This window comes from Rhodanobacter sp. TND4EL1 (assembly GCF_054061035.1).
Map to the genome: position 1 here is coordinate 797029 of NZ_JBSSDT010000002.1, position 55933 is coordinate 852961.

At 64.9% G+C, this 55933-nt stretch carries 54 protein-coding genes and 1 tRNA gene (2 of these 55 running past the window's edge); 37 read left to right on the forward strand and 18 right to left on the reverse strand.

Annotation, left to right across the window (positions count from 1 at the left end; translation table 11 throughout):
- The 4 genes from pheT to ACVWWQ_RS10150 form a co-directional block, all read left to right on the forward strand.
- Positions 1-1090: the final stretch of a phenylalanine--tRNA ligase subunit beta gene (gene pheT / locus ACVWWQ_RS10135; protein WP_133947656.1), read on the forward strand. It extends 1289 nt beyond the left edge of the window; only the last 1090 of its 2379 coding nucleotides appear in the window; its start codon lies beyond the left edge, outside the window; it ends in the stop codon at positions 1088-1090.
- Between the two features lies 1 nt (position 1091).
- Entirely contained in the window at positions 1092-1391 is a 300-nt protein-coding gene (gene ihfA / locus ACVWWQ_RS10140) for an integration host factor subunit alpha (RefSeq protein WP_007804491.1), read from the forward strand.
- Positions 1372-1728, forward strand: a complete 357-nt coding sequence (locus tag ACVWWQ_RS10145; protein WP_007804493.1) for a MerR family transcriptional regulator — start codon at positions 1372-1374, stop codon at positions 1726-1728. The genes ihfA and ACVWWQ_RS10145 overlap by 20 nt, the downstream gene beginning before the upstream one ends.
- A gap of 53 nt (positions 1729-1781) precedes the next feature.
- Positions 1782-1858, forward strand: a tRNA-Pro gene (locus ACVWWQ_RS10150).
- 109 nt (positions 1859-1967) lie between these two features.
- Here the strand turns inward: ACVWWQ_RS10150 and serA are convergent.
- Complete coding sequence (gene serA, locus ACVWWQ_RS10155; protein WP_133947654.1) at positions 1968-3200, reverse strand: phosphoglycerate dehydrogenase; 1233 nt, start codon at positions 3198-3200, stop codon at positions 1968-1970.
- A 116-nt stretch (positions 3201-3316) separates the two neighbouring features.
- Here serA and ACVWWQ_RS10160 point away from each other — a divergent pair, with 116 nt between their 5' ends.
- The gene (locus ACVWWQ_RS10160) at positions 3317-4708 is read left to right on the forward strand and encodes an FAD-binding oxidoreductase (RefSeq protein WP_133947652.1); all 1392 of its coding nucleotides are present in this window, start codon (positions 3317-3319) and stop codon (positions 4706-4708) included.
- A 63-nt stretch (positions 4709-4771) separates the two neighbouring features.
- Positions 4772-5740 (forward strand): prolyl aminopeptidase, encoded by a 969-nt coding sequence (gene pip / locus ACVWWQ_RS10165; RefSeq protein WP_099653713.1) that lies wholly within the window; start codon positions 4772-4774, stop codon positions 5738-5740.
- Positions 5741-5841: 101 nt separating this feature from the next.
- On the opposite strand, the gene upp is transcribed toward pip, so the two are convergent.
- The 3 genes from upp to ACVWWQ_RS10180 all read right to left on the reverse strand — a co-directional run bounded on the left by upp (position 5842) and on the right by ACVWWQ_RS10180 (position 8680).
- Positions 5842-6486 carry a uracil phosphoribosyltransferase gene (upp, locus tag ACVWWQ_RS10170; RefSeq protein ID WP_099653712.1) on the reverse strand — a complete coding sequence of 215 codons (645 nt, stop codon included), beginning with the start codon at positions 6484-6486 and terminating at the stop codon, positions 5842-5844.
- 104 nt (positions 6487-6590) lie between these two features.
- Positions 6591-6953, reverse strand: coding sequence for a PsiF family protein (locus ACVWWQ_RS10175; RefSeq protein ID WP_099653711.1), 363 nt, complete (start codon positions 6951-6953; stop codon positions 6591-6593).
- Positions 6954-7183: 230 nt separating this feature from the next.
- Positions 7184-8680 carry an aminotransferase class III-fold pyridoxal phosphate-dependent enzyme gene (locus tag ACVWWQ_RS10180; protein ID WP_133947650.1) on the reverse strand — a complete coding sequence of 499 codons (1497 nt, stop codon included), beginning with the start codon at positions 8678-8680 and terminating at the stop codon, positions 7184-7186.
- 284 nt (positions 8681-8964) lie between these two features.
- Between ACVWWQ_RS10180 and ACVWWQ_RS10185 the strand changes: the two genes are divergently transcribed.
- Genes ACVWWQ_RS10185 through ACVWWQ_RS10200 form a run of 4 tightly spaced genes read left to right on the forward strand, consistent with a single transcriptional unit; the run spans position 8965 to position 12601 of the window.
- Entirely contained in the window at positions 8965-9894 is a 930-nt protein-coding gene (locus tag ACVWWQ_RS10185; RefSeq protein WP_133947648.1) for an ABC transporter ATP-binding protein, read from the forward strand.
- A 13-nt stretch (positions 9895-9907) separates the two neighbouring features.
- Entirely contained in the window at positions 9908-10681 is a 774-nt protein-coding gene (locus tag ACVWWQ_RS10190; RefSeq protein WP_457383379.1) for an ABC transporter permease, read from the forward strand.
- 44 nt (positions 10682-10725) lie between these two features.
- On the forward strand, positions 10726-11946 hold the full coding sequence (locus ACVWWQ_RS10195) for a sensor histidine kinase (RefSeq protein WP_133947644.1): 1221 nt from the start codon (positions 10726-10728) through the stop codon (positions 11944-11946).
- 52 nt (positions 11947-11998) lie between these two features.
- On the forward strand, positions 11999-12601 hold the full coding sequence (locus ACVWWQ_RS10200) for a response regulator transcription factor (protein ID WP_099653707.1): 603 nt from the start codon (positions 11999-12001) through the stop codon (positions 12599-12601).
- 4 nt (positions 12602-12605) lie between these two features.
- Here ACVWWQ_RS10200 and ACVWWQ_RS10205 read toward each other — a convergent pair whose 3' ends face one another.
- Positions 12606-13985, reverse strand: a complete 1380-nt coding sequence (locus tag ACVWWQ_RS10205; protein ID WP_457383380.1) for an MATE family efflux transporter — start codon at positions 13983-13985, stop codon at positions 12606-12608.
- A 147-nt stretch (positions 13986-14132) separates the two neighbouring features.
- Here ACVWWQ_RS10205 and queA point away from each other — a divergent pair, with 147 nt between their 5' ends.
- The 7 genes from queA to motB all read left to right on the forward strand — a co-directional run bounded on the left by queA (position 14133) and on the right by motB (position 21870).
- Positions 14133-15185, forward strand: coding sequence for a tRNA preQ1(34) S-adenosylmethionine ribosyltransferase-isomerase QueA (gene queA / locus ACVWWQ_RS10210; protein WP_133947642.1), 1053 nt, complete (start codon positions 14133-14135; stop codon positions 15183-15185).
- A complete protein-coding gene (gene tgt / locus ACVWWQ_RS10215; protein ID WP_133947640.1) occupies positions 15182-16303 on the forward strand; it encodes a tRNA guanosine(34) transglycosylase Tgt in 1122 nt (373 codons plus the stop codon). Before queA ends, tgt begins: the two co-directional genes overlap by 4 nt.
- A gap of 176 nt (positions 16304-16479) precedes the next feature.
- Positions 16480-16812 carry a preprotein translocase subunit YajC gene (gene yajC, locus ACVWWQ_RS10220; RefSeq protein WP_099653704.1) on the forward strand — a complete coding sequence of 111 codons (333 nt, stop codon included), beginning with the start codon at positions 16480-16482 and terminating at the stop codon, positions 16810-16812.
- A gap of 111 nt (positions 16813-16923) precedes the next feature.
- On the forward strand, positions 16924-18807 hold the full coding sequence (secD, locus tag ACVWWQ_RS10225) for a protein translocase subunit SecD (RefSeq protein WP_133947638.1): 1884 nt from the start codon (positions 16924-16926) through the stop codon (positions 18805-18807).
- A 9-nt stretch (positions 18808-18816) separates the two neighbouring features.
- Entirely contained in the window at positions 18817-19779 is a 963-nt protein-coding gene (gene secF, locus ACVWWQ_RS10230; RefSeq protein WP_133947636.1) for a protein translocase subunit SecF, read from the forward strand.
- A gap of 163 nt (positions 19780-19942) precedes the next feature.
- A complete protein-coding gene (motA, locus tag ACVWWQ_RS10235) occupies positions 19943-20809 on the forward strand; it encodes a flagellar motor stator protein MotA (protein ID WP_133947634.1) in 867 nt (288 codons plus the stop codon).
- Positions 20806-21870 (forward strand): flagellar motor protein MotB, encoded by a 1065-nt coding sequence (gene motB, locus ACVWWQ_RS10240; RefSeq protein WP_133947632.1) that lies wholly within the window; start codon positions 20806-20808, stop codon positions 21868-21870. The genes motA and motB overlap by 4 nt, the downstream gene beginning before the upstream one ends.
- Here motB and murU read toward each other — a convergent pair.
- Both murU and ACVWWQ_RS10250 read right to left on the reverse strand, forming a co-directional pair.
- A complete protein-coding gene (murU, locus tag ACVWWQ_RS10245; RefSeq protein WP_099653699.1) occupies positions 21867-22577 on the reverse strand; it encodes an N-acetylmuramate alpha-1-phosphate uridylyltransferase MurU in 711 nt (236 codons plus the stop codon). The two genes, motB and murU, sit on opposite strands and share 4 nt — an antisense overlap.
- Complete coding sequence (locus ACVWWQ_RS10250) at positions 22574-23587, reverse strand: phosphotransferase (RefSeq protein WP_133947630.1); 1014 nt, start codon at positions 23585-23587, stop codon at positions 22574-22576. Before ACVWWQ_RS10250 ends, murU begins: the two co-directional genes overlap by 4 nt.
- A 142-nt stretch (positions 23588-23729) precedes the next feature.
- On the opposite strand from ACVWWQ_RS10250, the gene ACVWWQ_RS10255 reads away from it, so the two are divergent.
- From ACVWWQ_RS10255 to panE, 8 genes are all read left to right on the forward strand, one after another.
- Entirely contained in the window at positions 23730-24218 is a 489-nt protein-coding gene (locus tag ACVWWQ_RS10255; protein ID WP_133947627.1) for an SUF system Fe-S cluster assembly regulator, read from the forward strand.
- Between the two features lie 8 nt (positions 24219-24226).
- Positions 24227-25693 carry a Fe-S cluster assembly protein SufB gene (gene sufB / locus ACVWWQ_RS10260; protein ID WP_208321571.1) on the forward strand — a complete coding sequence of 489 codons (1467 nt, stop codon included), beginning with the start codon at positions 24227-24229 and terminating at the stop codon, positions 25691-25693.
- On the forward strand, positions 25690-26148 hold the full coding sequence (locus ACVWWQ_RS10265; RefSeq protein WP_099653695.1) for a lysozyme inhibitor LprI family protein: 459 nt from the start codon (positions 25690-25692) through the stop codon (positions 26146-26148). The genes sufB and ACVWWQ_RS10265 overlap by 4 nt, the downstream gene beginning before the upstream one ends.
- Before the next feature lie 148 nt (positions 26149-26296).
- Positions 26297-27049 carry a Fe-S cluster assembly ATPase SufC gene (gene sufC / locus ACVWWQ_RS10270; protein WP_099653857.1) on the forward strand — a complete coding sequence of 251 codons (753 nt, stop codon included), beginning with the start codon at positions 26297-26299 and terminating at the stop codon, positions 27047-27049.
- Positions 27046-28362: a Fe-S cluster assembly protein SufD gene (sufD, locus tag ACVWWQ_RS10275; RefSeq protein WP_133947623.1), complete on the forward strand. Its 1317-nt coding sequence runs from the start codon at positions 27046-27048 to the stop codon at positions 28360-28362. Before sufC ends, sufD begins: the two co-directional genes overlap by 4 nt.
- A gap of 155 nt (positions 28363-28517) precedes the next feature.
- Entirely contained in the window at positions 28518-29762 is a 1245-nt protein-coding gene (locus tag ACVWWQ_RS10280; RefSeq protein WP_099653693.1) for a cysteine desulfurase, read from the forward strand.
- An 82-nt stretch (positions 29763-29844) separates the two neighbouring features.
- The gene (locus ACVWWQ_RS10285) at positions 29845-30759 is read left to right on the forward strand and encodes an acyltransferase (RefSeq protein ID WP_099653692.1); all 915 of its coding nucleotides are present in this window, start codon (positions 29845-29847) and stop codon (positions 30757-30759) included.
- A gap of 1 nt (position 30760) precedes the next feature.
- On the forward strand, positions 30761-31696 hold the full coding sequence (gene panE, locus ACVWWQ_RS10290; protein WP_133947621.1) for a 2-dehydropantoate 2-reductase: 936 nt from the start codon (positions 30761-30763) through the stop codon (positions 31694-31696).
- Positions 31697-31798: 102 nt separating this feature from the next.
- On the opposite strand, the gene ACVWWQ_RS10295 is transcribed toward panE, so the two are convergent.
- Positions 31799-33832 (reverse strand): M13-type metalloendopeptidase, encoded by a 2034-nt coding sequence (locus tag ACVWWQ_RS10295; RefSeq protein ID WP_133947619.1) that lies wholly within the window; start codon positions 33830-33832, stop codon positions 31799-31801.
- A gap of 180 nt (positions 33833-34012) precedes the next feature.
- Here ACVWWQ_RS10295 and ACVWWQ_RS10300 point away from each other — a divergent pair, with 180 nt between their 5' ends.
- The 3 genes from ACVWWQ_RS10300 to ACVWWQ_RS10310 are packed head-to-tail and all read left to right on the forward strand — an operon-like array spanning position 34013 to position 35697.
- Positions 34013-34561, forward strand: a complete 549-nt coding sequence (locus ACVWWQ_RS10300; RefSeq protein WP_133947617.1) for a GNAT family N-acetyltransferase — start codon at positions 34013-34015, stop codon at positions 34559-34561.
- Positions 34558-34872 (forward strand): non-heme iron oxygenase ferredoxin subunit, encoded by a 315-nt coding sequence (locus ACVWWQ_RS10305; RefSeq protein ID WP_133947615.1) that lies wholly within the window; start codon positions 34558-34560, stop codon positions 34870-34872. Before ACVWWQ_RS10300 ends, ACVWWQ_RS10305 begins: the two co-directional genes overlap by 4 nt.
- Before the next feature lie 48 nt (positions 34873-34920).
- Complete coding sequence (locus ACVWWQ_RS10310; RefSeq protein WP_133947613.1) at positions 34921-35697, forward strand: type II CAAX endopeptidase family protein; 777 nt, start codon at positions 34921-34923, stop codon at positions 35695-35697.
- A 91-nt stretch (positions 35698-35788) separates the two neighbouring features.
- On the opposite strand, the gene ACVWWQ_RS10315 is transcribed toward ACVWWQ_RS10310, so the two are convergent.
- Entirely contained in the window at positions 35789-36532 is a 744-nt protein-coding gene (locus ACVWWQ_RS10315; protein WP_457383381.1) for a MipA/OmpV family protein, read from the reverse strand.
- 303 nt (positions 36533-36835) lie between these two features.
- Between ACVWWQ_RS10315 and ACVWWQ_RS10320 the strand changes: the two genes are divergently transcribed.
- The 5 genes from ACVWWQ_RS10320 (at position 36836) to ACVWWQ_RS10340 (ending at position 41129) form a co-directional block, all read left to right on the forward strand.
- Positions 36836-37501, forward strand: coding sequence for a response regulator (locus ACVWWQ_RS10320; RefSeq protein ID WP_133947609.1), 666 nt, complete (start codon positions 36836-36838; stop codon positions 37499-37501).
- On the forward strand, positions 37498-38892 hold the full coding sequence (locus tag ACVWWQ_RS10325; RefSeq protein WP_457383382.1) for an ATP-binding protein: 1395 nt from the start codon (positions 37498-37500) through the stop codon (positions 38890-38892). Before ACVWWQ_RS10320 ends, ACVWWQ_RS10325 begins: the two co-directional genes overlap by 4 nt.
- A 113-nt stretch (positions 38893-39005) precedes the next feature.
- Positions 39006-39314 carry a PepSY domain-containing protein gene (locus ACVWWQ_RS10330; RefSeq protein ID WP_099653855.1) on the forward strand — a complete coding sequence of 103 codons (309 nt, stop codon included), beginning with the start codon at positions 39006-39008 and terminating at the stop codon, positions 39312-39314.
- 68 nt (positions 39315-39382) lie between these two features.
- Complete coding sequence (locus ACVWWQ_RS10335) at positions 39383-39859, forward strand: DUF2127 domain-containing protein (RefSeq protein WP_166669697.1); 477 nt, start codon at positions 39383-39385, stop codon at positions 39857-39859.
- 316 nt (positions 39860-40175) lie between these two features.
- Complete coding sequence (locus ACVWWQ_RS10340) at positions 40176-41129, forward strand: glycosyltransferase family 9 protein (RefSeq protein WP_457383383.1); 954 nt, start codon at positions 40176-40178, stop codon at positions 41127-41129.
- A gap of 104 nt (positions 41130-41233) precedes the next feature.
- On the opposite strand, the gene ACVWWQ_RS10345 is transcribed toward ACVWWQ_RS10340, so the two are convergent.
- From ACVWWQ_RS10345 to ACVWWQ_RS10365, 5 genes are all read right to left on the reverse strand, one after another.
- Positions 41234-42268, reverse strand: coding sequence for a YncE family protein (locus tag ACVWWQ_RS10345; protein ID WP_133947605.1), 1035 nt, complete (start codon positions 42266-42268; stop codon positions 41234-41236).
- A 31-nt stretch (positions 42269-42299) separates the two neighbouring features.
- On the reverse strand, positions 42300-45392 hold the full coding sequence (locus ACVWWQ_RS10350; RefSeq protein WP_133947603.1) for an efflux RND transporter permease subunit: 3093 nt from the start codon (positions 45390-45392) through the stop codon (positions 42300-42302).
- Entirely contained in the window at positions 45389-46468 is a 1080-nt protein-coding gene (locus ACVWWQ_RS10355) for an efflux RND transporter periplasmic adaptor subunit (RefSeq protein WP_133947601.1), read from the reverse strand. Before ACVWWQ_RS10355 ends, ACVWWQ_RS10350 begins: the two co-directional genes overlap by 4 nt.
- The gene (locus ACVWWQ_RS10360) at positions 46465-47817 is read right to left on the reverse strand and encodes a TolC family protein (protein ID WP_457383384.1); all 1353 of its coding nucleotides are present in this window, start codon (positions 47815-47817) and stop codon (positions 46465-46467) included. Before ACVWWQ_RS10360 ends, ACVWWQ_RS10355 begins: the two co-directional genes overlap by 4 nt.
- Positions 47818-47927: 110 nt before the next feature.
- On the reverse strand, positions 47928-48551 hold the full coding sequence (locus tag ACVWWQ_RS10365; RefSeq protein WP_133947599.1) for a phosphatase PAP2 family protein: 624 nt from the start codon (positions 48549-48551) through the stop codon (positions 47928-47930).
- Positions 48552-48728: 177 nt separating this feature from the next.
- Between ACVWWQ_RS10365 and ACVWWQ_RS10370 the strand changes: the two genes are divergently transcribed.
- Positions 48729-49424: an MtnX-like HAD-IB family phosphatase gene (locus ACVWWQ_RS10370; RefSeq protein WP_099653679.1), complete on the forward strand. Its 696-nt coding sequence runs from the start codon at positions 48729-48731 to the stop codon at positions 49422-49424.
- 58 nt (positions 49425-49482) lie between these two features.
- Positions 49483-50883, forward strand: coding sequence for an aminotransferase class III-fold pyridoxal phosphate-dependent enzyme (locus ACVWWQ_RS10375; RefSeq protein ID WP_133947597.1), 1401 nt, complete (start codon positions 49483-49485; stop codon positions 50881-50883).
- 179 nt (positions 50884-51062) lie between these two features.
- Here ACVWWQ_RS10375 and ACVWWQ_RS10380 read toward each other — a convergent pair whose 3' ends face one another.
- Positions 51063-52295 carry a beta-ketoacyl-[acyl-carrier-protein] synthase family protein gene (locus tag ACVWWQ_RS10380; RefSeq protein ID WP_457383385.1) on the reverse strand — a complete coding sequence of 411 codons (1233 nt, stop codon included), beginning with the start codon at positions 52293-52295 and terminating at the stop codon, positions 51063-51065.
- The gene (locus tag ACVWWQ_RS10385; RefSeq protein WP_099653676.1) at positions 52295-52567 is read right to left on the reverse strand and encodes a phosphopantetheine-binding protein; all 273 of its coding nucleotides are present in this window, start codon (positions 52565-52567) and stop codon (positions 52295-52297) included. Before ACVWWQ_RS10385 ends, ACVWWQ_RS10380 begins: the two co-directional genes overlap by 1 nt.
- A 65-nt stretch (positions 52568-52632) precedes the next feature.
- Here ACVWWQ_RS10385 and ACVWWQ_RS10390 point away from each other — a divergent pair, with 65 nt between their 5' ends.
- Positions 52633-53709, forward strand: coding sequence for a GNAT family N-acetyltransferase (locus ACVWWQ_RS10390; protein ID WP_133947593.1), 1077 nt, complete (start codon positions 52633-52635; stop codon positions 53707-53709).
- Positions 53696-54577, forward strand: coding sequence for an arginase family protein (locus tag ACVWWQ_RS10395; RefSeq protein WP_133947591.1), 882 nt, complete (start codon positions 53696-53698; stop codon positions 54575-54577). The genes ACVWWQ_RS10390 and ACVWWQ_RS10395 overlap by 14 nt, the downstream gene beginning before the upstream one ends.
- Position 54578: 1 nt before the next feature.
- Here ACVWWQ_RS10395 and ACVWWQ_RS10400 read toward each other — a convergent pair whose 3' ends face one another.
- Both ACVWWQ_RS10400 and ACVWWQ_RS10405 read right to left on the reverse strand, forming a co-directional pair.
- A complete protein-coding gene (locus ACVWWQ_RS10400) occupies positions 54579-55790 on the reverse strand; it encodes a DegT/DnrJ/EryC1/StrS family aminotransferase (protein WP_133947589.1) in 1212 nt (403 codons plus the stop codon).
- A gap of 21 nt (positions 55791-55811) precedes the next feature.
- Positions 55812-55933, reverse strand: partial view of an EamA family transporter gene (locus ACVWWQ_RS10405; RefSeq protein WP_099653672.1) — the end only. Its footprint extends 286 nt past the window's final position; the window shows 122 of its 408 coding nt (coding positions 287-408); its start codon lies beyond the right edge, outside the window; the stop codon is at positions 55812-55814.

The following is a 55933-nucleotide window of genomic DNA, read 5'->3' on the forward strand; positions in this document are numbered from 1 at the left end:
CACCGCGCTGGGCATGCAGGTGGTGGCGGCGGCCGACGGCTGGCAGGTCACGGCGCCGAGCAGCCGTTTCGATATCGAGCGCGAGGAAGACCTGATCGAGGAGGTCGCGCGGATCTTCGGATACGACAACATTCCCGTAGCGACGCCTGCCGGCGCATTGACCCTTGCAATTGAGCCGGAAGCACGCATCAGCGAGCTGGCCCTGCGTGAGCAACTGGCGGCGCGTGGCTATTACGAGGCGGTCAACCTGTCGTTCGTCGCCGCCGATTTGCTGGCCAGCTGGGGATTCAACGAGCGACTGGTGCCACTTCTCAATCCGTTGTCTTCCGACCTGGCGGTGATGCGACCATCGTTGTTGCCTGGTCTGATCGAGGCCTTGCGCCACAACCGCGCGCGCCAGCAGGATCGCGTGCGGCTCTTCGAAGTCGCCCGCGTGTTTGCGGCCGGCGATCCCCCGATGGAAACCCCGAGCCTGGCCATCGTTGCCTGTGGCAATGCGCGTTCCGAGCAATGGGGCGAGGCGTCGCGTCCGCTGGATTTCCATGATCTCAAGGGCGACCTCGATGCACTGATCGCCTGGGGCGGCGAGCCGCAGCGATGGTCGGTGCATGCCGATGGTCTGCCGGGTTGGCTGCATCCGGGGCGGGGTGCGCGGGTCGCGCGCGATGGCGAGACGGCAGGTTATCTGGGGGCATTGCACCCACAGCTGGCCAAACAGCTGGACCTGGGGCCGGACGTGCATGTGCTGGAATTGGCATTGGCGCCCGTCCTGCAGCGTCGACTGCCTCAGGCCAGGGCAGTCGCCCGTTTCCCCGCGGTACGCCGGGACATCGCGATGGACGTACCCGAAACGGCGTCCTGGTCACAGATTGAACAGGTGGTTCGCAGCACGCTGGGCGAGCGGCTGAAGGAGCTTCGGTTGTTTGACCGTTACAGTGGCAAGGGGGTCGAAGCTGGCCGAAAAAGTCTCGCTATGGGCTTGATTTTGCAGGACGCTTCACGCACCCTTACTGATGACGACGCGGACCGTTGCGTACGAGAAGCGATAGCTGCGTTGGAGCAAACATGCAAGGCAAAGTTGCGAGGATGAGATGGCGCTGACCAAGGCAGAAATGGCCGAGCGGCTGTTCCTCGATGTGGGCCTCAACAAGCGTGAGGCGAAGGAATTCGTGGACGCCTATTTCGAGGTGGTTCGCGGAGCGCTGGAAAATGGCGAGCAGGTGAAGTTGTCCGGTTTCGGCAATTTCGATCTGCGGCTGAAGAACCAGCGGCCAGGGCGCAATCCCAAGACCGGCGAGGAGATCCCGATCTCTGCCCGCCGCGTGGTGACGTTCCGACCGGGACAGAAACTCAAGGTAAGAGTCGAGGGCTATGCTGGATCAAGGGAATAACACCGAACTGCCTGCCATCCCGGCCAAGCGCTACTTCACCATTGGTGAAGTCGGCGAGTTGTGCGGTGTGAAGCCCCACGTCTTGCGCTACTGGGAGCAGGAGTTTCCTGCGCTCAATCCGGTCAAGCGTCGCGGCAACCGTCGCTATTACCAGCGCCACGATGTGCTGATGATCCGCCAGATCCGCTCGCTGTTGTACGACGAGGGTTTCACCATCACTGGCGCGCGTGCCCGGCTGGAAGGCCCGCAGGCGCGGATGGAAGCGAGCATGTCGCACCAGATCGTGCGTCAGGTGCGGATGGAGCTGGAAGAAGTACTTACCCTGTTGCGTCGCTGAAGGCTTCCGAACACGCTGCGCAAGCTGTTAGACTTGCCAGCTTGCCGTATCGTCGGGGCGTAGCGCAGCCTGGTAGCGCATCTGCCTGGGGGGCAGAGGGTCGTCGGTTCGAATCCGGCCGCCCCGACCAATTCGGTAATTCATTACGAAAAAAGCGCCCTTGGGCGCTTTTTTCGTTGGGAACGGGGAACAGCGGCAACAGCGTTCAAGCTCTCCCGTTCCCGTTCCCGTTCCCGCCCTCAATACAGCACCCGGCTGCGCAAGGTTCCCGGGATCGCCGCCAGCTTGGCTCTCAGTTCATCGGCCTGGGCCGCGTCCGCGCTGACATCGATCACCACGTAACCCACTTCGCTGTCGGTCTGCAGGAACTGGGCGTCAATGTTGATGTTACCGGCGGAGAACAGTTCGTTGATGCGCGACAGCATGCCCGGCACGTTGCGGTGGATGTGCAACAGGCGACGGCTGTGCGGGTGCTCCGGCAGGGTGACCTCGGGAAAATTCACGGCGGACAGGGTTGAGCCGTTGTCGCTGTAACGCACCAGCTTGCTGGCGACCTCGATGCCGATGTTGTCCTGGGCCTCCAGCGTGCTGCCGCCGATATGCGGCGTCAGGATGACGTTGTCCATGCCGACCAGGGGCGAGACGAACGGATCGTCGTTGCCTTTCGGCTCGGCCGGAAAAACGTCCACTGCCGCGCCGGCAAGATGGCCATCGCGCAGCGTCGCGGCAAGCGCGTCGATGTCCACCACGCTGCCGCGCGAGGCATTGATCAGCATGCCCCCTGCGCGCATCTTCGCCAGTTGCTCGTGACCGATCATCAACTGCGTGGCCGGGGTTTCGGGCACATGCAGGGTGACCACATCGGAACGTTCCAGCAATTCATCCAGGCTGGCCACGGCGTGAGCATTGCCCAGCGACAGCTTGGCCTCGATGTCGTGGAAAAGCACACGCATGCCAAGGCTTTCGGCGAGCACGCCGACCTGGGTGCCGATATGGCCGTAGCCGACGATGCCGAGCACCTTGTCGCGCGTCTCAAAGCTTCCGCTGGCCGATTTCGACCAACCGCCGCGATGGCACTGTGCGTTCTTCTGTGGAATTCCGCGAAGCAGCATGATCGCCTCGGCAATCACCAGTTCGGCCACGCTGCGGGTGTTGGAGTAGGGTGCGTTGAATACCGGTACGCCCGACTTGCGTGCTGCGCCCAGGTCCACCTGATTGGTGCCGATACAAAAGCAGCCCACCGCGATCAGCCGCTTGGCGTGACTGAGCACATCGGCGGTAAGCTGGGTGCGTGAGCGCAGGCCGACGATATGCGCATCGCTGATGCGTTGCTTCAACTCATCCTCAGGCAGCGACTTCGCATGCAGTTCCACCTGGCTGTAACCCGCTCGGCGGAACACGTCCACCGCACTGGCGCTCACCCCTTCCAGCAGCAATACCTTGATGTCCTGGCGGGGATAGGAAGTCTGCATGGGTTGTTCCGTAGTCGAGGGGCCGGTTCAACCAGAGTAGGCGAGGATTTGCGGCACTGCAACACTGGACGTGATCGAAGGCGGCTGGCAGTCTGTGCGGACATTTGGAGCCATGCATGTCCGATTCCCGTCTTGCCGATCTTTCCCGTCGCCTTCCTGACTTGCGTCTGCTTGCGGAGGCTGCCGATCTCGAGCATTACGGACGCGACTGGACCCGCCGCTGGACGCCGGCGCCCCTGGCGATCGCGTTTCCGGCGACGACCGGGGAAGTACAGGCGGTCGTGGTTTGGGCGAACGAGCATGGCGTGGCGATCGTGCCTTCCGGCGGTCGCACCGGTCTGTCCGGTGGCGCGGTGGCAGCAAGCGGAGAGCTTGTGCTGAGCCTGGAGCGCATGAATCGGGTATTGGAATTCAACGCGGTCGATCGCACGCTCACAGTGCAGCCGGGGATGATCCTGCAGCATGTGCACGACATCGCACGCGAACATGGCTTGCTGTATCCGGTGGATTTCGCTGCGCGCGGATCGTGTTCAATCGGCGGCAACATCGCCACCAACGCGGGCGGCATCCGGGTGATCCGTCATGGCAATACGCGCGAATGGATCGCCGGACTCAAGGTGGTCACCGGTGGTGGCGAGTTGCTTGAACTCAATCGGGGCCTGATCAAGAACTCCAGCGGCTATGACTTCCGCCAGCTGATGATTGGCTCGGAAGGCACGCTGGGTATCGTGGTCGAAGCCACCTTGAAGTTGACCGATCCCGCACTGCCATCGCAGGTGATGCTGCTGGCGCTGCCGGACATGGATGCACTGATGCAGGTGTTCGCGCTGTTCCGCGAGCGGCTGGCGTTGCAGGCATTCGAGTTCTTTACCGACCACGCCTTGCGTCATGTGCTGGCGCACGGCGCCCAGCAGGCGCTGGAGGGTGACCATCCCTATTACGTGGTCACGGAATTCGATGCCGTGGACGAGCGGATGCAGGAAGCAGCGCTGGCCGCTTTCGAGCAGGCGCTGGAACAGGGCTGGGTCAGCGACGGGGTGATTGCACAGAGCGAGGCACAGGCTACCGCCCTGTGGCGGCTCAGGGAAGGGATCACCGAAAGCCTCGCGCCGCGGCGGCCGTACAAGAACGATGTGTCCGTGCGGGTCAGTGCGGTGCCGGCGTTTCTGCACGAGATGCAGGCGTTGCTCGCGCGCGAATATCCGCAGGCGGAGGTGGTCTGGTTCGGTCATATCGGTGACGGCAACTTGCACATCAACGTGTTGCGTCCCGAGCAACTCGGCGAAGACGAATTCATCGTCCAGTGCGAACACGTGACCCGGTTGCTGGCGGCAACCTTGCAACAGCACGGCGGCAGCATCTCGGCCGAGCACGGCATCGGCCTGGTCAAGCGCGCCTATCTTGAAAGCACGCGCAGTGCGGAGGAAATCGCGCTGATGCAGGGTGTGCGCAAGGTGTTCGATCCGCGCGGCATCCTCAATCCCGGCAAGCTGTTCGCGGCCACCTGAAAGCCTGAGAGTCGGTGCCCGTGCTAGGCTTCGAGGCTTGTCCGTCGCTCATGAGGAGCCGTCATGCCTTCGTCACCGCTGCGTTCGCTGTATCCGGAAATCGAACCCTTTGACAGCGGCATGCTGCAGGTTTCACCGCTGCATGCGTTGTACTACGAACAAAGTGGCAACCCGAACGGCAAGCCGGTGGTGTTCCTGCACGGTGGTCCAGGCGGTGGCACGAATCCGAAGTGTCGGCGTTTTTTTGACCCGGCGATCTACCGCATCGTGTTGTTCGACCAGCGTGGCTGCGGCAAGTCCACGCCGCACGCCGAGCTCACCGACAACACGACCTGGGACCTGGTCGCCGACATCGAGCGGGTGCGCGAGCACCTGGCGATCGATCGCTGGCAGGTCTTCGGCGGCTCGTGGGGCTCGACCCTCGCGCTCGCCTACGCGCAGACACATCCGGACAAGGTGACCGAGCTGGTGCTGCGCGGCATCTTCATGCTGCGTCGCGCCGAGCTGGAATGGTTCTACCAGAAGGGTTGCGATGCCTTGTATCCGGACGCGTGGGAGACCTACCTCCAGGCGATTCCCGAGGTGGAGCGGGGCGACTTGATGAGCGCCTACCATCGACGCCTGACCAGTCCGGATGCAAAGGTGCGCACCGATGCCGCGCGCGCCTGGTCGGTATGGGAGGGGGCTACCAGTTTCCTGTGGCAGGATCCCGCGCATATCGAATCCAGCGGCGAGGACGAGTTTGCCCTGGCTTTCGCGCGCATCGAATGCCACTACTTCGTCAACGGCGGTTTCTTCGAACACGACGAACAGCTGCTGCGCAACGTTGATCGCATTCGTCACATCCCTGCCGTGATCGTGCAGGGGCGCTACGACGTGGTGTGCCCGCTGCGCAGTGCATGGGATCTGCATCGCGCATGGCCCGAAGCCGATCTGCGCATCGTGCAGGACGCCGGCCATTCGGCATTCGAGCCGGGCAACATGCACGAACTGCTGGAAGCGACCGATCGCTTCGGAAGTCGAGCGCCCTAGGCGCTCCACCTTGTTCCTCGCCCCGCCGGTGCACGACCGGTCGACCTGACGCGGCGCAAATCGGCAGTCCTGCCGATTTGCCTGCCCGCGGGAGGGCCGTTCTAGTCGTTCGTCGGCAACTGCTTGGTGCCGAAGATCTTGTCGCCGGCATCGCCGAGGCCGGGCAGGATGTAGCCGTGTTCGTTGAGGCGTTCGTCGATCGATGCGGTATAGATCTCGATGTCGGGATGAGCTGCGGTGATGCGCTCCAGCCCTTCCGGTGCGGCGACCAGGAACAGTCCCTTGATGCGCTTGCAACCGGCGGCCTTCAACATGTCCACCGCGGCGATGAGGGTGCCGGCGGTGGCCAGCATCGGGTCGACGATCAGTGCGATGCGCTCGTCCATGCGGCCGCTGAGCTTTTCGTAATAAGCGACCGGTTGCAGGGTGCGTTCGTCCCTCTGCACGCCCACCACGCTGACCTTGGCTGACGGAATCATGTCGAGCACGCCAGGCAGCATGCCCAGACCGGCACGCAGGATCGGCACGATGGTGATCTTCCTTCCCTTGATCCGGTGGACATGCAAGGAGCCGGACCAGCCTTCAATCTCTTCCTCGATGGTTTCGAGGTCCTTGGTGGCTTCGTAGGTGAGCAACGCGGCGACCTCGGAGGCCAGCTCGCGGAACTCCTTGGTGCTGATGCCGGCACGACGCATCAGGCCCAGCTTGTGCTGGATCAGCGGGTGGCGGACTTCGACGATCTTCATGGGCAACTGGCTTCAATGGCGGCGCGCGGCGCAACAGCCAGTGAGCTTAGCGAAGCTCCGTTGCCCACGCACGCATGACCTGCGTGGGCAACGGGCGGTTTGGCTCAGTGCGTGGCAGCGGCGCCCGCGTCGCCCTTGAGGCAGGAGCTCATGAACGTCTTGCGCTCTGCGCCCTTGAGCGCCTTGGTCTTGGCATCGACGTTGCAGGCTTTCATTTTTTCCTGCTGGGTGGTCTTGGCCGACGGCGTCGCCGTCATGCTCTCTCCCTTCAGGCAGGAGCTCATGTAGGCCTTCCGCTCGTCGCCCTTCTTGCCGACGGCCTGCTTATTGCAGTCCGCCATGCGCTGCTGCTGGGCAGTGCGTGGCTTGGCCGGCGCGGCGGCCCCGGCTTGTGGCGTGGCGGCAAAGGTAGCGCCAGCAAAGGCGAGTGCGGCACTGATCGCAAGCAAACGTAGTGATGTCGACATCGTTGAGTCCTCCCTGGGTAACCGGCTGATGCCGGCTCGGCCAGTCTATGCAGGGAACTCCTCCGCGTCTGCACGCAAGATCTTGCGTGCATGAAATATTCAGCTGAATCCAGCCGGGGTGCCGGACGACACCCGTGTGGGGCAAGCCAGCGCATGGGGGCCGCCCGCAACAAAAGGCCGCGCCGGAATGACCGGCGCGGCCTGCGCAGCGCAACAACCTGCAGGTGGGATCAGGCCGCTTCGGCCTTCGCCTTGCGCGGACCTTCCAGCAAAGCCTTGCGAACGTGGAACACGATCAGGTCGATCTCGGCGCTGGTCACCTTGAAGTGCGGCGTGAAGCGCAGCGAGTTGGTGCCGCCATGAATCACGCCGATGCCATGCTCGCGCAGGTATTCCTCGGTCGAGCCGGCGCCATAGCACTTGTACTCGGGAGCCAGTTCGCACGAGAACAGCAGGCCGGTGCCCTGCACCTTGGTGATCAGTCCGCCCAGCTCGTTCTTCAATGCGTTGAACTTGTCGACGAATTCCTTGCCGCGTTCGCGGATGTTGCTGCGCACGTCGTCGCTGAGTTCGGCCATCGTGGTCAGCGCCACGTCCAGTGCCCGCGGATTGGCGGTCATGGTGTTGCCGTAGATGCCCTTGCGGTAAAGCTCGGCGGTATGTTCGGTGACGGCGAGCACGGACAGCGGATACTGACCGGCGTTGAGCGCCTTGGAGAACGTCTCCATGTCCGGCGGCGGCAGATCCTCGAAACCGGGGTAGTCCACGAACGACAGCACGCCGTGGGTGCGCAGGCCCGCCTGGATCGAGTCGATCAGCAGCAGGCTGCCGTGCGCCTGGGTCAGTTCGCGCGCAGCCTTGTAGAACTCGGCCGTCACCGCCCGGCCCGGGTCACCTTCACCCATCACCGGCTCAAGGAACATCGCCTCGATGAACCAGCCATGCTGGTCGGCGTCGGCGAAGGCCGCTTTCAATTGGGCCACGTCATACGGAGCCACGGTGATCACGCTGTCTTCGTGGCGGTAGCTGGCCAGGTTCTGCTGGTACGCCTTGCGGCTGGAATCGGAATACAGCGCCGGCTTTTCAGTGCGGCCGTGGAACGCGCCCTTGACCGCCAGCCGCTTGATCGTGCGACCGGCGTAACGGCCGCCCTCGTCGGTCATCGCCTTCGCGTTGACGTCGGCAATGCGGCAGGCCAGGGTTACCGACTCGGAGCCGGAGTTGAGGCACATGTAGCGGGCATAGGGACTGCCGCCACGGTTGCGACCCAGCTCCTTGTTCAGCGCCTTGGTGAAGCGCAGCTGCGCCACGCTCGGCGACATCACGTTGGCCATCACCTGCGGGCGGCCCAGGGCAGCCAGAATCGCGGCATCGTTGTGGCCGAAGCCGAGCATGCCGTAGCCGCCGTTGTCGTGCACGACCGCGCCCTTCAGGGTGACGATCCACGGACCGCGTGCGGAAGCCGGCAGGTACGGGTTGATCGCGTCATCGGGATAGAAGTTGACCAGGCCCGCCTGCGCCTGGGCCAACTGCTCGCTCTCATCGAGCTTGAGGAAGTCGCCGAGGTCGGCGCGCAGCTCGTGGTGCCGGGCAACCGCCTCGGCAATCGCCTGCACCAGCAACGGGTCGTTGGCCGCCATGCGCTCGATGCTGGCGTCGTCCAGGCCGGTGGTACGCGGCTTGCCGCCGAAATCGCGCAGTTCGCGCAGCTGATTGATCACACCCATGATGAATCCTCCGTAGCTCTGCCGGGCGGCAACGTGTGCCGGATGGCGGATTGGTGAATGCGTGACGAGAAACGCGGGCTGATGCGCGTTTTTCAATGAATTCATGCGTTTGAGTCGCCATGGTTGACGCTTTCGGGCGACCTTATCCCCCAGAGGATACCTTGCGGCGTCAGCTGCCGTAACCCCGTGGAGCGGGTGACGGCTGTCATTCCGGATGGCTGACGGGCACTACTGCTGTCATTGGGCAGAGGCGCGCAGCATGTCGGCACACAGGAGGATTTCCCATGCTGCCAACCCACCCACCCGTCGCCTGCCTTGACGGTGCCGTCAAGCGATATGGGCCACTCACCGCCCTGGATGGGGCTGATCTGCAGGTTCGCCGGGGCGAACTGCTGGCGCTGCTTGGTCCCAATGGTGCCGGCAAGACCACGGCGATCGCCTTGCTGCTGGGGCTTGTTCGCCCCGACGCCGGCAGCGCGCAGCTGTTCGGCGAGGACCCGCAGGCGATCGAGCCGCGGCGGCGCATCGGCGTGATGCTGCAGAACGCCGAGTTGCCACCGACGCTGCGGGTCGGCGAGTTGTTGCGACTGACCGCCAGCTACTACCCGACCCCGCGCCCGCTGCAGGAATCCGCGGAACTGGCCGGCGTGTCCGACCTGCTCAAGCGCCCCTACGCGAAGCTCTCCGGTGGCCAGCAACGACGTGTCCAGTTCGCGCTGGCGCTGTGCGGTCGACCCGAGCTGCTGTTTCTCGACGAGCCCACCGTGGGCATGGACATCGATGCGCGCCAGCATTTGTGGTCGACCATTCGTCGGCTGATCGCCGAAGGTTGCGCCGTGCTGCTCACCACGCATTATCTGGAAGAGGCCGAGGCATTGGCCGATCGGGTCTGCGTGATGTCGCATGGCCGCATGATCCATGAGGGCACGGTCGACGAGTTGCGCGCGCGGGTCGCACTCAAACGCATCCGCTGCCTGAGCACTCTGTCGGTCGACACAGTCCGCAGCTGGCCGGAGGTCAACGAAGTGCGTCGAGAGAACGAACGCCTGCACATCACGGCGGCCGAAGCTGAAGTCGTGGTGCGCCGCTTGTTCGCCGCCGACTTGCACCTGCGCGAGCTGGAAGTGCAGCGCGCCGGCCTGGCCGAGGCCTTCACCGAACTCACCCGCGATGCCGACCAGGCATCAGATACCGACCAGCGCGAGGCCGCCTGAGATGGAAACCGTCATGTCCAACGAATCGATCGCGCCCGTGATGCCGCGCAGCCGCGTCATCGGCGCCTATCTGGAAGAAGCGCGCAGTGAATGCCTGCGCTACATGCGCAATCCGGGCTTCATGGTTCCGATCATGCTGTTCCCGGCACTGTTCTATCTGTTTTTCGCCGTAATGATGGGCAAAGCCGGGGGGGCTGATGCGGCGCGCTACCTGCTGGCCAGCTACGGCGTGTTCGGCGTGATGAGTCCAGGCCTGTTCGGTTTCGGTGTGTCGCTGGCGCTGGAGCGCGATGGTGGCCTGCTGACGTTCAAGCGAGCGCTGCCGATGCCCTCGGGCGCGTATCTGCTGGGCAAGATGCTGATGGCGATGGTCGCAGCCGCGGTGGTCATCCTGCTGCTGCTGGCCATGGCTGTGTCGCTGGGACACGTGAGGCTGAGTCTGTTTCAGGCCGGTGCCATGCTGCTTACCGGCACGTTGGGCGTATTGCCGTTCTGCGCGCTGGGCATGTTCGTCGGCACGCTGATCAAGGGCCAGGGTGCGCCCGGTGTGCTGCAATTGATCTATCTGCCGATGTCGATCGCGTCAGGCCTGTGGTTTCCGCTGTCGATGCTGCCGAAGTTCCTGCAGCAGATCGCGCCGGTATGGCCGAGCTACCACCTGGACAGGCTCGCCTTGGCGGCGGTGGGGATGAATCAGGGGCCGCTGACGGGCCATGTGCTGGTGCTGCTGGGGTTCACCGCCGGCTTCCTGCTGCTGGCGGCGCGCCGCCTGCGTCGGCACGGTTGAAGTAGCATGCGATGCATTCCGCAGTTTCAGCGAAACGCCACGCCATGATGCCCGCCTTGATTGCCCGATGGTTCGTTCCGGCCCCGGACTCCGCCGTGGCCGACGACCTGCGCCGCGGCAAGTCGCCGTGGGCCGACAGCGTGCACTTGCTGTGGTCGCTGTGGATCTTCATCACGCCGATATTCGATCACGGCTTGCGCGGCTACACGCTGAGCTGGCTGCTGTTCACGCTGGTTTCCTACCCGCTGTTCCTGCTGCTGTTCGCGAAGGTCCAGCTGGCTCCGCGGAAGACCGCCCATTTTTATGCGTGGGCCATGGCGGTGCTGTGTTTCGGCCTGATGCGCTGGTATCCCAGTGGCCTCAGCTATTTCGTGTATGCCTGCGTAATGCTTGGTCATTGCGATCGGCGCCAATTCCGCAGCTACGTCCTGCAGGTATTGGCGCTCAATGCCATCTATGTGGCATTGGCGTGGTGGCTCGGTTATCCGGCTGCCTTGCTGGTGATCATGCCGGTCACCGTGTTCGTGATCTGCATCATCGTCACCGTCGAGCAGCTTCACCACGAAAAGGATGCGGCGCTCAGCCTGTCCCATGACGAAGTGCGCCGGCTCGCTGCCACCGCGGAGCGCGAACGGATCGGGCGGGATCTGCATGACTTGCTCGGCCATACGCTGTCGCTCATCACGCTGAAGCTGGAGCTGTCGCGCAAGTTGTTCGATCGCGATGTCGAGGCAGCCAGGCGCGAAGTCGAAGAGGCCGAGAAAGTCGCGCGACTTGCACTGGCCGAAGTGCGCAGCGCGGTCACGGGCATCCGCGCTACCGATCTTGCGGCCGAACTCGCTTCCGCCCGGCTGCTGCTGGAGTCGTCGCGGGTACATCTGGAATACAGCGCCGCGCCAATCGACATGCCGGCGGAGATCGAACGGGGACTTTCGCTGGTGCTGCGCGAAGCGGTGACCAACATCGCCCGGCATGCGGCCGCCAGTTCCGTGCAGATTGACTTGCGTCGCGAGCAGGCTGCCGTGTGCATGCAGATCAATGACAACGGTCGGGGCGGCATTGCCACCGACGGCAATGGCCTGAGCGGCATGCGCGAGCGCGTGCGCGCCCTGGGCGGGAGCCTCGGGGTGGAGTCGCCGCTCGGTGGCGGTACGCGGTTGCGGGTGGTGGTGCCGGTGCCGGTGCTGCGCCTGGTCGAGCCGTCACGCAGCTCTGCCGTGGCTCCGGCAGAGGCCCGCAACTCACCCCGTTATCCTGCCGCCTGATCGGGCGCCTCGGTTGCCAGCGGCTTTCCTTTTTTCATAGACAGGTACTTCCATGATTCGCGTTTTGCTGGCCGAAGATCAGGCAATGGTGCGCGGCGCGCTGTCGGCACTGCTCACGCTGGAATCGGATATCGATGTGCTCGGTTCGGCTGCCGATGGCGAAGCCGCCTGGCGCGACATTCAGAGGCACCAGCCTGACGTGCTGGTCACCGACATCGAGATGCCGGGCCTGACCGGGCTGGAGCTGGCGCAGCGCATCCAGCGTCAGGCCCTGCCGATCAAGGTGGTCATCGTCACCACGTTCGCGCGGCCCGGCTTCCTGCGTCGCGCGCTGGATGCGGGCGTGTCCGGCTATTTGTTGAAGGATGCGCCTGCCGAGAATCTCGCCGAAGCCTTGCGCACCGTGCATCGCGGCGGCCGCGCGATCGACCCGCAGCTGGCGTTGGAGGCATGGTCGGAAGCCGATCCGCTGAACGACCGCGAACGTCAGGTGCTGCGTCTGGCCGGCGAGGGGCAGTCCGCGGGTGACATCGCCACGCATTTGAATCTCTCGCACGGCACCGTGCGCAACTATCTGTCCGAAGCCATCGGGAAACTGGGCGTGGCCAACCGCATCGAGGCCTATCGGCTGGCGCGGCAAAAAGGCTGGTTGTAGGCGCTCAGCTGTTTGGCGCAGCCTCCACGTTGCCGGGCCCGGTGTTCGTGGCGATCCATTCGTCACGCCGCGTGATGCCGCGTGCCGTCCACGCCATGGCGGCGGCTCGCGCGAGCATGAAGCCGAGAAACGCCAGCCACAGCCCGTGATTTCCCCATGGCCGAAGCTCGGCGGCCAGCAGCGCGAAGGTCATGCCCGCAAGCAGCATGGTGTTGCGCATCTCGCGAGCGCGACTGGCGCCGACAAACAGCCCGTCCAGCAGATAGCTCCACACCGCGACCAGCGGCAGCGCGGCGAGGTAAGGCAGGTAGGGGTAGGCGGTGATGCGTACCTGGACGATATCGGTTTGCAGATCGATGAACGTGTGCCCGAACACGCCGAACAGGATCGCGAACAGCACGCCGCCCAGCAGCGACCAGCCGCCCGCGACCACCAGCGCCCGATGCAGCGCCAGGCGATCGCCGCGGCCCAGTGCATGCCCCGTCAGCGCCTCGACGGCATTGGCCAGGCCATCCAGCGCAAACGAGACCACCAGCAAACCATTGAGCAGCAGCGCATTGGCCGCCACCGTGCTGCCGCCGATGCGTGTGCCCAGCACGGTCACGGCAAAGAAGACACCTTGCAGCGCGAGGCTGCGGATGAAGATGTCGCGATTGACTGCCAGCAGCGGTTGCCAGCTCGCCCAACGACGCATCACGCGAGCCTGCAGCTGACCGGGGTAACGGCGCAGTTGCCCCGCGACACAGCCCAGACCGGCCAGTGCACCGCTCCATTCGCCAATCACCGATGCCAGTGCGATACCGCTGACCTGCCATTTCAGGGCCAGCACGAAGACCAGGTTCAACACGATATTGACCACGTTGGTGACCACCGTGACCCGCAGGGCCATGCCCGCGTTCTGCATGCCCAGATACCAGCCGATCAGCGCATAGCTGACCAGCGCTGCCGGCAAACCGGCCAGGCGAACGTGCAGGTAGGCAAGCGCGAAGCCGTCCAGCGCAGCCGACGGCTTCATCATGTTCAGCACGGTTGGCAGCAGCGGCCATGCCAGCAGCAGGACCACGCCGGCCAGGGTGATCGCCATGGCCAGTGCCTGCACCAGCACGCGGCGCAGCGTGTCGCCGTCGGAGCGACCGGTCGCCTGCGCGGCGAAGCCGATCGTGCCCATGCGCAAAAAGCCGCAGATCCACACGGGCAAGGCGTACACCGCGCTGCCCACCGCCACCGCGCCGAGCTGCTCGGCATGCGGCAGGTGGCCGGCCATGATGCTGTCGACCAGCGACACCAGTGGCACGGTCAGGTTGGAGGCGATCATCGGCGCGGCCAGCCGCCACACCCGGCGGTGCGTGGGCCGATGATGCCAGTCGCGGCGCAGTGAATGCATGAAAAAGCCGTTGCCCAGGTCGCGGCATTCTCCCATCCGGCGCGGGCCGTTGCCCATGCCGGCGCAGGTGGGGGAGGATGCCAGCGGCCGGCCACTGCGGGATAATGCGCGCTTGTCCGTGGATCGCGGGCGTCCCTTGAGCCGATTTTGAAGAAGTCCGATTTCGATTTTGAGTTGCCCCCCGAACTGATCGCGCAGGCGCCGCTGGCCGAACGTTCGGCCAGCCGCATGTTGCTGCTCGACGTGGCGGCGCAGACGCGGCAGGACCGCATGTTTCGCGACTTGCCCGACTTTCTGCGACCTGGCGACCTGCTGGTGTTCAACGACACCCGCGTGCTGCCGGCGCGGCTTTACGGGCGCAAGGAAACCGGTGGCGCGGTGGAGATCCTGATCGAGCGGGTCACCGGCGCACACGAGGCGGTGGTGCAACTCGGGGTCAGCAAGAAACCGAAGGAGGGCGGCCGGATCGAACTGGCCGATGGCAGCCATGCCGTCGTGCTGGGGCGCGATGAAGGCTTCTTCCGGCTGCGCTTCGAAGCGCCCGAGCCACTGGAAAAACTGCTGCTGAAGCTGGGCGAGATGCCGTTGCCGCCGTATATCGAGCGGCACGCCGATGCCAGCGACATGGAGCGCTACCAGACCGTGTTCGCGCGCGAACCCGGCGCCGTGGCCGCGCCGACCGCCGGCCTGCATTTCGACCAGGCAACCCTGGACCGCTTGCACGAGCGCGGCATCGATTTCGGCTACGTCACCCTGCATGTGGGTGCCGGCACCTTCCAGCCGGTGCGCGCCGACAATCTCGAAGACCACCACATGCACCGCGAGTGGCTCAACGTCGGTGCCCATCTGATCGGCCAGATCCGCCGCACCCGCGCCAACGGCGGCCGGGTGATCGCGGTGGGCACCACGGTGGTGCGTGCGCTGGAAAGCGCCAGCAAGGACGGCGAGCTGCATCCGTTCGCCGGTGAAACGCAGATCTTCATCTTCCCCGGTTACCACTTCACCAGCATCGACGGCTTGCTGACCAACTTCCATCTGCCGCAGTCGACCCTGCTGATGCTGGTCTCCGCGCTGGCCGGGCGCGAGTACATGTTGGAGTCCTATCGCCACGCCGTGGAACAGCGTTACCGCTTCTTCTCCTATGGCGACGCGATGCTGATCCTGCCGCACGGCATCAAACCCGCGATAATGGCTGGATGACCTCCCTCCAGTTCGACCTTCACGCCACCGATGGTGCCGCCCGCCGCGGTCGTCTCACGTTCGCCCGCGGCACCATCGAGACGCCGGCCTTCATGCCGGTGGGCACTTACGGTTCGGTCAAGGCGATGACGCCGCGGGACATCCGCGAAGTAGGCGCGGAGATCATCCTGGGCAACACCTTTCACCTGTTCCTGCGCCCGGGCCTGGAGATCATCGAGAAGTTCGGCGGCCTGCACAAGTTCATCGGCTGGGACAAGCCGATCCTCACCGATTCGGGTGGTTTCCAGGTGTTCTCGCTGGCACACAAGCGCAAGATCACCGAGGAAGGCGTGACGTTCGCCTCGCCGGTGGACGGCTCGAAGGTGTTCCTGTCGCCGGAAGTGTCGATGCAGATCCAGAAAACGCTGGATTCGGACATCGCGATGATCTTCGATGAGTGCACGCCCTATCCGGCGACCGAGAAGGTGGCCTCGGATTCGATGGAACTGAGCCTGCGCTGGGCTGCGCGCTCGCGTCGCGCGTTCGATGATCTGAAGAACCCCAACTCCCTGTTCGGCATCGTGCAGGGCAGTGTCTACGAGAATCTGCGCCAGCGTTCGGCCGCGGGGCTGATCGATATCGGCTTTGATGGCTACGCCGTAGGTGGCCTTGCCGTGGGGGAGCCGGAGGCCGAGCGCAACCACGCGCTGGATTTCACCGTGCCACTGCTGCCCGCGGACAAGCCGCGCTACCTGATGGGCGTGGGTCGTCCCGAGGACATCGTCGAGGCAGTGCGTCGCGGCATCGACATGTTCGACTGCGTGATGCCCACTCGCAACGCCCGCAACGGATTCCTGTTCACCGCCGAAGGCACCTTGCGCATCCGCAACGCGAAGTACGCCACTGACACCCGCGTGATCGAAGAGGGCTGCGACTGCTACAGCTGCAGCAACGGGTTCAGTCGCGCCTATCTGCGCCATCTGGACCGTTGCAACGAGATTCTCGGCAGTCAGCTGGCCACCATGCACAACCTGCGCTACTACCAGCGTCTGATGGCGGGCTTGCGCGAAGCGATCGCCGGACAGACCTTGGAAACCTTCGTGGCGGAGTTCTACGCCCGCCGCCAAGGTGCCGGCTGAGCTGTGCGGGGACGGGGTCAGAGTCACTTTTCGCTTGCGAAAAGTGACTCTGACCCCGTGTGGGAGCCCTTGCGGCGCCGCGTGGCACGCTCGGGGGGTGCATGGCATAATCGGGAATCTTTTCTCAGGCGCTCTGTCGAAAACGTCGATGGCGCCCCAACTTGCGAGACAAATTCATGATTTTTTCGATCTCTCCCGTGCTCGCCCAGGCTGCGCCTGCGCAGCCCGCCGGTGGCGGCATGTCCATGATCATCATGATGGTGGTGCTGTTCGGCCTGATGTATTTCATGATGATCCGCCCGCAGGCGAAGCGGCAGAAGGAGCATCGTGCGCTGATCGCCGGCCTGGCCAAGGGTGACGAAGTGGTCACCAACGGCGGTATTGCCGGTCGCGTCAGCGAAGTGGGCGAGACCTTCATCACGGTCGAGATCGCGGCCAACGTGATGGTCAAGGTACAGAAGGGATCGGTGCAACAAGTGCTGCCGAAGGGCTCGCTGAAAGCTGTCTGACGAAAGCGTACCGGACGCCGCCAGGGGGCCTGGGCGGCGTCTTGCGATGTGGCCATTCCCGATTTTTGCTACCGCTGCGGCCTGGTGCCGCGGCTTTGATGGATTCAAGGCATGAGTGATTTTCCTCGCTGGAAGTACGCGCTGGTCGCGCTGGTGATGTTGTTCGGCGTGATTTACGCCTTGCCGAACGCCTTCCCGCCGGTGCCCGCCGTGCAGGTCATGGCGAACCGCGACGCGCCGCCGATCAACGAAGCCATCCAGCAAAAGGTGGAAGCAGACCTGAAGGCGAAGAAGATCGCCGTCATCGACGTGTTCGTCGAAGGTGACCACCTGCTGGCCACCTTCGCCAACTCCGATGTGCAGAAGAGCGGTCTGGACGAAATCAAGACGCTGCTGGGCGACGGTTACACCGTGGCGTTCAAGCTGCAATCCAACGTGCCGCACTGGCTGGGTGCCATTGGCGCCCGCTCGATGCCGTTGGGCCTGGACCTGCAAGGTGGCGTGCACTTCCTGATGCAGGTCGACCAGAAGGATTCGATCGAGAAGCAGGAAAACAGTTACGCCGACGACGTGCGCAGCCTGCTGCGCCAGAAGAACATCCGTTACGAGTCCGTGGTTCGCAACGCCACCGCGGGTCAGGGCATCACGGTGATCCTGCGGTCCGCCGCCGATCGTTCCACCGCTTCGGACGCGATCGCCAACGAATACACCGATCTCAACGTGTCCGACGGCCCCAGCACGGGCGATCGCTTCGTGTTGAACGTGGTGATCAAGCCGGAAAAGCTGCGTGAACTGTCGCGCAGTGCGATCACCCAGAACCTCGGCACGCTGCGCAACCGCATCAACGTGCTGGGCGTGTCCGAACCGTTGATCCAGCAGCAGGGCGAAAGCCGCATCGTGGTCGAACTGGCCGGCGTGCAGGATCCGACCGAGGCGAAGAAGCTGATCGGCGCGGTCGCCACGCTGCAATATCGTCCCGGCATCGGCCAGCCCGGCGATGCGCGTGCGGTGGAAGCCGCGCGCACCGGCAATATCCCGCCGGATGCCAACCTGTATTACATGCGCGGCGACCATCGTCCGGTGCTGGTGAGCAAGCAGATCATCGTGACCGGCAACCAGTTGGTCGATGCTTCGTCCGGCATCGACCAGCAGAGTGGCACGCCGAAGGTGGATGTCACCCTGAATGCCGCCGGCGCTCGCAAGATGGGCGACTTCACCAATGCCAACGTCGGCAAGCCGATGGCGGTGTTGTACGTGGAGCAGGTGTACGAGACCAAGCTGGTCGACGGCAAGGAAGTGCGCGTTCCGAAGGTCACCGAAACCGTGATCAACGACGCGACCATCCAGGGTGCCTTCAGCAACAAGTTCCAGACCAGCGGTCTGGGCACGCCGAAGGAAGCCTCCGACCTGGCGCTGCTGCTCAAGGGCGGCGCATTGGCGGCGCCGATGGACATCGTCGCCGAAGGCGTGATCGGTGCCAGCCTGGGTCAGGACAACATCAACAAGGGCTTCAAGGCGGTGATGCTCGGCCTGGCCCTGGTGCTGCTGGCGGCGGCGGTCTACTACAAGCTGTTCGGCCTGGTGGCTGACATCGCGCTGTTCTTCAACCTGGTGATTCTGGTCGCGGTGATGTCGCTGATCGGCGTGACGCTGACCATGCCTGGCGTGGCCGGTATCGTGCTGACGCTGGGCATGGCCATCGATGCGAACGTGCTGATCTGCGAACGCATACGCGAGGAGTTGCGCAACGGTTCCAGCCCGCACGCCTCGATCCGTGCCGGTTACGAGAAGGCCTGGTCGACCATTCTGGACGCCAACGTCACCCACCTGATCGCCGCACTGGCGCTGACCACGATGGGCAGCGGCGCGATCAAGGGCTTCGGTGTGACGCTGATGATCGGCATCCTGACTTCATTGTTCACCTCGGTCACCTTGACGCACGCGTTCACCGCGGCGATCCACGGCAACCGCAAGCTCAAGACGCTGTCGGTCTAAGGAATACCCATGGAAATTTTCAATCACGACAGCAACATCCACTTCCTGGGGATGCGCAAGTACACCATTGCGATCGCCATCCTGCTGATGGTCGCCTCGATCGCGCTGATCGCGACGAAGGGCCTCAACTACGGTCTGGACTTCACCGGCGGCGTATCGATGACGGTCGACTACGACCAGTCGGTGGAGATCGCGGACGTCCGCGCGGCGCTGGAAAAGGGCGGGCTGGACGGTGCGATGGTGCAGAGCCTCGGCGGCACGCGCGAGGTTTCCATCCGCATGCAGACCAAGGATGTGCCGGAAGCCGCCGATGCCAGTGGCAAGATCAACCTGGATCGCGTGGCGGCCAACGTGACCAAGGTGCTGCAGGCCTCGCGACCGGACGCGAAGCTGAAGAATCCCGAATTCATCAGTGCCGAGGTTGGCGCCGAACTGCGCAGCGACGGCACCGTGGCCGCGGTGTTCGTGATCCTCGGCATCATGGCCTACCTGTGGATCCGCTTCGAGCGTCGCTTCGCGATCGCCGCGGTGGCCACCGAAGTCCATGACGTGTTGGTCACGCTGGGCATTCTGGCACTGGTGCAGCGCGAGTTCGACATGACCGTGCTGGCCTCGGTGCTGGCCGTGATCGGTTACTCGATCAATGACAAGGTGGTGGTATTCGACCGCATCCGCGAGCTGTTCCGCCTTGCGCGCAAGGCCGAGCCGGAAGAAATCCTCAACCGCTCGATCAACAACACCTTGTCGCGAACCATCATCACCTCATTGTTCACCGCGATCACCATGGGCGCGCTGTTCTTCTTCGGCGGCACCGCGGTGCACGGTTTCGCCGTCACCATGCTGATCGGTATCGTGGTCGGCACGCTGTCGTCGATCTTCGTCGCCAGCCCGATCCTGCTGTGGCTGGGCGTGTCGAAGAAGGACCTGATGCTGGTGACCAAGGAAAACCCGGAACTCGCCCGCCGCCCGTAATCGCGGCTCGGCAGGCACTCCTGGAAAGGCCCGGCATTGCCGGGCCTTTCCTTTTCTCCGATGACCTGCGGTGGAACCTTTTCCGGGAAATCGGTGAACAAGCGACCTACATCTTTTCCCGCAACGGTCGATAAGCGAGGATCGATCCTGCGCTGGAAGTAGCATGTTTGTGGTTCTTGGTTCTTTGGTGGTGCTCATCAGCGTGACGGGTGGTTACCTGCTGTCGCACGGCAAGCTGCTGGCGCTGTGGCAGCCGTACGAACTGTTGATCATCGGTGGTGGTGCGGCGGGTGCGTTCCTTGCGGCAAGCCCGGTCAGCGTGGTCAAGGCGGCGGTGCGCGACATGTTGGGTCTGTTGAAAGGGCCGGCCTACCGCCGACAGGACTATGTCGACCTGCTCGCGCTGCTCTATGACATCTTCAGCCTGACGCGAAAGAACGGTTTGCTGAGCCTGGAGTCGCACATCGAAGATCCCGCCAGCAGCGAGGTTTTCTCGGCGTACCCGCGTCTGTTGGCGGAGCATCATCTGATCGAATTCATCACCGACTGCCTGCGACTGATCGTTGGCGGCAGCATGAATCCCCAGGAACTGGAACAGCTGCTGGACGTCGAGCTGGAGGCTCACCATCAGGAAGCGGAAGCTCCGGCAATGGCGGTCATGAAGTGCGCCGATGCGCTGCCCGGATTCGGCATTGTGGCGGCGGTACTCGGCATCGTGACCACCATGTCGCAGCTCGGTGGCGACACCTCGAAGATCGGCGAACATATTGCCGGCGCACTGGTCGGGACCTTCCTGGGCATCCTGCTTTGCTACGGCTTCGTGGGGCCGCTGGCCTCGGCCATGGAAAGCCGGGCGCAGGAGGATGGCAGGGCCTTCGAGTGCGTGAAAATCGCGATGATGGCCAACCTGCGTGGCTACAACCCGATGGTGTCGGTCGAGTTCGCGCGCAAATCCCTGTCCGGACAGTCGCGTCCGAGCTTCCTGGACATGGAAGGTCACCTGAAGAGCGTCCGCGGTGGTGGCGCATGAGCCAGGAGTTCGAGCAGGCCGTCATCATCCGTCGGGCCCGACGCAAGAAGCCGGGTCATCATGGCGGCGCGTGGAAAGTCGCGTACGCGGATTTCGTCACGGCCATGATGGCGTTCTTCCTGGTGATGTGGCTGATCGGCGTGGGCACCCGCGAGCAGAAGGCAGCCATTTCCGAGTACTTCAAGAACCCCAGCATGACGCCCGGCACGGCGACGGTGGCGCCGCCTGGCAAGGCTGGCCCTGGCGGAGCCAGCGACAGCGTCATTGCGCTGGGCGGCGCCATGGACTTGCCGCGAGGTCCGGGTGATGCCCGCCGTGGCGTGCCCGTGGTGAAGCACGATGTCGAGGCGGCACTCAAGCAGGCGCGACTGGCTGACAAGGCACGTCTTGATGAGTTGATGAAGCAACTGAACGCGTCCATCCAGAGCAGTCAGGCGCTGGCCCCTTTCAAGGATCAACTGCTGCTGGATATCACGCCGGAAGGTTTGCGCATCCAGATCGTGGACAAACTCAGCCGGCCGATGTTCGATCTCGGCAGCGCCAGCCTGAAGCCGTACACCGTGCAGATCCTGCACGAGCTTGGCCGGTCCATCGACGGCGTTCCGAACAAGATCAGCATCTCCGGTCATACCGATGACGCGCCGTACTCGGCGCAACGCAACTACAGCAATTGGGAGCTGTCCGCCGATCGGGGCAATGCAGCCCGCCGCGCCTTGCTGGCCGGTGGTCTGACGGAGGGCAAGATCTCCCGCGTGCTGGGCCTGGCGGCCTCCGTACCATTCGACAAACAGCATCCGGCCGACCCGGTCAATCGACGAATAAGCATCATCGTGATGACCGACCAGGCGGAGAGCGCGGCCCGGGCGCAGGAGCTGGCGGGCAGCCAGGAGATCGTGCCGGCATCGCCGGCACGCGGCGCGTCATCCGTGGTGACGACTGGCGCAGGTCTCGCGGTTGCCGGAGCATTGCTTCCCCCGTTTCCCGCAACGGTTCATGGCGTCAACGCGGCGGGTGCCAATGCTGGTGGGCCTATCCCGGTGTCGAAGCCCGCTTCGCCTTAAGCCGGCGAGGCCGAACGCAGCCGCGCATCGATCTGCGCGAGACGCTCGGGTGTGCCCACGTCTGTCCAGCAGCCAGAGTAATGACTGCCGGCGACCACATGTCGCGCAATGGCCGGCTGCAATACCTCGCGAAGCTTGAATGACGGGGGCACGGCGCCGGGCGCCTGGCCTGCAACCGGCTTCCACCCGGCAAGCAGTTCGGGGCGAAACACACCGATGCCGCTGAACGTGAGTTTCGGGGCACCAATGGCGTCCAGCAGACCGTCCTCGTCCAATGCGAAATCTCCTTCGAGGTGATGGCCGGGGTTGTCCACCATCAGCAGATGCGCCAAGCCACGTGGCTGAGCCGGCAATTGGGCGAAATCGGCGTCGCACCAGATGTCGCCGCTGATCGCCAGGAACGGTTCGGGCCCGAGCAACGGCAGGGCATTCAGCATGCCGCCACCGGTTTCCAGTGGGGAAGGACCCTCGTAGGCATAACGTATGCGCAACCCCCAGCGGGAGCCGTCGCCCAGTGTGGCGGGGAATTGTTCTGCCAGATGCGAGGTGTTGATCACGACGTAATGCACGCCGGTGGCGGCCAGCTTTTCCAGATGCCACACGATCAACGGCTTGCCCGCAACGCACAACAGGGGTTTGGGCGTGTGATCGGTCAGCGGGCGCATGCGCTCGCCCAGACCTGCCGCGAAAATCAGCGCATGTCTCATGCCGACACCGCCTGGCGCAGGTCGCGTTCGCCCACTTGTCGACGCAGGAAGGCCACGAAATCGGCCAGCTCGGGATAACGCGATGCCACGTCGATCACGTAGTCGTACACGCGCGGCAGATCATCGAGATAACCGGACTTGCTGTCGCGGTAGTACAGCCGGCAGAAAATGCCCAGCACCTTGATATGCCGTTGCAATCCGATCAGGTCGAACCAGCGCAGAAAGCGTTCGCGGCCCACCGCCGGATCGATCACGCCGGCATCCAGCAGGCGTGCGCGATGGGTTTCGGCCCACGCCTCGACGCGCTCGCGGTCCCACACGATGTAGCAGTCGCGCAACAGCGAAGCCAGGTCGTAGGTGATCGGGCCATGCAGCGCACCCTGGAAGTCGATGATGCCCGGGTTGTCGTGCGCGGTGATCAGCAGGTTGCGGCTGTGGTAGTCGCGATGCACGAAGCAGCGCGGTTGCTCCAGTGCGCTCTTCAGCAACACGGTGAAGGCCGATTCCAGCACATCCCATTCTTCGCACGCGGGCACGCTGCCGAGATGCCGTTGCAGGAACCACTCCGGCATGATCTCCAGCTCGCGTTGCAGGAACACGTGGTCATACGGGGGCAGATCACTGGCGTCCACGTCGCGCTGCATGCGCAGCAAGGCAGCCATGGCGTCGCCGTAAAGCGCATCCACAGTGTCGCCGTTCAGCGCCGGAAGATAGAGCCGGGAGCCGAGATCCTCGATCAGCAGAAAGCCCTGGGCGAGGTCCTGCGCGCGTACGGCGGGCACGTGCAGGCCGGCACGCGACAAGCGTCCACCGATCTCCAGCCACGGGGCGGGGTCTTCCTGGGCGGGCGGCGAATCCATCACGATCCAGCTTTGCCCCGCATGCGCCGTGCGCCAGTAGCTGCGAAAGCTGGCGTCGGCCGACGCGGGTTCGAGCGTCAGCGACGCGTCGCCGAGGGCATGGCGGGTCCAGGCAAGGCGGCTGGTGGCGCGGTCGGGAGTCTGGGTCATGGCAACGTTGGGCAACGGAATCGCCCCAGCTTAACGAGCTGCCGCCGTCGTGACGAGATCGGTGGCATGCCGTCATTGACCGCGGCACTTCGAATCAGTACCATTTTAGTCCCGATTCAAAAGCCTCCCGCTCGAGCGTCCCATGCTCCGTGTCAGCCGACTGACCGATTACGCCACCGTGGTGATGACCTGCATCGCAGTGCACCCGACCGAGGTGCTGAGCGCGGTGCAGATCGCCGACGAGACGCGGCTGGAGCTGCCGACGGTGAGCAAACTGCTGAAGGCGCTGGGTCACGCGACGCTGGTGGAGTCGTTTCGCGGGGTCAATGGTGGCTACCGGCTGGCGCGGTCGGCAAACGACATTTCACTGGTCGAGATCGTCGAGGCGATCGAAGGTCCGATCGGCATGACCGAATGCAGCGTGGCCGATGGCCAGTGTGATCGCGAAGCGCAGTGCGGCGTGCGCGGCAGCTGGCAACGGGTCAACAACGTGCTGGACAACGCGCTCCGTGCGGTGAGCCTGGCCGACATGCTGAAGCCACAACCCGCCCGGCCATCACGCCGGGTTGCCGCGGTCGCCGTAAGCGACATCGCGATGCCCGCCAGAATCCGCCGGGTCACCACCGAATGAACAAAATCATGAACGAACAGAGCAGCACCGCCACCACGTTGCGCGACAACGCGGCCGTCGCCGAGGTCCTCGGTCGCAGCTACAGCGCCGGCTTCATCACCAACATCGAGATGACCGGCTTGCCGCCGGGCCTGGATGAAGGCACGGTGCGCGCGATTTCCGCGATCAAAGGCGAACCGGAGTGGATGACCGAATGGCGGCTGGATGCCTTTCGTCACTGGCTGACCATGCCCAAGCCGGACTGGGCCAAGCTCAACATCGATCCGATCGATTACCAGGCGATCAGCTATTACGCCGCGCCGAAGGCCGGTCCGAAGTCGCTGGACGAAGTCGATCCGGCGTTGCTGGAAACCTACGAGAAGCTTGGCATTCCGCTGCACGAGCGTGCGGCGCTGGCAGGCGTGGCAGTGGATGCGGTGTTCGACTCGGTCTCGGTCGGCACCACCTTTCGCAAGCAACTGGCTGCGGCCGGCGTGCTGTTCTGCTCGATGAGCGAGGCGATCCGCGAATACCCGGAGATCGTGCGCAAATATTTGGGCAGCGTGGTGCCCACCGGCGACAATTTCTTTGCGGCGCTGAACTCGGCCGTGTTCTCCGACGGCAGCTTCGTGTTCATTCCCAAGGGCGTGCGCTGCCCGATGGAACTGTCCACCTACTTCCGCATCAATGCGCAGAACACCGGTCAGTTCGAACGCACCCTGATCGTGGCCGAGGAGGGCAGTCATGTGTCCTATCTCGAAGGTTGTACCGCACCCAAGCGCGACGAGAACCAGCTGCATGCGGCCGTGGTCGAGCTGGTGGCGCTGGAAGGCGCGCAGATCAAATATTCCACCGTGCAGAACTGGTATCCCGGCGACGAGAACGGCGTCGGCGGCATCTACAACTTCGTGACCAAGCGCGGCGACTGCCGCGGTGACGATTCCAAGATCAGCTGGACCCAGGTGGAAACCGGTTCGGCGATCACCTGGAAATACCCTTCCGTGGTTTTACGCGGCGACCGCTCGGTCGGCGAGTTCTACTCGGTGGCGCTGACCCACCACTTCCAGCAGGCCGATACCGGCACCAAGATGATTCACCTGGGCAAACACACCAAGTCCAAGATCGTCTCCAAGGGCATCAGCGCCGGGCGCAGTTCCAACAGCTATCGTGGCCTGGTGAAAATGGAAAAGGGCGCCGAAGGCGCGCGCAACTACACTCAGTGCGACAGCCTGCTGATCGGCAAGAAATGCGGTGCCCACACCTTTCCGTACATGGAAGTGAAGAACCCCACGGCGATCGTCGAGCACGAGGCCACCACCTCGAAGATCTCCGACGAGCAGATGTTCTACTGCCGTGCGCGCGGCATCTCGGAAGAAGACGCCGTGTCGATGATCGTCGACGGCTTCTGCAAACAGGTCTTCCGCGAGCTGCCGATGGAATTCGCGGTGGAGGCGAAAAAGTTGCTCGAAGTGTCGCTGGAAGGAGCGGTGGGATGAGGCTGGCTGCCGCCCTGTTTGTTCTTGTCGCGTTTCCACTTGCGGTTCAAGCGGGTGACGCTGACGGCGACTTCATCCAGTGCAATCCGCAGGGTTCACAAACGGAACTGAACGCCTGTGCGGGCGCGGAGTTTGGCCGCGCCGATGCCGAACTCAACCGCGTCTGGAAGGCGATCCAGGCCAGGTACGACGATCAGCCAAAATTTCTGGCCCAATTGAAAAAAGCCCAGCAGGCGTGGCTGGTATTTCGGGATGCGGAAATGGCGGCGAAATTTCCGCTGGCACCCGGTGAGCGAGCAAATGTGCAGTACGGGTCGGTGTTCCCGATGTGCGAGAGCGGGTTCAAGGCCAGGCTGACCACGCAGCGTGTCGCGCAGCTGAAAGTCTGGCTGGACGGCGTGGAGGAGGGCGACGTCTGCAGCGGCTCGGTCAAGTTGAAAGACCAGTTGCAGTGAGTCCCACCAACGCCACACCTGTCCTGCTTCATTCCATGCGCGACCACGACGTATGTCACATGCTGCGCTGAGTCGCGAACGTTCGATCACGAAAACGCGATGCTCCAGCGAACCATTCAAGAGTTACTTGTCAGGCAATCTCATGACCATGCTGAAAATCGAAAACCTGCACGCCCGCGTCGAGGGCAAGGAAATCCTCAAGGGGCTCAGCCTCGAAGTGAACGCGGGCGAAGTGCACGCGATCATGGGGCCGAACGGTGCGGGGAAATCCACCCTGGGCAATGTGCTGTCCGGTCGCGACGGCTATGAAGTGACCGCCGGCACGGTCACCTACAACGGCATCGACCTGCTGACACTCGAGCCTGAAGCGCGCGCTGCCGCCGGCGTGTTCCTGGCGTTTCAGTATCCGGTGGAAATTCCCGGCGTCAACAACACCTATTTCCTGCGCGCGGCGCTGAACGCACAGCGCAAGCAGCGCGGCGAGAAGGAACTGGATTCGATGCAGTTCCTCAAGCTGGTGCGCGAGAAGCTGAAGGTGATGCAGATTTCCGACGAGCTGCTGCATCGCGCCGTCAACGAGGGCTTCTCCGGTGGCGAGAAGAAGCGCAACGAGATCTTCCAGATGGCGGTGCTGGAGCCGCAACTGGCGATTCTCGACGAGACCGATTCGGGCCTGGACATCGACGCGCTGAAGCAGGTAGCGCAGGGCGTCAACATGCTGCGCTCACCCGAACGCGCGTTCCTGATGATCACCCATTACCAGCGCCTGCTCGATTACGTGGTGCCGGACTTCGTGCACGTGCTGGCCGATGGTCGCATCGTCGAGAGTGGCGACAAGTCACTGGCGCTGCGGCTGGAGGAGCAGGGCTACGCGGGCATCAAACAGGGAGCGGTGGCATGAGCCAGACGGCCACGCTGCCGTTGCTGGAGTCCTTGCTCGATGCGCCGTTGCCGGCCAGCGGTATCGCCTGGCTGGATGCGGCGCGACAGGACAATCGCGAGGCGTTTGCGGCCGGCGGGCTGCCCGATACACGGGTCGAAGCGTGGAAGTACACGGCGCTGCGCGGATTGGCCCAGCGTCGCTTCACGCACGGCGACGCGGCCGCCCAGGGGCGCGCCATCGATGCCTCGCTGCTGAGTTTGCCCGGTGTCGAGGGCATGCGACTGGTGTTCGTCAACGGCGCGTTTCGTGCCGACCTGTCGACGCTCGGCGCTCTGCCCCCCGGGCTCGTGCTGCAGTCGCTTTCGCAGGCGTTGCTGGACGACGCCGAACCGCTGCGCTTCAGCTGGTCGCGATCCACGGCGAACGTGTCGGGAGCGGCTGATGCGTTCGCGCGAATCAACGCGGCCAATGCTGCCGATGGGATGTTGCTGCGGGTGGCCGCCAACACGACCATCGAGCAGCCGGTGCACCTGGTCTTCGTGGGTGCCGATGGCGAGTCGGAACTGGCCTGGCACGTGCGCAACCTGATCGAGCTGGGCGAGGGAGCTTCGCTCACGCTGATCGAACAACACCTGGGCGGCGGCGAGCAGGCGCAACTGGCGACTTTCGTCAGCGACATCGATGTGCGCGAGGGGGCGAAGCTTCACCACCTTGTGCTGCAGAATGCGGCGCCGGCAGCGAACCTGATTCGCCACAGTCATTTGCGCGTGCATGCGCGCAGCGAGGCGACCGTGCACATGGTCGAGCTCGGTGGCGCGCTGGTGCGCCATGACCTGCAAGTCGGGTTGCTGGGCGACGAAGCGAGGCTGACCACGCGAGGCGTGTTCATGCCGCATGGCCGTCAGCACATCGACACCCAGCTGGCGATCCGCCATCAGGCATTGAACACCACGTCCAGTTCGAACTGGCGGGGCGTGGCGAACGACCGCGCGCGTGGTGTCTTCCGCGGCGCCATCGTGGTGGCGCCGGGTGCCGATGGCAGCGACGCCAGCCTCAGCAACAAGAACCTGTTGTTGTCGCCGGGTGCCGAGATCGATACCAAGCCGGAGCTGGAGATTTACGCCGACGAAGTGCAGGCCGCCCACGGCGCCACGGTCGGTCAGCTCGACGAGCGCTCGCTGTTCTATCTGCGCTCGCGCGGCATTCCGCTGGCCGAGGCACGCGCCCTGCTGACCGCCGCGTTCTGTCGCGCGGTGCTGGATGACCTGCCGAACCCCGAATTGCGCGAACATCTGTCCGCTCTGCTGATCGCGCAATTGCCTGGCGCCTGATCCACGGCGCCGCGAAGTAGATCGAAACCCGGAAAACCCTCTCCACCGCGGGGAGAGGGTAGGGGTGAGGGGCCACGCCGACGTGCAGCTTCATCGAAGCAACGCAGTAACCATGCCACTCTCGCGCCAAACCTCATCGAAGCGAACACGCCATCATGAACGCCCAAACCAGCCCACCCACGGTCTTCGACGTCCAGCGCATTCGCGAGGATTTTCCGCTGCTGGCGCGCACGGTGCACGACAAGCCGCTGGTATATTTCGACAACGCGAACACCAGCCAGAAGCCGCTGTCGGTGATCGAGGCGATGAACACCCACTATCGCGAGCACAACGCCAATGTGTCGCGCGCCGTGCACCAGCTCGGCGAGGAAGCCACCGCCGCTTACGAGGGCGCACGCGACAAGCTGGCGGCCTTCATCAACGCGCCATCGCGCGACGAGTTGATCCTCACGTCGGGCACCACCCAAGCCACCAATCTGGTGGCCTACAGCTTCGCCTTGCCGCGACTGCAGGCGGGTGACGCGATCCTCACCACGGTGATGGAACACCACGCGAACATCGTGCCGTGGCAGCTGGTGGCCCAGCGCTGCGGCGCCACCGTGAAGGCTGCGCCGATCAACGAGCGTGGCGAACTGATCGTCGAGAAGTACATCGCGATGCTGACGCCGGAGGTGAAACTGGCCTGCGTCACCCAGGTCTCCAATGTGCTGGGCACGGTCAACCCGGTGCGCGAGATCGCGCGCGAGTGCCGCAAGCGCGGCATCCCGCTGCTGGTTGACGGCTCCCAGGCGGTGCCGCACCGACCGGTCGACGTGCAGGCGCTGGGTTGCGATTTCTATGCACTTACCGGACACAAGATGCTCGGCCCCACCGGTACCGGCGCGCTGTGGGCAAGGCGGGAACACCTGGAGGCGATGCCACCGTTCTTCGGTGGCGGCGAGATGATCCGCGAGGTGCGCTTTGACGGCACCACGTTTGCGGCGCCACCGCACAAGTTCGAGGCCGGCACGCCCAACATCGCCGGCTTCGTGGGCTTGGCGGCGGCGATCGATTACTACCAGTCGGTGGGCTTCGAGGCGATTCACGCGTGGGAACAGCAGTTGCTGCACTACGCCACCGAACGCCTGCGCCAGATCCCCGGCCTGCGCATCATCGGCGAAGCGGCCGAGAAGGAGCCGGTGATCTCGTTCCTGATCGAGGGCACGCAGGCCACCGACCTGGCCACCCTGCTGGATCTGCAAGGGGTCGCGGTGCGTTCGGGACACCATTGCGCGCATCCGCTGATGCAGTTCTTCGGCGTGCCGTCCACCTTGCGTGCCTCGCTGGCCTTCTACAACACGCGGGAGGAGGTGGACGCCTTCATCGTGGCCCTGCTCAAGGTACGCAAGCTGCTGATGTGACCCCGGGCCGGCGCGGGCGAGCATGGCTCTTCCGGCCCGCGCAAGGCATCATGGTCGCCAGCTTCCATCGCGTAACCTGCCCATGTTTGCTTCCTTCCCCTACGTACTGCGCATCCCGCTGGCGATGTTGCTGCTCCTGCTGAATATCCTGGTCCACGTGCTGCCGTTGTTCGCGCTGGCACTGGTCAAGGTGATCGTTCCGCTGGCCGGCGTGCGGAGCTTTCTTTCGCGCGTGCTGGTCGGCATCGCGGAAAGCTGGATCGGCGTCAACAATTTCCTGTTCAAGCTGTTCACCCGCATCCAGTGGCAGGTCGACGGATTGCAAGGCCTGCGCCGCGACGGCAATTATCTGGTGCTGTGCAACCATCAGAGCTGGGTGGACATTCCGGTACTGCAGAAGGTGTTCAACCGGCGCATCCCGTTCCTGCGTTTCTTCCTCAAGCAGGAGCTGATCTGGGTGCCCCTGCTGGGTCCGGCCTGGTGGGCGCTGGATTTTCCCTTCATGAAACGCTACTCGCGGCAAACCCTGTTGCGTCATCCCGAGCTGCAGGGCAAGGATCGCGAGGCGACCCGACGTGCCTGCGAGAAATTCCGCCACATGCCGGTTTCGGTGATGAATTTCGCCGAAGGCACGCGCTTCACCCAGGCCAAGCACGACGGACAGTCCTCGCCGTACCGTTACCTGTTGCGACCGAAGGCCGGTGGCGTGGCCTTCGTGCTGGATGCCATGGGCGAGGCGCTGCATGCGATTGTCGACGTCACCATCGTCTATCCGGAGGGCCCCTGCACGATGATGGACTTGATTGCCGGTCGCGTGCACGACATTCGTGTCCACGTGCGTGAACGTCCGATCGATGCCGGGCTGATCGGCAGCTACGACGACGACGTGGCGTTTCGTGGCCGCGTCAAGGCCTGGATGAATGGATTGTGGAGCGACAAGGACGCGCAGGCGGCAAGCATGCAACGGGTGGCGGAAGCCGCGTCGACGGGAGACTGACATGCGCATTCTGATCGTGGGTGCCGGTGCCACTGGCGGCTATTTCGGCGGACGCCTGTTGCAGCATGGGCGCGACGTGACCTTCCTGGTGCGCGAAAGGCGGGCGCAGCAACTGGCGCAACATGGCCTGATCATCCGCAGTGCCAGCGGCGACGCCGAACTGGCCGCGCCACCGACCCGGCTGGCCAGCGAGTTGCATGAGCCGTTCGACCTGATCGTGGTCAGCTGCAAGGCGTATGCGCTGGAACAGGCGATCATCGACATCGCGCCGGCAGTGGGGCCGCAGACCGCAATCCTGCCGGTGCTCAACGGCATGCGGCAGCTCGATCTGCTGGACCAGGCCTTCGGCTCGCAGCGTGTGCTGGGCGGTCAGTGCGTGATATCCGCCACGCTCGATGCGCAAGGCGTCGTGCAACACCTCAATCAAATGCACAGCCTCACCTTTGGCGAACGTGATGGCAGCAACTCGCCACGGATGCGGGCAATCACCGAAGCCTTCGCCGATGCGGGTTTCGACTCGCGGCCGAGCGATACCGTCGTGCAGGACATGTGGGACAAGTGGATTTTCCTGGCCACGCTGGCCGGCATCACCTGCCTGATGCGCGGCTCGATCGGCGAGATCGTGGCCGCCCCCGGTGGACGGGCGGCGGCGCTGGCCCTGCTGGAGGAGTGTCGGGCGGTGGCGGAAGCTTCCGGCCATGCGCCGGACGAACGCGTGCTGACCCGTGCCCGCGGCATCCTGGGGGAAGCGGGTTCGCAGCTGGCCGCCTCGATGCTGCGCGATCTGCAGCAGGGTTATCTGATCGAGGCCGATCACGTGGTCGGTGACATGCTGGCGCGTGCCGAACAGGGTGGTGGTCAAGCCGCGCTGCTGGCCACCGTTTACGCTCATCTGAAGGTTTACGAAGCCGGGCGGGCACCGGCTTCCCGCCGCTGATCCTTCTTCGTCAGCCGCGCGGCGACATGGCTCGCATGAACGGGCCGCAGAAAAAAGCCGCGGCCCTGCGGCCGCGGCTTGAGTGGCCTCAGACGCAGCGGGTTACCAGATCTTCACCTGCGTCTCGTCATCACGCACCATCGCGTCGCCGCGCTTGCACTGGAACGCCTTGGCAAATTCCGGCATGTTCGACGGCGCCCCGATGGCGCGGAATTTCGCCGGGGCGTGCGGGTCGGTGTTGAGCAGGGTCAGTTGCGCCTCGGGACGGATATTGCCGCGCCACACGCGGGCCCAGTTGAGGAAGAAGCGCTGGTCCTGGGTGTAACCGTCGATTTTGCTGGCGGCCTCGGCCGGATTTTTCGCCAGGGCCATCTGTAGTGCGGTATAGGCCGCATTGAGCCCGCCCAGGTCGCCGATGTTCTCGCCCATGGTGAGCTGGCCATTGACGTGCTTGCCGGGTAGCGCTTCGTAGCCGTCGAACTGTGCGCCGAGTTTTGCCGTGCGTGCTTCAAAGGCGGTGCGGTCGGCGTCCGTCCACCAGTTGACGTTGTTGCCGCTGGCGTCGAACTTGCTGCCCTGGTCGTCGTAGCCGTGACCCATCTCGTGGCCGATCACCGCGCCGATACCGCCGTAATTGATCGCGTCATCCGCGTTGGCATCGAAGAACGGCGGCTGCAGGATCGCTGCCGGGAACACGATCTCGTTCTTCTGCGCGCTGTAGTACGCGTTCACCGTCTGCGGCGTCATGCCCCATTCGTCGCGATCCACCGGCTTGCCGATCTTGGCCACGCGCCAGGCGTAGTTGAACTGCCGCGCCGCCTGCACGTTGGCGTAGAAGTTGTCCGGAGTGAGGGTGAGTCCGGACCAGTCGCGCCATTTGTCCGGGTAGCCGATCTTGGGCACGAAGGTGGCCCATTTCTGCAGCGCCTTCTGCTTGGTCGCGTCGCTCATCCACTCCAGTTGTTCGATGCGCGTGCGGAATGCCGCGCTGAGGTTCTTCACCAGCTCCTCGGCGCGCTGTTTGGAACTGGCCGGGAAGTTGTCAACCACGTACAGCTGGCCCAGCGCCATGCCCATGCTGCCATTGGTGGTTTCCAGCACGCGCTTCCAGCGCGGCTGCATTTCCTTCTGGCCGTTGAGCGTCTGCTGCTCGAAGGCAAAGTCTTCGTGCTGGAACGGGGCCGACAGATACGGCGCCGCATTGGAGATCGCGTGGTAGCGGAAATACGCCTGCCAGCTGCTGGCCGGCACGTCGTCCAGCATCTTCTGCATTTCGGCGAAGAACTTCGGCTGCGACAGCGAGAAGCCCTTGGTGACGTCGGCGCCCTGCGCCTTGAAGAAGGCGGCCCAGTCGAAGCCCGGCGTGACCTTGTCGGCCTCGGCGATGCTGACGAAGTGGTAGCGGTTTTCCGGCTTGCGCATTTCCACGCGCGGCAGCGACGCCGCCGCGAGGCGCGTCTCGAAGCTCAGCACGGCGGCTGCCTGCTTCTTCGCGTCCGCCTTGCCGATGCCGGTCAGTTCCAGCATCCTGGCGATATGCGCCAGGTACGCGGTACGGATCCCGGCGAAGTCCGGCTTGCTGTAATAGTCGGTGGTCGGCAAGCCCAGTCCGCCCTGACCGGCATAGGCAATTTCCTGGTTCGAATCCTTGAAATCCGCGTTGCCGCCAAAGCCGAACAGCACGGGTTGGCCCTGGGCGTAGCTGTCGCGGATGTAGGCGGCCACGTCGAAGCCGCTCTTCACTGCGTCGATGCGCGCCAGCGTCGGCTTGATCGGGTCGAAGCCGGCCTTGTTGATGGCCGCCTCGTCCATGCCGGAGGCGTACAGGTAGCCGATCTTCTGTTCGATCGAGCCGGGCTTCGCGCTGGCCGCTTGGTTGGCGGCATTTTCCACCAGCTTGCGCTGCACCTTCAGGCTGTCCTCGCGCAGCGCGTCGAACGAGCCCCAGCGCGTGCGGTCGTTCGGGATCGGATGGGCGGCCACCCATTTCGCGTTGACGAAGCCGTTGAAGTCGTTGCAGGCGTTGATGCCGGTATCCAGTTCGTGGACGTCGAACACGGTGGAGGGCGCAGCGGTCGCGGCAGTCCCCAGTGTCATGGCGACCGCGAAGGCCAGCGGCTTCAGATAACGATGCATATGGAATCCCCTTTCATGAGCCGCGCCGGGTGGACCCCGACGATGTCGGGTGAGCGGCATGAATCGGCAAACGGTCAAGCTCGCAAATGGGGGCGATGGCGCACAGTGTCGAAGGTCATGTTTGCGTCGCGGCTGCTTCAGGTCATGGTCGACGGCGGGGTTGCGTCTTATCATTCCGCGATGAATACGCAGATCCCCGCCGTTTTCCGCACCGCCGTCACCGCCGACGTCGATGCCATCGTCGCCCTGGTCGAGTCGGCCTATCGTGGCGAGTCCGGCTTGCGGGGCTGGACCACCGAGTCGCACCTTCTCGACGGCCGGCGCACCGACGCCAACGATGTCGCCGAGGTGATCGGCCGACCCGACAGTCGCATCCTGCTGGCCGAACGCGACGGCAGGCTGCTGGCCAGTTGCCATGTGGAACGTCAGGGCGAGTCCGGCTATTTCGGCATGTTTGCCGTCGATCCGGCCGAGCAGGGCGGTGGCCTGGGCAAACAGATGCTGGCCGAGGCCGAACGCATCGCCCGCGACGAGTGGCACTGCCGCGGCATGCGCATGACGGTGATCGTGCAGCGCGAGGAACTGATCGCCTGGTACGGTCGACGCGGCTATCGCCGCACCGGCGAGTTTCAACCCTTCCCTTACGGCGACGAGCGCTTCGGCATCCCGCGCCGCGACGATTTGCGTTTCGAAGTGTTGCTCAAGGCATTCGGCGAGGTGGCGGCGTGAACGGCTGGGTGAAAGTGGGCACGCGCAGCGAATTTCTGCCGGGCGAATACAAGGTGGTGTGGGATGGCGACACGCCGATCGCGGTGTACAACATCGATGGCGCGCTGTACGCGGTGGAGGACACCTGCACCCACGACGGCGGTGACCTCGCCGGCGGCGAGGTGTTCGGCTTCGAAGTCGAGTGTCCACGACACGGTGCGCGGTTCGACGTGCGTACCGGCGTGGTGACCAAACCGCCGGCCTACGAGCCGATCGCGAGCTTCCCGGTGCGCGAGGAAGACGGCGCCATCTGGACTCGCGACGACCGCTGATATCCTGCGATGCCGGGGTTTGCCGGTAACGATGGGGCAGGGGGAGCCATGAACAACCGTTGGCGGGCGGTGTGGGTATTCGTCGTGTTGTGGTTGCTGTACCAGTCGGCCGAAGGCGTGGGCGGGCGCTGGTTGCACAGCCGTCCGGTGCAGGCTGGCCTGATGCTTTCATGCGTGGCCCTGGCATGGCCGCTGTCGCGCTGGCTCGGCTATCGCGGTTACGGCGCGTACGCGCTGACCCGGCGCCACGGCTGGCAGACCTGGTTGCCGGCCGGTCTGCTGCTGGCGGTGCTGGCGAAGTTCGCTGCGGTATGGCTTGGGCTGACCTGGGGTGTATACGCACCCGACATGCAGGCAACTTCCGGGGGCCTGGCCAGCCTGCTGCCCGGGCTGCCATTGCTGCTGATTTCCACTTTCGTGGCGTCCCTGGCCGAGGACATCCTCACGCGCGGCTTCTGGTATCGGGCCGCCGACATCCGCTGGCGCGGCGGGGTGGTGTTCGTGCTGGCTTCCAGCGCGATCTATGTACTCAACCATGTCTATCGTCTTGCCGACGGGCCGCTTGAGTGGCTCACCTTGTTCTGTTTTGGCCTGGCCTATGCCGCCGCACTGTCGCGCAGTGGCAGCCTGTGGGCGGCGCTGGGCCTGCATTGGGGCTGGAACCTGGGCAACGGACTGGTGGACGCGTTGCTGCCGGCGACGGTTGTCGATGCGCGGGCGGCTCCCTTTCTCTCGATCGGCGCGCACCTGCTGATGCTGCTTCTGATCCTGGCTTTGCCGAAGTCGCGACCCTTCGCGGTCGGCGCGCAATCGCGGACGCGGTGAAGCCAGGTGCACATCATCCTGGTGGAAGAAAGCGTGCAAGCGCGAGGTTGCGATCGAGGCCCCATCACGCCGGACCGACCGCAAATGGTCGTCAGCGATGGTAGATGAAGGCGAGCGACTCGTTCCATTGGGAGCGGGAGCCGAAACCTGTCACCAGCGGGCTGTTGCCGGCAGCACCAAGCAGCTGTCCGTAAGCCACGGCGAGCGCGAAGCCGGTATGTTTGCTGGTGGGCATGAACAAATCGTATTCCAGTGAAGCAAGCTGGCTGCCGGCGCCCGGACGCCACGGCCGGACTTGCAGCGTGTCTGCCTGGGCCGGGCTGATGCCGAAGAAGCGATTCATCGCTGCGCCGTTCATCGCCTGCCAGCTCAACTGCAGCGAATGTTGCAGCAGTCCGGTCGGCGGCAGATCCCACTCGGCATAGAGCTTGAGGTATGCGCCGGCGCCAGCGGTGTCGTGGCTCAGGTCGACGCCGGCGTCGATCTGCCGGGCAAGCTGCCATTCCAGATAACCGCCCAGGGTCAGTCGTGGCGACAGCGGGGCGATCTTGTGGCGCAGGACGCCGAGATCGGCGCTCTCGCGGCCCCACTGGTAGTCACCGTAGATGCCGCCGTGCAGCACGTGCCCGCCGATCAGGTCGAGCTGCAGTCCATCCTGGGTCGACAGGCTCAGGTGGCCGGGAATCTCGATGTCGATGAAGGGGATCAGTTGGGACCGCGAGGTCCTTGCGCCGGTCCAGTCTGGCAGATGGGCGACGCCGACGCCGCCGGCGAAGGTCGGCTCGCTGACAGTACTGCCGATGCATGCTGAAGCCCAGGACAGGCAGATCAGCATGCCGGCAACCGCCAACGGGCGAGGGCTTGGCATCGGGAGCCGGAGCATTCGGGACATGTATCTTTGGGGCACGGGACGCAAGTCTAGTGGCTGGCGTATCGAAGCGGCACGCTGCGATCGCCTGGCGCTCAGCATCCGTTGTGGCGCGCCTGCCGATGACCGTGAAGCACGCGATTCGGCAATCGCGGGATGTCCATGCGGCCAGCCCCTAAGCGTTTTGCAAGCCAGTTGCGTGATAGTAATGGCCCGGTTCCGGCGTTCGCTGGCTGGAGTTCAACCGCGTCGTGACACGAAGGAGGTCAGGTGCACATCATCCTGGTGGAAGACGATCCGCAGCTGGGCGCAGCGATCCAGCGCGCACTGGAACGTCTTGCCTATACGGTCAGCTGGCTGCGCAACGGCCGCGAGGCGCTGATCGCGTTGCGTGACGAGACGGCCGACCTGGTGCTGCTGGATCTGGGCCTGCCCGGCATGGACGGGCTCGAGGTGCTGGTCGAAGCTCGGCGGGCGCACGTGAGCACGCCGATCATCGTGATGACTGCGCGCGACGGCTTGCAGGCGCGCGTGCACGGGCTGGATGCTGGCGCGGATGACTACCTGATCAAGCCGTTCCACCTGGACGAGCTGTGCGCCAGGATCCGCTCGTTGAGCCGACGGGCGCAGGGTCTGGCAGTGAACCGGATCGAGGTCGGCGCGCTGGCGCTCGATCTGGGCACCTCGCAGGTGACCTTTCGCGGCGAGCCGATCGAGCTGACCCGGCGTGAATTCGCGCTGTTGCAGATCCTGATGGAGCGTGCCGGCAAGCTGGTACGCCGGGAAAGCTTGGTCAACTCGCTGTATGGTCTGGACAACGTGGTCGGCGACAACGCGCTGGAGGTACTGGTGCATACGCTGCGCAAGAAGCTCGGTTACGACGCGGTGCGCACGGTGCGCGGGTTCGGTTACATGATTCCGCGGGAGGTCGAGTGATCCGCTCAAGCCTGCGCGGCCGGCTGCGCTGGCTGATCATCCTGGTGATGATCGCGGTGCTGCTGCCGCTGGCAGTGCTCAGCTTCCGGCGCACCATGCAGGAGGTCAACGAACTGTCTGACGGCAGGCTGGCGCAGTCGGCCCGCACGCTGCAGGTCATCATCGGAGAGGAGGGGGCCGAGGCGCTGCGCGGCGAGGATCAGGGCGACAAGCTGGTGCCGATCGAAGTCCCGGAAGCGCCGGCCGTGCAGAGGCGCCGGTATTCATTTGAGTCCGAAGTCGGCTTCCAGGTGTTCGACGCCTCCGGCCGGCTGATCATGGCCACCACCAATCTTTCCGCATTGCCACCTCCTCGCCCCGGCGACGCGAATTTTCGCGACATCGACGCCAGCGGCTATCGCTGGCGGCTGTTCACTCTCCGCGATGATGTCGATGGCGTGGTGATCCGTACCGGCGAACGCTACGACAGCCGTCACGACATTCTGCGTGCACTGTGGTTCGACCATGCCTTGTCGCTGCTGATCGGCTTGCCGCTGCTGGGGTTGCTGGTGGGCTGGGCCGTCAAGCGCGGACTGCGTCCGCTGGAGTCGCTGACCGGCGCGCTGGGCTCGCGCCCTCTGGGCAGTCGCGAGCCGATTGAGCTGGAACATGCGCCGCTTGAATTGCGTCCCGTACTGGATGCGCTGAACGGACAACTGCAACGTCTCGCCGATGCACTGGAGCGCGAGCACCGTTTCAGTGCGGATGTCGCGCATGAGTTGCGTACCCCGCTGGCCTCGATCATGTTGAACATCGAAAGCGCCACTGCGACCAGCGATCCGGTGGAAGCGACCACGAGCCTGGCCGGTGCGCGACACAACGTGGCGGCGCTGGCGCGACGGGTCGAACAGCTGCTGGCACTGGCCCGGCTGGAATCCGGCACGGCCATGGAGCAGTGTCGGTCGATTGATCTGGTCGGCGTGGCCGTCGACGTGATCGAGGAACTGACCCCGGTGATCGCCGAGTGCGGCGCGGAGCTGGGCTTCACCCACGACAACCCCGCGGTGTGGGTGCGTGGCCACGAGGCGGCACTGGCGACCTTGCTGCGCAACCTTGTCGAGAACGCCATGCGTCATGTGCCGGCGGGCGGCCAGGTACAGCTGTCGCTGGGACAGGACGCGCAATTCACCATCATCGATGTGGCCGACGACGGACCGGGCATTCCGCCGGAACGGCGCGCGGCGGTATTCGCCCGTTTCCATCGTGAGGCCACCGGGCGCGGCGAAGGCTACGGCCTGGGCCTGTCGATCGTGCAACGGGCGGCCGAGTTGCACGGCGCCAGCATCGAATTGCTCGACTCGCCGTTCGGTCGCGGGCTGCGGGTGAAGGTGAGCATTCCGCGCACCAGCTGACAGGGCTCCGGGCGAGCGTTCCCGGTCGCCACCGAAGGGCTCAGGGAAGCTAAGCGCGATCAAAGTTTGCCGTGCCAAGGTGAGTTTCCCACCCATGAAAGGAAGGCATGCTCATGCGCAAATTTCTCATCTCCACCCTGTCGCTTTCACTGCTGCTCGCTGGAAGTGCCATGGCAACCGAGCCCGCGCAAGCGGCCAATCTGAGTGCCCAGGCCAAGATCTCCATGACGCAGGCGCGGCAGATCGCGCTCAAGACCTGGCCAGGCAAGGTGGTCAAGCAGGAGCTGGAGCAGGAGTCGGGTGGCAGCGGTCTGCGCTATTCGTTCGATATCCAGTCAGCCAAGGCCACGCATGAAGTCGGCGTGGATGCGAAAACCGGCAAGGTGCTGGAGAACTCGGTAGAAGGCGCGGACAACGATTGAGCGCGATGCACCAGGCGGCCCGGTCGAGGCAAGTGACCGGGCCGCCGCCGCGTTTCGCCCAGCCGCCCATGAAGCCCCGACTGAAAACCCTTTATCACCGCGCTTTCGACGCCGGCATCGTGTTGAAGGGGCTGGATGGCCTGCTTGAGGTGATCGCGGGAATCACGTTGTTGCTGACCACCCAGCCCGCCCTGATGGGGGCCGTGCATTGGCTCACGCGGCGGGAGTTGATCGAGGATCCGGCTGATCCCGTCGCCAACTTCCTGCGGCATGTGGTGCAGGGGTTGCCGGTTGGCAGCCGCCATTTTGCCGGCGCGTATCTGCTCGGTCATGGCATCGTCAAACTGGGCCTGGTGACCGGGTTGTTGCGCGGTGCACGATGGTCCTACCCGGCCGCCATCGGGATCCTGATCGCCTTCATCGGCTATCAGGGTTATCGCTGGATGCAGCAGCCTTCACTCTTGCTGGCCGCTCTCACCGTGTTTGATGTCTTCATCGTTTTGCTGATTGCCGTCGAATGGCGGTCCCGCCGTGCCGTGGCATGAGCTGCCGCCTTCGCTTCCCGCCTGTCGATTAACCTGATTCTCACGGCTCGATAAGCGTATTGAAAGCGAGACGCGTCATGCTGGTGCCATGAACCTCTTTGCCACCATTCGAGCTCTCGTTGCCGCGCCGTCACTGGCTGCGGACTCCCGGAAGGCTGCCATTTCGTGGGATGCGCGGGGGCGTGGATGGGCGGCATCGGTCCTGCGCCGAAGATTCCGCCGGGTCGGCAACGCCTTGTGCGAACCCGGCGGACTGCCCGGCGTCGGCATTCATCGGGTGCTGGTGTGCCGACCAAATCACCGGCTTGGCAATAGCGTGTTGATCAGTCCGCTGATTGCGGAAATCGAGACGCTTTACCCGGGCGCCGAGATCGACATTCTGGGCAGCTACGCCACGGAATGCCTGTATGCCGACCGCTTCAGCGTGCGCAACGTGTTCGTGTTGCCCGGGAAGATCGCCCGTCATTTGTGGCAGTCGGCGGGGGTACTGCGTGCCCTGCGGCGCTGCCGCTATGACCTGGCCATCGATGCCTGCAACGGCTCCCAGTCCGGACGCATCGTGCTGGCGCTGGCACACGCAAAATACAAACTGGGATTTCCCGATCCGAAGTTGAATCCTGTATCGGCGTGGCATGCCCTGGCGTGGCCCGCTCATCTGGCGCAACGCAGCGTGTTCCTGCTGCGTCAGGCGCGAGCGGGTTCGAGCGCGCGGGACTATCCGCCACTCAACCTTGATCTGACGCCCGAGGAAAGACATGCGGCGGCCCAGGCCATGGCTCGACTCTGCAGCGGTTCGTGTGAACCAGGCGCGCCCACAGTGGCGATTTTCCCCAATGCGACCGGCGCCAAGTGCTACGGCGAAGACTGGTGGCGAAGCTTCGTGGATACCTTCCAGTCGCTGTGTCCGCAGGTGCTGCTGATCGATTTGCTGGCGGCGCATGGTCGCTCGCAACTGGGCTCAAGGTTGACCCCGTACTATTCGCAGAACCTGCGCCGGCTGGCCGCCATGACGGCCTGCATGGATGGCGTCATCAGCGCCGACTGCGGCGTGATGCATCTGGCCGCCGCCAGCGGAACCCCCACACTGGGATTGTTCTCAGTCACCGATCCGGCCAAGTACGCGCCCTACGGCGGCGCCAATGCGGCGCTGGACACGCGCGGCATGGATGCCGTGGGGGCGGCGACCGCCGCCGCGCAATGGTGTCGCAGCATGTTGTCGGTGCGCGCGAATGCCGCGAGGGTTTCGGCCCTGCTCGATCCGGTGGCCTAGATGCAGCTTGCCATGGCATGACCCACCTCACGCAGGGCGTGGGATGGGTCATGCATTGTCTGCGTTCCATCGGGTCAGTCAGTCCCGGCTGTTGGTCGCGACGATCAGTGCCGCCCCACCGTCAGGATGCTGAAGCTGTCTGGCTCAATGGCATGTCGACCATTCGGCTGCAGGGTGGTGCCGAAGCGCGCGGCGGAGAGATAAAGCCGATGCAGCTTCGGATCCAGAGCCAGCGTGCGCGCGCTGACCTGGCTGGGGATCGTGGCGCTGACGTGGTAGTGATCCGCATCATCCTGGTGCACGGCGGTGATCGTGCCGCTTTCGCCGTTGGAGCTGTAGATCGTCGACGTGGTGGCATCGAACACCACCGCGTCGGGACCTTCACCGATCGGCACGCTGGCGACCTGATGACCGTCGAGCGCATCGGTGACGGCCATCACCTTGTTGTCGCACACCGAAAACAGACGGTGATGGCGGGTATCGATGGCCAGCCCGCTGGGTGATTCGCACGGCGCCAGCGGCCACACATGCAACACCGTGTTGCTGGCGGTATCGATCTCGACCAGCTCGGACTTGTCCTCGATGTTGTTGTAGATGTGACCGGCGCCGTCGGACACCGCGAACTCCGGCTTGCCGGGCAGGACGATCGTGGCGATCACCGCGCCCTTGGCCGGGTCGATCACGCTGGCCGAGTGGCCCTTGCCGTTGAAGGTCAGCACATGATGCGAGGGCTGGTCATAGACGATGGCGTCCGGCTTCTCGCCGGTGCCGCTGATGGTCGCCACGGTCTTGAATGTGGCGAGGTCAAACTCGGTCACCGAGGCGTTCTTGCCATTGCTGGTGAAGCCGCGCTGCAAGTCATCGGCGATCGCGATGCCGTGCACGCCGGGCGTATTGGCAATCGTGCCGACCTGCTTGTGCTGATCGACATCGATCACCAGCACGCGATCGCCGCGGCTGACGAACAGGTGTCGATGTGGTGCGTCGAAGCTGAGGTAGTCCCAGCCGCCCGGGCCGCCCAGCGGCAGGGTCGACAGCAGCCGCGGTGCAGGAGTGGCAGGCGATGCCGCGTTGGCGGCAACCGGAACGGTCAGCAGCAACAGCGAGGCGGGCAGGAGGGAACGAAGCAGTCTTTGCATGGCAGTCACCTTGGAGGAGGGCTAAGGGGAATCAGCCTGCGAGAGCAGGCCCGTTTGAATCCGGGTTCGAGGACGGCTTGTCGCGACGACGCAGCAAGGCATACAGCACCGGCATCACCAGCAGCACCAGCGGCAACTGCAGCAACATGCCGGAAATGATCGCCACCGCCAGCGGCTGCTGCATCTGCGAGCCCTGGCCGAGCGCCAGCGCCAGCGGCAGCAGGGTCAGGATCGCGGCGAGGGTGGACATCAGGATCGGGCGGGTGCGGTGCTTGCCGGCTTCGTGCAGGGCACCGTGCAGGGCACCGTGCAGGGCGATGTTCTCCTCGGCATCCTTGAGTTCGGAGAAATAGAAGATCGCCACCTCGGTGACGATGCCGACGATCATCGTCATGCCCATCATCGAGGAAATGTTCAACTCGATGCCGGTCAGCCACAGCCCGGCGAACACGCCGGGCAAGGCCAGCAGCGGCATCGCCAGGATCGCCAGCGCCACGCGGAAGCTTTCGTACAGGAACAGCAGCAGGGTGAACACCAGCGCGATCGCCGCCAGCATCACGATGGTCAAACCGCGGAAGGCCTGTTGTTGCTGTTGATAGACGCCGCCGAGCTGGTAGAACAATCCCTTTGGCAGCAGCCCGGGTTGTGCCAGTACTTTTTTCACGTCGCCAATCACCGCGCCGAGGCTGCGTCCGCTGATGCGTCCGGTCACCGCCACCATGCGCTTGAGATTGTCGCGGGTGATTTCCGGTTGCCCTTGCACTTGCTGCAGCGTGGCCACTTGCGACAGCGGAAACAGATGGCCGTCCGCGGCGCGGATCGGCAGCGCCGAAACCTGGTCGAGCCGCTGGTGCGCGCCGTCCGGCAAACGCACCCGCACGCCGACCACCTTGCCGTCGACCGGCAATTGCGCGGCGACGGTGCCGTCGATCGCCGCGGCGACCTGATCGGTGACCGCAGTCGGATCAAGCCCCTGCAAGGCGGCCTTGGCCGGGTCGACCTGCACGGTCAGCGCATCGCCCGCCGGGTTGATGCCGTCCAGCACGCCGACCACGCCGTTGATCTTGCCGATCGCGGCGGCGACCTTGCCGGCAGTGGCATCGAGCTGGTCAGGGTTGTCGCTGTAGAGTTGCACCTCGATCGGTTGCGGCACTGCCACCAGGTCGCCGATCAGGTCTTCCATCAATTGCGCCAGATCGATGTCCAGCCCCGGCACCTGCTTTTCCACGGCGGTGCGCACCTGGGTCATCACGTCCTCGGTCGAGGGCCGCGAGCCGCTTTTCAGACGCACGAAGAAGTCGCCCTGGTTCGCCTCGGTGAGACCGCCTCCCAGTTGCAGGCCGGTGCGCCGCGAATAGGTGTCGACGTAGGGATTGGCGCGGATGATCGTCTCGACCTGGTTGAGCAGGCGATTGGTTTCCTCCAGCGAGGTGCCGGGTTTGGACAGGTAGTCGAGGATGAAGCCGCCTTCGTCCATCTTCGGCATGAAGCCGGTGTTCACCCGGGTAAACGCAAAGCCGCCCAGCAGCAGCAGCGGCACGATCAGCAGCAGCATCAGCAGTGGCCGTTTCAGCCAGCGGTCCAGCACGCGGTGATAGCCGTCCATCATCCGCGTGGTGAAACGCGACGGCGGGTGCTCCGCCAGGTGACGCTGGTCCAGGAAGCGCTCGGCCAGCAACGGCACGGCCACCCAGGTCAGCAGCCAGGAAATGATCAGCGCGCTGGCCATGGTCAGCGACAGCGCCTTGAAGAAGGCGCCGGTGACGCCGGACAGGAACGCCAGCGGCAGGAAGATCACCACGGTGGCGGCGCTGGAACCGGTCAGTGGCCGGGTGAACTCCCACGCGGCGCCCGCGATGCGCTCATGCACGTGGCCTTCGTCCTGGTGGAGCCGACGCATGATGTGTTCCAGCATCACGATCACGTCGTCGATGATCAGTCCGACCGCGGCCGCCATGCCGCCCAGCGTCATCATGTTGAAACTCATGCCGAGCACGCGCAGCAGCAGCACGGTGATCGCCAGCACGGCCGGCACCACGATCAGCGCGATCAGGATCACCCGCGTATTGCGCAGGAACACGAACAGCACCAGGCCGGCCAGCACGATGCCGATCAGGATCGCGTCGCGCACGCTGCTGGCCGCGCCGGTGACCAGTTGGGTCTGGTCGTACCAGTTGGCCACTGTCACCCCCGCCGGCATCTGCGGCGCGAAGTCGGCCAGGCGCTGCTTCACCTCGGCGGCGATCTGCACGCTGTTGCCCGCCGGCTGCTGGTAGACCTGCAGCAGCACCGCGTCCTGTCCGTCGGCATTGACCCGGATCCACTGCGGCACATGGCTCAGGCTGACGCGAGCCACGTCGGCCAGTCGCACGATGCCGTTCGGGCCCGCGCGCAACACGATGTTGCGCAGCGTATCGACCGTCTTCGGCTGGTTGTCGGCCAGCAGCAGGTACAGCTTGTAGTGATCGGAGACCCGGCCCATCGCCTGGATCGTGGCCGCATGGCTGACCGCGGCCGACACTTCGGCCAGACTCAGGTCCAGCGCACGCAGCTTGCCTGGATCGACGTCCGCATGGAACTCGGCCACTTCGCCGCCCTGCACGTCGACGTGGGCGACGCCGTTGATGCCGCTGAGCAGCGGACGCAACTGGTATTCCGCCAGATCATGCAGCGCCGTCGGCGACAACGTGTGCGAACGCAGGCTGTAGGCCAGGATCGGAAACGTGGTGGGGTCCATGCGCCGGGTCGCCACCTGGGTGCCCGCCGGCAATTGCGGCAGCACCTGGCTCGCCGCGCCATTGACCTCCTGCAACGCGGCGGCCATGTCGGCGCCCCAGTCGAAGGTGATCGCGATATCCGCGCTGCCACGGCTGGTGGTGGAGCGCACGTCGCGCACCCCGCGCACCCGGCGCACCGCTTCCTCGACCGGCGTGGTCACCTCGATCGCCATCTGGTCGGCCGGGCGATCGCCCGCATCCAGGGTCAGCTGCACGCGCGGAAAGGCCACGTTCGGAAACAGTGCCACCGGCATCAGGAAGGCGCTGGCGATGCCGCCGAGCGCCAGCATCAGGGCGAGAAACAACAGCGAGCGCCGATGCAGTTGCATCCATGCAGTGAGGCTCACTTGGCCGACTCCCGCACCGCATCGCCATCGTTGAGTTCATACACGCCCAGCACGACGACCCTGGCCTTCGCGTCCAGCGGTCCGTCCACGCCCACCGGGTCGCCTTGCGCGCTGCGCAGGGTCACCGTGACCCGCTTGGCATGGCCGTGCTCGACCTGGAACAGATAGTCGCCGTGCTCGTCATGCAACACGGCACCGCGCGGTACCGCCCATGCGGTGAAGTCCGCGGCGTGGATCCGCGCATCCAGCGGCGCGCCCGCGATCAGGCTGGCGCTGGCGGTGGCCGGCAGCTCGACCTGGGCATTGAGCAGGTGGGTCTGCGGATCGATCGACTGGCCAACCATGCGCAGCGTGCCGACAAAGGTTTCGCGTGAGCCATACACCGGCTGCAACTGCACCGACATGCCCGGACGCAGCCGCGCGCCATCGTCCGGCTGCACGCCGAGCAGGGCGAGCAGGGCCTGGGTAGGCGTGAAACTGAGCAAGGGCGCGTTCGCTGCCACCCGTTCGCCCAGGCCGACCTGCAAACTGGTGACCACCCCATCGGCCGGCGCATCGACGGTTTCGCTGGCCGCACCACCACCCAGCGCCCGTTGCGCTTCCAGCGCCGACTGCGCGTCGGTCAATGCCTTGCGCGCGGTGGCCAGTTGCGACTGCGTGGCCAGCCGCTGCGACGCCAATTGTTCGGTGCGCTTGAGCTCACCCGTGGCCAGGGTCAAGGCGGCTTGGGCCTGTTGATACGCGCTGCGCGCCGCCGCATCCGGAGCGATGGTCAGCAGTGGCTGGCCGCGCTTCACGGTCTGTCCTGCCGCCACCTGCAGCGCGGTGACCTGGCCGCCGTGGGCGAGACTGATCGAGCGTGCATGTTGCGGATCGCCCGCTGCGCTGCCCCAGGCTTCGATGCTGTCGTGGAAAGTCTGTTGTGTCGGCGTGGCGGTGGTCACCACGACTTCGCCTGCCGCGGCGGCGTCACCTTCATTCGGTGCGGCCTTGCTGCAGCCGAGCAACAGGCCGCACAGCAGGGTCATGCATGGCAGGGCCATGCGCGGCAGGGAAAGAATGGCGGGACGATTCATGGTGTGGATGCTTGCGTGGAGGCGGAATGGGGAGCGGCCAGGTCGGTGTTGCCTAGCAGCGCTTCCAGCGCGATCGACTGTTTGGCGCGCTCCAGTTGCACGCTGCGCAGGTCGAGATCGGCGGCCAATGCATTGCTGCGTATCGCCAGATACGTGGGCCAGTCCAGCATGCCGGCCTGCCAGGCAAGCTCGGCGGAAGCACGCGCCTGATCCAGCTGCCGCGCATGCGCGCTGAGCGTGGCGAGTTGAACCTCCAGCGTGGCCAGGTCGCGGCTGATCCGCTGCATGTCACTGCGGGTGCTCAGCACCCGTGCCGCATAGTCGTCATGCAACTGCTGGCGGGTGGCCCGCTCGATCGCGATATTGCCGCGGTTGCGAACGAACAACGGCAGGGTGATGCCGATACTGAGTCCATTGGTGTAGACCGCACTGGTGTCGCGTGCGGTGTTGAAGCCGATGTTCAGTGCGGGGAACTGGGCTAGGATCGCGCTGCGCACCTTGGCCTGCTGCGACTGGTAGCCAGCCTGCAGGGCCAGCAGGTCCGGCCGCCGCCGCGGCAGGTCGTCAAGCGCGGCCTGCACTTGCGCCGGCGTGGGCTGGCTGAAATAAGGCGGGCCGACCAGATCGAGCGTGGCCGTCGGTGCCAGTCCCAGCAACTGGTGCAGATCGCTTTGCGCCTGATGCAGCGCGATCGTGGTATCGGCCAGCCGTTTGTGCACATCGGCTTCGGCATTGAGGCCGGCGCTGGCGCTGTCATAGGTGAGGTTGCCCGCTTGCAGCGCGCTGCGGATGTAGCCGCTGACTGTGGCAAGCGCCGTCTGCTCGTGCTCGAGTCGCGCTTGCTGCGCGCGCAGATTCACCACCTGGTCGAACAGCAACCGCGCCTGCGCCACGGTCTGCCACTCGGCCCACAACAGGTCGAGATTGACCTGGCTGGCCTGGCTGCGCGCCGTCGCCAGGCGCGAGGAACGGGTCAGCAAGGCCGTGATGTCTTCGCTCAGGCCCAGGCTGTAGGCCGTGCTGAGGCCGGCGCCGGCCTGGCGTGGAAAATCCGCCGACAACGCCAACTGCGGATCGGGCAGCAGGCCGGCGGCAAATGCCTGCGCCCGCGCGATGCCCAGCTCGTCGCGCTTGACGCGCAACGGTGGGCTGTTGGCCACGGCGAGCATCGCCACCTCGGTGACGTCCAGACCATCGGCAGGATCGAACCGGTGCGTCGCCAGGGCGGGCAGCGGCATGGCCGAGGTCGGTGCGGTGAGTTGCGTCACGCTGGCGGCGCCGGCACCGCTGTCCAGCGGCAAATCGGCATAGGTGGCGCAGCCGGACAGGCTCGCCAGCATGGCGAACATCAGACCGATACGGCGGCCATCGCGGCGCGATGCTCGATCCGGCATGCCTGGCGCAGAGCGACGGCGCAGGCACAAGATGGGCTGGTCAGTCGGGACGTGCTTGTCTTCGGTCATTTGAAATGATGGATGAAGCCGACCTGGAAACCGCCCGGCAGCCAGCCAATGATCAGGGGAGAGTGTCGATGCGAGGCCCACAGGCCCACCCCGGTGCCGATCGCCGCACCGACCAGGACATCACTTTGCCAGTGACCCCGGGTCTTCACCCTGGCAATGGCGTCGTAGACCGGCAGCAGGGCCAGCGCGTACACCGCCGGGTGGTCCTGGCCGTAATTGACCATGAACGGAGTCACCGCCGCCGAGATCGCCGCCACTTCGCCACTGGGGAAGCTTTGCGCATGAGTGCCGGCGAAGAAGCGATTGGGATCGCTGGTCTGCGAGGGACGTTCGCGCTGGAAGGCGTACTTGAGTCCGGTTGTGCCAAGGCTCGTCACCGCGAGCGCGTCCACGGAGCGCCAGAAGGTGTCGCCCAGCTTGTCCTGGTCACCGAATACCAGCGCGCCGCCGACGACCGTGGTGATCGTGCCGTAGATCAGCACCTTCTGATTGGAGCGCTTCCAGATACCGGTGTTGTCGTAGTGGATGCGATGGTCGATACCCAGCGGGCCGCCGGACGCGAGGGCGCTGCCTGAACCAAGCAGGGCAAGGCAGAACAGCAACGATGAGACGGCGCGCATGATTTTCTCCCGGGTAGCCGGTACTAGCCTGGCTTGCCCGTCGAAGCTACGCGCACCAGCTTTCGGTTTGCTTAGACGCTGGCCGGTGGGGCCGCACGCGGACCCGGGCCACAGGAAAGGAGCTGGAAAGGCAGCCTTTCTAAGCTGGGCACCATTGCTGCTGATGTGAGTGTCGTGATGCCCGTGTCTGGCTGGACCATCCTGTGTGATTTCGACGGCACCATTTCCGTCGAGGACGTGATCGACTCGCTGCTCGATCGCTTTGGCCGTCCCGGTTGGGAAGTGCTGGAGCAGGACTGGCGCGCCGGTCGCATCGGTTCGCGCGAATGCATGGCCGGCCAGGTCGATCTGCTGCAAATGACCCGCGCCGAACTTGACGCGCATCTGGGCGAGCTGTGGATCGATCATGCGTTTCCGGGCTTCGTGGCCAAGGCGCGCGAGCTGAACGTGCCGATCCGGGTGGTCAGCGACGGGCTGGACTACGCAATCCACCAGATTCTCGGCCGCTATGGGCTGGACGATTTGCCGCTGGCGGCGAACCACCTGGCGCCGGCCGAGCCACCAAAGCAGTGGCAGCTGACCTCGCCGTTTCAGGCCGAGGGTTGCCGCAGCGGCACGTGCAAGTGCGCCTGCGTGGCGCAGGCCCGCACCACCGGCGCGAAGACCTTGCTGATCGGCGATGGTGCCTCGGACTTCTGCGCGGCCGACCGCGTTGACTTCGTGTTCGCGAAACACCGCCTGATCGAGCATTGCCGTGCCACCGGCATCGACTACGTGCCGATCACCGGCTTCGAGGATGCGCTGGAGCTTCTGCCCAAGTTGCTCGACGGCAGCCTGCTCAGCCACGGCCACCACGCGCCCGCGTTGGCCTGATCACGCTTCACCTCGCTTTTTGATCTTCCCCTTTCCGCCTTATCCCGGACGATTCCCCATGAAAATCGACAAGACCGCCGCCGGTTTCATCGACGACGCGCAACTGCTCGCCGACGAAGCCAAGTACAGCTCCTTCGGTGACACCGTGCATTACGTGGATCCGCCGAAGATCTTTCGCCATGGCGAAGGCAGCTACATGTTCGACACCGCCGGCACGCCGTTCCTCGACTTGCAGATGTGGTACTCGGCAGTCAACTTCGGTTACGGCAACCAGCGCCTCAACAATGTGTTGAAAGAGCAGATCGACCGCCTGCCGCAAGTCGCCAGCCAATATCTGCATCAAACCCGCATCGAGCTGGCCAAGACGGTGGCGCTGGATGCGAAGAAGAAATTCGGCCTGGATGGCCGTGTGCATTTCAACGTGGGTGGCGCGCAGGCGATCGAGGATTCGCTGAAGATCGTGCGCAACGCCAGCAACGGCAAGAGCCTGATGTTCGCCTTCGAGGGCGGCTACCACGGCCGCACGCTGGGCGCCTCGTCGATCACCTCGAGCTACCGCTATCGCCGCCGCTTCGGCCACTTCGGCGAGCGCGCGATGTTCCTGCCGTTCCCGTATCCGTTCCGCCGCCCGAAGGGCATGACCGCCGAGGAATACTCCGACAGCTGCGTGAACCAGTTCGCGCGTCTGTTCGAGACCGAATACAACGGCGTGTGGGATCCCAAGACCAACCAGTGCGAATACGCCGCGTTCTACGTCGAGCCGATCCAGGGCACCGGCGGTTACGTGATCCCGCCGGCGGGCTTCTTCCAGGGCCTGAAGAAAGTGCTCGACAAGTACGGCATCCTGATGGTGTCCGACGAAATCCAGATGGGTTTCTGGCGCACCGGCAAGCTGTGGTCGATCGAGAACTTCGGCGTGACGCCGGACATCGTGGTGTTCGGCAAGGCACTGACCAATGGCTTGAATCCGCTGTCCGGCCTGTGGGCACGCGAAGAGCTGATCAATCCGACGGTGTTCCCGCCGGGCTCGACCCATTCCACCTTCAACTCCAACCCGCTGGGCACCGCGCTGGGTCTGGAAGTGATCAAGATGGGTTACGAGCTGGACTACGAGACCACGGTGCCGAAGAAGGGCGCGCATTTCCTCGAAGGCCTGCGCGACTTGCAGAAGAAGCACAAGGAAATCGGCGACGTCGACGGCCTCGGCCTCGCCCTGCGCGCGGAGATCTGCACCGACGACGGCTTCACGCCGAACAAGGCGCTGCTCGACAAGATGGTCGACATCGGCCTGGCCGGCGACCTGGAGCACAACGGCAAGAAGATCGGCCTCGTGCTCGACGTGGGCGGCTGGTACAAGAACGTGATCACCTTCGCGCCGTCGCTCGACATCACCCATGAAGAAATCGACCTGGCGATCAGCTTGCTCGACCAGTTGCTGACCAAGGCCAAGAAGGGCTGATGTCGGTCACGCGCAGCTCTTGCGCAAAGGGAACCCGGCGATCGCTCGCCGGGTTCTTTTGTGTGTCACCGCGGGAAACGCTTTCAGAGTGCACGCTTGAGCACACAGGGTGGGCAGGGGACGCCGACTGTGGCAGCACGTCACCGCACAGAGCGGCGGGCAGTGCCCGCCCTGCGGGGTTACGGCGCGCGCTTGAGCGCCAGCACGGCGTTGAGGCCACCGAACGCGAACGAGTTGGAGATTGCGGCGCGCACCGGCATTTCCCGCGCGACGTTGGGCACGTAATCGAGGTCGCAGGCCGGGTCGGGCTGGTCCAGGTTGGCGGTGGGCGGCACCACGCCGTCGCGCAGGGCGCCGATCACCGCGACCAGTTCCAGCGCGCCGGAGGCGCCCAGCGCATGACCGTGCATCGACTTGGTCGAGGACACGGCAACACGGTCGGCGTGCGCGCCGAAGGCGAGGCGGATCGCGCGGGTTTCGGTGACGTCGTTGGCCTGGGTTCCGGTGCCATGGGCGTTGATGTAGTCGACATCCTCCGCAGCCAGTCCGGCGTCGGCCAGCGCCTGACGCATCGCCGCGGAGGAACCCTCCGCGTTGGGCAGCACGATGTCGGTGGCGTCGGCGGTCATGCCGCTGCCGGCCAGCTCCGCCAGGATGGTGGCGCCGCGTGCCTGCGCATGTTCCATCGATTCCAGCACGAAGATGCCGGCGCCCTCGCCGAGCACCAGGCCGCGGCGATTGGCGCTGAACGGCCGGCAGGTGTCGTCGGCCAGTACGCGCATCGCTTCCCACGCGCGCAGCGCGCCGTAGGTCAGGCAGGCTTCGGTGCCGCCGGTGATGGCGACGTCTGCCAGACCCCAGCGGATCATCTGCGCCGCCTGGATGATCGCGTGGTTGGCCGAGGCGCAGGCGCTGGCTACGGCGAAGGTCGGCCCGCGCAATCCCCAGGCGATGCTGATCTGGCTGGCCGAGGCATTGGTCATCAGCCGCACGATGGTCAGCGGATGGGTGCGGCTGGCGTTTTCGGCGTACAGGCGCCGGCTTTGTTCGTCCTGGGTGGTCTCGCCGCCGACGCCGGTGCCCACGATCACCGCCGTGCGCAGGCCCAGCGCGTCGGTGCCGAAGTCCAGTCCGGACTGGTCAATCGCTTCGCGCGCCGCGTGCAGGGCGAATTCGGAAGTGCGATCGAGCAGGGGCAGGGTGCGCTCGTCGATACCCGTCGCCGGGTCGGAACTGGCTGGCACCTGGGCGGCAACTTTCACGCGCAGGCGGTCGGCATCCGGGTGCTGCAACGGCGCGATCGCGCTGCGACCTTCACGCAGGCCTTGCCACAAGGTTTCGGCGCCGATGCCGAGCGGGCTGATCGCACCCATGCCGGTAATCGCCACGCGACGCTGCGAAAGTTGGGACATCAGTGCGATCCTTCACTCGCGGCGGCCTTGTCATCCAGCCCCTTTTGCACGGCGTCGAGCAGGCTTTGCACGGTGTCGCTGTCGAAGTTGGCGCCTTGCTGGTCGGGGAAGCTGATGTTGAAGTGTTCCTCGATGTCGAAAATCAATTCGATCGCCTCCAGCGAGGCCACGCCAAGGTCCTTCAGGGTCGACTCGGGCGTGACCCGGGCGACCTCGACCTTGGCTTGCGCGGCGATGAGTTCAAATACCTGCTGCTGGATCGCTTCATTCATGGCGGCGAAATCCCTGGTGGTTGGCGATGTCATGTCCGGATCAGTCTAGGGTGGTTGTCTTACTCATGCCTTTCATTGCACAACTTGAACCCGATGCCCTGCTGGACCACTTCAGGGCGCACCCGCCCGCCGGCTTCACGGTGGACCGCTCGCCGCAGGGCATGCCCGGCTTCGTGGCGCCGTTCGACCTGCTGACCACGGCCGACGACGAGCTGCGGCGGCGCGTCACCGGAATGCCGGGATATCGCTGGTGGGGCGGCCTGCTGCGCTGGCGCACGCGCTTCGCCGGCACGACGGTGTCCGAATACGCGCCGATGCCGTCAGGCGTCGCGCCCGCCGTTCTGGCGCGCGATTTGAAGACCGCGTGGGGACGGCAATGCCGTTTGCTGATCGTGAAGGACATCGCGCTGGATTCGCCCCTGCTGAATGACGCCGGCAACACCCACGCGCGCGAGCTGGCCCGGGCGTGCGAGGCGCAGGGCTTCGTCTTGCTGGAAGGTCAGGCGCTGGCCTGGGTGCCGATCGACTTCGGCTCGAACGACGAGTACCTGGCACGGCTGTCGTCCGGCCGGCGCAAGAACATCAGGCGCAAGCTGCGCTCGCTGGACGATCTGCAGATCGAGGCGGTGCGGACCGGTGATGCACGCTTCGATGACGACGCCACCCTGGCCGCGTTTTACGCGCTGTTCGACAACGTCTACGCGCAAAGCGAAACCCACTTTGATCGCCTCGGTGCGGACTTTTTCCGTGCGGTCATGCGCGATGGCGCAAGCGGCGGCGTGATCTTCGTCTACCACCACGCGGGGCAGATGATCGGCTGGAATCTCTGTTACGAATACGGTGGCAAACTGATCGACAAGTACGTTGGCTTCGCCTACCCGCAGGCACGCGATCACAACCTGTACTTCGTCAGCTGGATGCACAACCTCGACTACGCGCGTCAGCGCGGACTCACCCATTACGTGGCTGGCTGGACCGACCCGCAAGTAAAGTCCTTCCTCGGGGCCAGCATGACCTTCACCCGCCATGCGGTGTATGCGCGCAATCCGCTGTTGCGCCTTTTGTTGCGCCGCGTGGGCAGGCATTTTGAAAGTGACCGCCAGTGGCAGGCCCGCGAGGAGGGCATCGATGACCGAGCTTGAACATCGTCCGGTGGTGCTGGACATCGACACCTCGGTCGGGCCGCTGCGCGACCGCCTGGTCTTGCCGCTCGAGCACTGGCAGGAGTCGATTCGCTTCGGCTGCTCGCTGGCGACCCTGCGGCGCTTCCGCACGATGCTGGATGAGCTGTTGCCCGCCCGCTACGGCACCGTCTTCACCGGCAGCGGCGACTTTCACCATCTCAGCTGGCCGCTGATCGAGCGGCTCCATGTGAACGAACCGTTCCAGGTGGTGGTGCTCGACAACCATCCGGACAACATGCGCTTCCCGTTCGGCGTGCATTGCGGTTCGTGGGTGCGCCGCGTGGCGATGTTGCCGCAGGTCAGCCACGTGCATGTGCTGGGCATCACCTCGACCGATATCGGCGCCGGCCATGCGTGGGAGAACTACCTGACCCCGTTGCGTCGCGACAAATTGAGCTACTGGAGCATCGGCGTGGACACCGGCTGGTCGCGCCGGCTCGGACTGGCGCATGCGTTCCACGGTTTCGACACGCCGCAGGCGATGGTCGATGCCTTCGTCGAAGCGCAACGCAGCCAGCGCGGGCCGAGCTATCTGTCGATCGACAAGGATGTGTTTGCCGCCGAGGTGGCGCAGACCAACTGGGACCAGGGCCGGCTGCTGGCCGAGCACGCGCTGGCCGTGATCGGCAGCCTGCAGCAGGGGCTGGTCGGCAGTGACATCAACGGCGAGGTTTCGCACTACCACTACCGCAGCTGGTGGAAGCGGCGGTTGTCGGCGATGGACGAACAGCCGCAGATCGATCCGGCGATGCTTGCCGAGTGGCAGGCGCAGCAACACGCGTTGAACCTGCAATTGCTGGCGGCGATTGCCAGCGTTTCCGGCTGAGTCAGGCCAACACTGCTTCCAGCGTGCGACAGATCGTGTCGAAGTCGTGGTCGTCCAGCCAGAGGCTGTTGCTGATGCTCATGCTGCGTGCGGCGAAGTCACGTGCACGCGATACGTCCTGCATCGGCACGATGGATGACAGATAGGCGTAGTCGGGCAGCGCGTGGATGAACAGGCGGCTGACTCCCATACCGGCGGTCCACAGCTGCGTCAGCGCGGCATCGCGGCGTTGCTGGTCAGGCAGCAACAGCAGCAGGAACGGCCAGTTGCCCTGGGCGCCGGCTGGATCATCCATCACCTGGATGCCGTGGATCTGACGCAGTCGTGGCAGACGCTGTTGCGCCTGCGCGGACAGCTGGTCGAGAAACGCCGGCAGACGTCGGGCAGCCTGCGCGCCGACACCCTGGCGCCAGCGGCCGACCCGATGCAGCGGGATGGTCAGTGGAAAATCGTCGCCCACCGCCGCGACCGGATCACCGCGTCGCAGCGCGCGCCGCAATGGACGGCCATAGGCCAGTTGCAGTCCTCCCGGGCGGTACAGCGAGGCGTAGCCCAGCAGTTCAATGCTGCGTTGCCATTCGCGGACAAGACTGCGTGGCACGATGCGCGCGGCCGTGTGCGCGAGGTGCTCGCCCAGTGCTGGATCGTGCGCCAGCAAAAGCCCGCCTTCGTAGATCGACAATCCCTTGCCGGCGGCCAGACTGAAGAAGCCGATGTCGCCGGCCATGCCGACGCTGACGCCGTCGCTGCGCGCGCCCAACGCTTGCGCGGCATCCTCAATCACGTACGCGCCGACGCTGCGGGCGACGCTGAGCGCGTCCTCGACAGCGGCCACGCGGCCGGCCAGATGGGTGGGGATGATCGCCAGCGTGCGTTCGTCGCAGGCCGCGCGCAGGGCAACGGGATCCATGTCGTAGTGATCGGGGCGCAGATCGCACAGCTGCAGTTCGAGCCCGGCCGCATGCACGGCAATCGCCACCAGCGGACAGGTGAACGCCGGCACGACCACACGGCGGCGTTGCGGGTGGCGTTCGCGCAACGTGGTCAGCGCGATCAGCAGGCACGCGGTGCCGGAACACTCCAGCTGCAACGGCGGCGTACCCAGTTGCGCCGCGATATCGGCGGCCAGCGTTGGTGTACCGGGGCGCAGATCACCCAGTCGCAGCGGCAGGCCGGCGGTGGGTGGCAGTTCGTGGCGTCGACGGAGCAACATGGGCGCAGCGTAGCGGAGCGCTCAGGCTTCTGCCGGAGCGGGCTCCGCCTCGGGCTCGTGTTCGCGGCTTTCCGCCAGGCCAAGGCAGACGATGCCCGCGATGATCGCAATGGCCCCCAGCACGCGGGCGAGCGTGAGGTGTT

Coding starts and splice junctions, on each gene's coding strand:
- ACVWWQ_RS10335 (WP_166669697.1), top strand. CDS start 39,383: ATGAAGCCCCGACTGAAAACCCTTTATCACCGCGCTTTCGACGCCGGC.
- ACVWWQ_RS10375 (WP_133947597.1), top strand. CDS start 49,483: ATGAAAATCGACAAGACCGCCGCCGGTTTCATCGACGACGCGCAACTG.
- ACVWWQ_RS10160 (WP_133947652.1), top strand. CDS start 3,317: ATGTCCGATTCCCGTCTTGCCGATCTTTCCCGTCGCCTTCCTGACTTG.
- ACVWWQ_RS10185 (WP_133947648.1), top strand. CDS start 8,965: ATGCTGCCAACCCACCCACCCGTCGCCTGCCTTGACGGTGCCGTCAAG.
- ACVWWQ_RS10280 (WP_099653693.1), top strand. CDS start 28,518: ATGAACGCCCAAACCAGCCCACCCACGGTCTTCGACGTCCAGCGCATT.
- ACVWWQ_RS10330 (WP_099653855.1), top strand. CDS start 39,006: ATGCGCAAATTTCTCATCTCCACCCTGTCGCTTTCACTGCTGCTCGCT.
- secF (WP_133947636.1), top strand. CDS start 18,817: ATGGAAATTTTCAATCACGACAGCAACATCCACTTCCTGGGGATGCGC.
- ACVWWQ_RS10285 (WP_099653692.1), top strand. CDS start 29,845: ATGTTTGCTTCCTTCCCCTACGTACTGCGCATCCCGCTGGCGATGTTG.
- ACVWWQ_RS10190 (WP_457383379.1), top strand. CDS start 9,908: ATGTCCAACGAATCGATCGCGCCCGTGATGCCGCGCAGCCGCGTCATC.
- upp (WP_099653712.1), bottom strand. CDS start 6,486: ATGAAGATCGTCGAAGTCCGCCACCCGCTGATCCAGCACAAGCTGGGC.
- sufB (WP_208321571.1), top strand. CDS start 24,227: ATGAACGAACAGAGCAGCACCGCCACCACGTTGCGCGACAACGCGGCC.
- ACVWWQ_RS10390 (WP_133947593.1), top strand. CDS start 52,633: ATGCCTTTCATTGCACAACTTGAACCCGATGCCCTGCTGGACCACTTC.
- pip (WP_099653713.1), top strand. CDS start 4,772: ATGCCTTCGTCACCGCTGCGTTCGCTGTATCCGGAAATCGAACCCTTT.
- ACVWWQ_RS10255 (WP_133947627.1), top strand. CDS start 23,730: ATGCTCCGTGTCAGCCGACTGACCGATTACGCCACCGTGGTGATGACC.
- yajC (WP_099653704.1), top strand. CDS start 16,480: ATGATTTTTTCGATCTCTCCCGTGCTCGCCCAGGCTGCGCCTGCGCAG.
- ACVWWQ_RS10250 (WP_133947630.1), bottom strand. CDS start 23,587: ATGACCCAGACTCCCGACCGCGCCACCAGCCGCCTTGCCTGGACCCGC.
- ACVWWQ_RS10180 (WP_133947650.1), bottom strand. CDS start 8,680: ATGGGTGTGATCAATCAGCTGCGCGAACTGCGCGATTTCGGCGGCAAG.
- ACVWWQ_RS10310 (WP_133947613.1), top strand. CDS start 34,921: ATGAACAACCGTTGGCGGGCGGTGTGGGTATTCGTCGTGTTGTGGTTG.
- ACVWWQ_RS10200 (WP_099653707.1), top strand. CDS start 11,999: ATGATTCGCGTTTTGCTGGCCGAAGATCAGGCAATGGTGCGCGGCGCG.
- sufD (WP_133947623.1), top strand. CDS start 27,046: ATGAGCCAGACGGCCACGCTGCCGTTGCTGGAGTCCTTGCTCGATGCG.
- ACVWWQ_RS10195 (WP_133947644.1), top strand. CDS start 10,726: ATGATGCCCGCCTTGATTGCCCGATGGTTCGTTCCGGCCCCGGACTCC.
- ACVWWQ_RS10400 (WP_133947589.1), bottom strand. CDS start 55,790: ATGTTGCTCCGTCGACGCCACGAACTGCCACCCACCGCCGGCCTGCCG.
- ACVWWQ_RS10345 (WP_133947605.1), bottom strand. CDS start 42,268: ATGCAAAGACTGCTTCGTTCCCTCCTGCCCGCCTCGCTGTTGCTGCTG.
- ihfA (WP_007804491.1), top strand. CDS start 1,092: ATGGCGCTGACCAAGGCAGAAATGGCCGAGCGGCTGTTCCTCGATGTG.
- ACVWWQ_RS10385 (WP_099653676.1), bottom strand. CDS start 52,567: ATGAATGAAGCGATCCAGCAGCAGGTATTTGAACTCATCGCCGCGCAA.
- ACVWWQ_RS10380 (WP_457383385.1), bottom strand. CDS start 52,295: ATGTCCCAACTTTCGCAGCGTCGCGTGGCGATTACCGGCATGGGTGCG.
- ACVWWQ_RS10175 (WP_099653711.1), bottom strand. CDS start 6,953: ATGTCGACATCACTACGTTTGCTTGCGATCAGTGCCGCACTCGCCTTT.
- murU (WP_099653699.1), bottom strand. CDS start 22,577: ATGAGACATGCGCTGATTTTCGCGGCAGGTCTGGGCGAGCGCATGCGC.
- motB (WP_133947632.1), top strand. CDS start 20,806: ATGAGCCAGGAGTTCGAGCAGGCCGTCATCATCCGTCGGGCCCGACGC.
- ACVWWQ_RS10300 (WP_133947617.1), top strand. CDS start 34,013: ATGAATACGCAGATCCCCGCCGTTTTCCGCACCGCCGTCACCGCCGAC.
- ACVWWQ_RS10315 (WP_457383381.1), bottom strand. CDS start 36,532: ATGCTGATCTGCCTGTCCTGGGCTTCAGCATGCATCGGCAGTACTGTC.
- ACVWWQ_RS10395 (WP_133947591.1), top strand. CDS start 53,696: ATGACCGAGCTTGAACATCGTCCGGTGGTGCTGGACATCGACACCTCG.
- ACVWWQ_RS10265 (WP_099653695.1), top strand. CDS start 25,690: ATGAGGCTGGCTGCCGCCCTGTTTGTTCTTGTCGCGTTTCCACTTGCG.
- ACVWWQ_RS10360 (WP_457383384.1), bottom strand. CDS start 47,817: ATGTTCGCCATGCTGGCGAGCCTGTCCGGCTGCGCCACCTATGCCGAT.
- panE (WP_133947621.1), top strand. CDS start 30,761: ATGCGCATTCTGATCGTGGGTGCCGGTGCCACTGGCGGCTATTTCGGC.
- secD (WP_133947638.1), top strand. CDS start 16,924: ATGAGTGATTTTCCTCGCTGGAAGTACGCGCTGGTCGCGCTGGTGATG.
- motA (WP_133947634.1), top strand. CDS start 19,943: ATGTTTGTGGTTCTTGGTTCTTTGGTGGTGCTCATCAGCGTGACGGGT.
- serA (WP_133947654.1), bottom strand. CDS start 3,200: ATGCAGACTTCCTATCCCCGCCAGGACATCAAGGTATTGCTGCTGGAA.
- ACVWWQ_RS10370 (WP_099653679.1), top strand. CDS start 48,729: ATGCCCGTGTCTGGCTGGACCATCCTGTGTGATTTCGACGGCACCATT.
- ACVWWQ_RS10205 (WP_457383380.1), bottom strand. CDS start 13,985: ATGCATTCACTGCGCCGCGACTGGCATCATCGGCCCACGCACCGCCGG.
- ACVWWQ_RS10355 (WP_133947601.1), bottom strand. CDS start 46,468: ATGAATCGTCCCGCCATTCTTTCCCTGCCGCGCATGGCCCTGCCATGC.
- tgt (WP_133947640.1), top strand. CDS start 15,182: ATGACCTCCCTCCAGTTCGACCTTCACGCCACCGATGGTGCCGCCCGC.
- ACVWWQ_RS10365 (WP_133947599.1), bottom strand. CDS start 48,551: ATGCGCGCCGTCTCATCGTTGCTGTTCTGCCTTGCCCTGCTTGGTTCA.
- sufC (WP_099653857.1), top strand. CDS start 26,297: ATGCTGAAAATCGAAAACCTGCACGCCCGCGTCGAGGGCAAGGAAATC.
- ACVWWQ_RS10145 (WP_007804493.1), top strand. CDS start 1,372: ATGCTGGATCAAGGGAATAACACCGAACTGCCTGCCATCCCGGCCAAG.
- ACVWWQ_RS10295 (WP_133947619.1), bottom strand. CDS start 33,832: ATGCATCGTTATCTGAAGCCGCTGGCCTTCGCGGTCGCCATGACACTG.